The 56,834-nt window shown below is 59.9% G+C and carries 46 protein-coding genes and 2 tRNA genes; 23 read left to right on the top strand and 25 right to left on the bottom strand.

The annotated features are described in order from the left end of the window. A partial coding sequence (locus NW849_RS02205; protein ID WP_414355721.1) for a transposase occupies window positions 1-173 on the bottom strand: 173 nt, incomplete at its 3' end. 136 nt (window positions 174-309) lie between these two features. Between NW849_RS02205 and NW849_RS02200 the strand changes: the two genes are divergently transcribed. The 4 genes from NW849_RS02200 to NW849_RS02185 all read left to right on the top strand — a co-directional run bounded on the left by NW849_RS02200 (window position 310) and on the right by NW849_RS02185 (window position 8,326). Then, a complete protein-coding gene (locus NW849_RS02200; RefSeq protein WP_414355718.1) occupies window positions 310-2,358 on the top strand; it encodes an Eco57I restriction-modification methylase domain-containing protein in 2,049 nt (682 codons plus the stop codon). Window positions 2,359-2,401: 43 nt separating this feature from the next. Continuing rightward, window positions 2,402-2,605, top strand: coding sequence for a type II toxin-antitoxin system VapB family antitoxin (locus NW849_RS02195; protein WP_414355717.1), 204 nt, complete (start codon window positions 2,402-2,404; stop codon window positions 2,603-2,605). A 2-nt stretch (window positions 2,606-2,607) separates the two neighbouring features. Then, window positions 2,608-3,003: a PIN domain nuclease gene (locus tag NW849_RS02190; RefSeq protein ID WP_011433301.1), complete on the top strand. Its 396-nt coding sequence runs from the start codon at window positions 2,608-2,610 to the stop codon at window positions 3,001-3,003. Window positions 3,004-3,271: 268 nt separating this feature from the next. Further along, window positions 3,272-8,326, top strand: a complete 5,055-nt coding sequence (locus NW849_RS02185) for a DEAD/DEAH box helicase (protein WP_414355716.1) — start codon at window positions 3,272-3,274, stop codon at window positions 8,324-8,326. Window positions 8,327-8,334: 8 nt separating this feature from the next. Here the strand turns inward: NW849_RS02185 and NW849_RS02180 are convergent, their stop codons facing one another. The 4 genes from NW849_RS02180 to NW849_RS02165 all read right to left on the bottom strand — a co-directional run bounded on the left by NW849_RS02180 (window position 8,335) and on the right by NW849_RS02165 (window position 11,847). Next, window positions 8,335-9,150, bottom strand: a complete 816-nt coding sequence (locus NW849_RS02180) for an ABC transporter permease (protein WP_414355720.1) — start codon at window positions 9,148-9,150, stop codon at window positions 8,335-8,337. An 82-nt stretch (window positions 9,151-9,232) separates the two neighbouring features. Next, window positions 9,233-10,111, bottom strand: coding sequence for a phytoene synthase (locus NW849_RS02175; protein WP_414355715.1), 879 nt, complete (start codon window positions 10,109-10,111; stop codon window positions 9,233-9,235). 156 nt (window positions 10,112-10,267) lie between these two features. Next, the gene (pds, locus tag NW849_RS02170) at window positions 10,268-11,686 is read right to left on the bottom strand and encodes a 15-cis-phytoene desaturase (RefSeq protein ID WP_414355714.1); all 1,419 of its coding nucleotides are present in this window, start codon (window positions 11,684-11,686) and stop codon (window positions 10,268-10,270) included. Between the two features lie 29 nt (window positions 11,687-11,715). Then, on the bottom strand, window positions 11,716-11,847 hold the full coding sequence (locus tag NW849_RS02165; RefSeq protein WP_414355713.1) for a hypothetical protein: 132 nt from the start codon (window positions 11,845-11,847) through the stop codon (window positions 11,716-11,718). 46 nt (window positions 11,848-11,893) lie between these two features. Here NW849_RS02165 and NW849_RS02160 point away from each other — a divergent pair, with 46 nt between their 5' ends. Beyond that, window positions 11,894-13,132 (top strand): phosphoglycerate kinase, encoded by a 1,239-nt coding sequence (locus NW849_RS02160; RefSeq protein ID WP_414355712.1) that lies wholly within the window; start codon window positions 11,894-11,896, stop codon window positions 13,130-13,132. Between the two features lie 123 nt (window positions 13,133-13,255). Here NW849_RS02160 and NW849_RS02155 read toward each other — a convergent pair whose 3' ends face one another. From NW849_RS02155 to NW849_RS02145, 3 genes are all read right to left on the bottom strand, one after another. Continuing rightward, window positions 13,256-13,606: a DUF1257 domain-containing protein gene (locus NW849_RS02155; RefSeq protein WP_414355711.1), complete on the bottom strand. Its 351-nt coding sequence runs from the start codon at window positions 13,604-13,606 to the stop codon at window positions 13,256-13,258. Between the two features lie 124 nt (window positions 13,607-13,730). After that, on the bottom strand, window positions 13,731-15,242 hold the full coding sequence (locus NW849_RS02150; protein WP_414355710.1) for an AAA family ATPase: 1,512 nt from the start codon (window positions 15,240-15,242) through the stop codon (window positions 13,731-13,733). A gap of 198 nt (window positions 15,243-15,440) precedes the next feature. After that, window positions 15,441-15,812, bottom strand: a complete 372-nt coding sequence (locus NW849_RS02145; protein WP_041436554.1) for a hypothetical protein — start codon at window positions 15,810-15,812, stop codon at window positions 15,441-15,443. Window positions 15,813-15,990: 178 nt separating this feature from the next. Here NW849_RS02145 and NW849_RS02140 point away from each other — a divergent pair, with 178 nt between their 5' ends. After that, window positions 15,991-16,197 carry a hypothetical protein gene (locus NW849_RS02140; protein WP_041436551.1) on the top strand — a complete coding sequence of 69 codons (207 nt, stop codon included), beginning with the start codon at window positions 15,991-15,993 and terminating at the stop codon, window positions 16,195-16,197. 15 nt (window positions 16,198-16,212) lie between these two features. Here the strand turns inward: NW849_RS02140 and NW849_RS02135 are convergent, their stop codons facing one another. After that, the gene (locus NW849_RS02135; RefSeq protein ID WP_414355709.1) at window positions 16,213-18,081 is read right to left on the bottom strand and encodes an ABC transporter ATP-binding protein; all 1,869 of its coding nucleotides are present in this window, start codon (window positions 18,079-18,081) and stop codon (window positions 16,213-16,215) included. A gap of 230 nt (window positions 18,082-18,311) precedes the next feature. On the opposite strand from NW849_RS02135, the gene NW849_RS02130 reads away from it, so the two are divergent. Next, on the top strand, window positions 18,312-19,121 hold the full coding sequence (locus NW849_RS02130) for a hypothetical protein (RefSeq protein ID WP_414355708.1): 810 nt from the start codon (window positions 18,312-18,314) through the stop codon (window positions 19,119-19,121). Here NW849_RS02130 and argB read toward each other — a convergent pair. The 3 genes from argB to NW849_RS02115 form a co-directional block, all read right to left on the bottom strand. After that, a complete protein-coding gene (gene argB, locus NW849_RS02125) occupies window positions 19,118-20,056 on the bottom strand; it encodes an acetylglutamate kinase (protein WP_414355707.1) in 939 nt (312 codons plus the stop codon). The genes NW849_RS02130 and argB overlap by 4 nt on opposite strands. 154 nt (window positions 20,057-20,210) lie before the next feature. Beyond that, window positions 20,211-21,092, bottom strand: a complete 882-nt coding sequence (locus NW849_RS02120; RefSeq protein ID WP_414355706.1) for a M56 family metallopeptidase — start codon at window positions 21,090-21,092, stop codon at window positions 20,211-20,213. Beyond that, complete coding sequence (locus NW849_RS02115) at window positions 21,089-21,523, bottom strand: BlaI/MecI/CopY family transcriptional regulator (RefSeq protein WP_011433287.1); 435 nt, start codon at window positions 21,521-21,523, stop codon at window positions 21,089-21,091. The genes NW849_RS02120 and NW849_RS02115 overlap by 4 nt, the downstream gene beginning before the upstream one ends. Before the next feature lie 121 nt (window positions 21,524-21,644). Here NW849_RS02115 and miaB point away from each other — a divergent pair, with 121 nt between their 5' ends. Beyond that, a complete protein-coding gene (miaB, locus tag NW849_RS02110) occupies window positions 21,645-22,976 on the top strand; it encodes a tRNA (N6-isopentenyl adenosine(37)-C2)-methylthiotransferase MiaB (protein ID WP_414355705.1) in 1,332 nt (443 codons plus the stop codon). Between the two features lie 20 nt (window positions 22,977-22,996). Here the strand turns inward: miaB and NW849_RS02105 are convergent. Next, window positions 22,997-23,068 (bottom strand) — tRNA-Thr (locus tag NW849_RS02105). 8 nt (window positions 23,069-23,076) lie between these two features. Continuing rightward, a tRNA-Tyr gene (locus NW849_RS02100) sits at window positions 23,077-23,162 on the bottom strand. Window positions 23,163-23,412: 250 nt separating this feature from the next. Between NW849_RS02100 and lysA the strand changes: the two genes are divergently transcribed. From lysA to NW849_RS02085, 3 genes are all read left to right on the top strand, one after another. Beyond that, window positions 23,413-24,792: a diaminopimelate decarboxylase gene (lysA, locus tag NW849_RS02095; protein WP_414355719.1), complete on the top strand. Its 1,380-nt coding sequence runs from the start codon at window positions 23,413-23,415 to the stop codon at window positions 24,790-24,792. A 217-nt stretch (window positions 24,793-25,009) separates the two neighbouring features. Then, window positions 25,010-25,933: a diadenylate cyclase CdaA gene (gene cdaA / locus NW849_RS02090; RefSeq protein WP_414355704.1), complete on the top strand. Its 924-nt coding sequence runs from the start codon at window positions 25,010-25,012 to the stop codon at window positions 25,931-25,933. Between the two features lie 5 nt (window positions 25,934-25,938). After that, on the top strand, window positions 25,939-26,685 hold the full coding sequence (locus NW849_RS02085; protein WP_414355703.1) for an isoprenyl transferase: 747 nt from the start codon (window positions 25,939-25,941) through the stop codon (window positions 26,683-26,685). Window positions 26,686-26,719: 34 nt separating this feature from the next. Here NW849_RS02085 and NW849_RS02080 read toward each other — a convergent pair whose 3' ends face one another. From NW849_RS02080 to NW849_RS02055, 6 genes are all read right to left on the bottom strand, one after another. Next, on the bottom strand, window positions 26,720-27,328 hold the full coding sequence (locus NW849_RS02080; RefSeq protein WP_414355702.1) for a CPP1-like family protein: 609 nt from the start codon (window positions 27,326-27,328) through the stop codon (window positions 26,720-26,722). Between the two features lie 59 nt (window positions 27,329-27,387). Beyond that, window positions 27,388-28,596, bottom strand: a complete 1,209-nt coding sequence (locus tag NW849_RS02075; RefSeq protein WP_414355701.1) for a cysteine desulfurase family protein — start codon at window positions 28,594-28,596, stop codon at window positions 27,388-27,390. Between the two features lie 57 nt (window positions 28,597-28,653). Beyond that, window positions 28,654-30,612: an acetate--CoA ligase gene (gene acs / locus NW849_RS02070; RefSeq protein ID WP_414355700.1), complete on the bottom strand. Its 1,959-nt coding sequence runs from the start codon at window positions 30,610-30,612 to the stop codon at window positions 28,654-28,656. A gap of 184 nt (window positions 30,613-30,796) precedes the next feature. After that, window positions 30,797-32,107: a rod shape-determining protein RodA gene (gene rodA, locus NW849_RS02065; protein WP_414355699.1), complete on the bottom strand. Its 1,311-nt coding sequence runs from the start codon at window positions 32,105-32,107 to the stop codon at window positions 30,797-30,799. Window positions 32,108-32,330: 223 nt separating this feature from the next. After that, window positions 32,331-36,986, bottom strand: a complete 4,656-nt coding sequence (locus tag NW849_RS02060) for an NINE protein (RefSeq protein ID WP_414355698.1) — start codon at window positions 36,984-36,986, stop codon at window positions 32,331-32,333. A gap of 154 nt (window positions 36,987-37,140) precedes the next feature. Beyond that, the gene (locus NW849_RS02055; protein WP_414355697.1) at window positions 37,141-38,664 is read right to left on the bottom strand and encodes an ABC transporter ATP-binding protein; all 1,524 of its coding nucleotides are present in this window, start codon (window positions 38,662-38,664) and stop codon (window positions 37,141-37,143) included. A gap of 133 nt (window positions 38,665-38,797) precedes the next feature. On the opposite strand from NW849_RS02055, the gene NW849_RS02050 reads away from it, so the two are divergent. From NW849_RS02050 to NW849_RS02040, 3 genes are all read left to right on the top strand, one after another. Beyond that, window positions 38,798-39,796 carry a ribose-phosphate pyrophosphokinase gene (locus tag NW849_RS02050; protein WP_011433256.1) on the top strand — a complete coding sequence of 333 codons (999 nt, stop codon included), beginning with the start codon at window positions 38,798-38,800 and terminating at the stop codon, window positions 39,794-39,796. Window positions 39,797-40,107: 311 nt separating this feature from the next. After that, window positions 40,108-43,029, top strand: coding sequence for a PAS domain S-box protein (locus NW849_RS02045; protein ID WP_414355696.1), 2,922 nt, complete (start codon window positions 40,108-40,110; stop codon window positions 43,027-43,029). Continuing rightward, on the top strand, window positions 43,026-44,036 hold the full coding sequence (locus NW849_RS02040) for a response regulator (protein ID WP_414355695.1): 1,011 nt from the start codon (window positions 43,026-43,028) through the stop codon (window positions 44,034-44,036). The genes NW849_RS02045 and NW849_RS02040 overlap by 4 nt, the downstream gene beginning before the upstream one ends. Here NW849_RS02040 and NW849_RS02035 read toward each other — a convergent pair whose 3' ends face one another. Next, entirely contained in the window at window positions 44,037-45,203 is a 1,167-nt protein-coding gene (locus NW849_RS02035; protein ID WP_414355694.1) for a septal ring lytic transglycosylase RlpA family protein, read from the bottom strand. 144 nt (window positions 45,204-45,347) lie between these two features. On the opposite strand from NW849_RS02035, the gene purM reads away from it, so the two are divergent. The 5 genes from purM (at window position 45,348) to NW849_RS02010 (ending at window position 51,544) form a co-directional block, all read left to right on the top strand. Then, window positions 45,348-46,412: a phosphoribosylformylglycinamidine cyclo-ligase gene (purM, locus tag NW849_RS02030; RefSeq protein WP_414355693.1), complete on the top strand. Its 1,065-nt coding sequence runs from the start codon at window positions 45,348-45,350 to the stop codon at window positions 46,410-46,412. A 235-nt stretch (window positions 46,413-46,647) separates the two neighbouring features. After that, complete coding sequence (locus NW849_RS02025; protein WP_414355692.1) at window positions 46,648-47,658, top strand: ABC transporter ATP-binding protein; 1,011 nt, start codon at window positions 46,648-46,650, stop codon at window positions 47,656-47,658. Further along, window positions 47,655-48,440, top strand: coding sequence for an ABC transporter permease (locus tag NW849_RS02020; RefSeq protein ID WP_414355691.1), 786 nt, complete (start codon window positions 47,655-47,657; stop codon window positions 48,438-48,440). The genes NW849_RS02025 and NW849_RS02020 overlap by 4 nt, the downstream gene beginning before the upstream one ends. Window positions 48,441-48,490: 50 nt before the next feature. Further along, entirely contained in the window at window positions 48,491-50,050 is a 1,560-nt protein-coding gene (locus NW849_RS02015; RefSeq protein ID WP_414355690.1) for a GldG family protein, read from the top strand. An 18-nt stretch (window positions 50,051-50,068) separates the two neighbouring features. Then, window positions 50,069-51,544: a DUF4340 domain-containing protein gene (locus tag NW849_RS02010; RefSeq protein ID WP_414355689.1), complete on the top strand. Its 1,476-nt coding sequence runs from the start codon at window positions 50,069-50,071 to the stop codon at window positions 51,542-51,544. Between the two features lie 13 nt (window positions 51,545-51,557). Here the strand turns inward: NW849_RS02010 and NW849_RS02005 are convergent, their stop codons facing one another. The 4 genes from NW849_RS02005 to rpsF all read right to left on the bottom strand — a co-directional run bounded on the left by NW849_RS02005 (window position 51,558) and on the right by rpsF (window position 53,796). Beyond that, window positions 51,558-52,205 carry a universal stress protein gene (locus NW849_RS02005; protein ID WP_414355688.1) on the bottom strand — a complete coding sequence of 216 codons (648 nt, stop codon included), beginning with the start codon at window positions 52,203-52,205 and terminating at the stop codon, window positions 51,558-51,560. A gap of 95 nt (window positions 52,206-52,300) precedes the next feature. Beyond that, entirely contained in the window at window positions 52,301-53,005 is a 705-nt protein-coding gene (locus NW849_RS02000) for a M14 family zinc carboxypeptidase (RefSeq protein WP_414355687.1), read from the bottom strand. A gap of 27 nt (window positions 53,006-53,032) precedes the next feature. Further along, complete coding sequence (locus NW849_RS01995) at window positions 53,033-53,431, bottom strand: single-stranded DNA-binding protein (RefSeq protein WP_414355686.1); 399 nt, start codon at window positions 53,429-53,431, stop codon at window positions 53,033-53,035. 74 nt (window positions 53,432-53,505) lie between these two features. After that, on the bottom strand, window positions 53,506-53,796 hold the full coding sequence (gene rpsF, locus NW849_RS01990; protein WP_414355685.1) for a 30S ribosomal protein S6: 291 nt from the start codon (window positions 53,794-53,796) through the stop codon (window positions 53,506-53,508). Window positions 53,797-54,036: 240 nt separating this feature from the next. Between rpsF and NW849_RS01985 the strand changes: the two genes are divergently transcribed. The 4 genes from NW849_RS01985 (at window position 54,037) to NW849_RS01970 (ending at window position 56,765) form a co-directional block, all read left to right on the top strand. After that, window positions 54,037-54,282: an acyl carrier protein gene (locus tag NW849_RS01985; protein ID WP_041436540.1), complete on the top strand. Its 246-nt coding sequence runs from the start codon at window positions 54,037-54,039 to the stop codon at window positions 54,280-54,282. A 33-nt stretch (window positions 54,283-54,315) separates the two neighbouring features. Then, a complete protein-coding gene (fabF, locus tag NW849_RS01980; protein ID WP_414355684.1) occupies window positions 54,316-55,596 on the top strand; it encodes a beta-ketoacyl-ACP synthase II in 1,281 nt (426 codons plus the stop codon). Window positions 55,597-55,608: 12 nt separating this feature from the next. Beyond that, the gene (locus NW849_RS01975; RefSeq protein WP_414350639.1) at window positions 55,609-55,878 is read left to right on the top strand and encodes a hypothetical protein; all 270 of its coding nucleotides are present in this window, start codon (window positions 55,609-55,611) and stop codon (window positions 55,876-55,878) included. Window positions 55,879-55,955: 77 nt separating this feature from the next. Then, window positions 55,956-56,765: an HAD family hydrolase gene (locus NW849_RS01970; protein ID WP_414355683.1), complete on the top strand. Its 810-nt coding sequence runs from the start codon at window positions 55,956-55,958 to the stop codon at window positions 56,763-56,765. Window positions 56,766-56,834: the final 69 nt, after the last annotated feature.

Below are 56,834 nucleotides of genomic sequence, written 5' to 3'. Positions count from 1 at the left end.
TTGCCATATCCTTCTGGGAGGTAGCGCCAAGGAGCACCGGAACGGGCTATCCAAAGAACTGCTTCAATAAACTGTTTGCAGTTTGCTTCTTTCCCAATGTTAACTCTCTCTTCTGTCTGTAAAAAAGCCAATATCTTCTGCCATTTGTTTTCATCTAAAAAAACCAACTTCATCCTCTTTCCTCTATAAATTACTCTCTCTATCCTAACATAAGATCAACACGACCTAGTGGAAGCCTGCAACCTGTGGACAGCCGCTTTTTTCCAGCCCTTGATCCCTGACTTCTCTAGGGCCATTACCACCCAAGCCGTGGCTGATCGACTGCAGGAGAGAACCCCCTCCCAGGCCCTTGCCACTGCTCAGGCCCTCGCCGTCGAGAACCGGTTTTTCCACTGGCCGCTGGAGTTCCCGGAGGTGTTTGAAAGTGGCGGCTTTGATGTGATCCTCTCCAACCCGCCCTGGGAGCAAATTCAACTGGAAGAGCAGGAATTCTTCGCCAGCCGCGATGCCCAGATCGCCCGCGCCTCTAATGCCGCCGCCCGCAAACGGCTGATCGCCGACCTACCCAAGACCAACCCCGCCCTCTGGCACGACTACCAGCGTGCCCTGCACGGCGCCGAAAGCACCAGCCGCTTTTTACGGGGCAGTGGTCAATATCCCCTCGCCGGCCGCGGCCGTATCAACACCTACTCGGTCTTTGCCGAACGGGTGCGTAGCCTGCTCAATATCCGGGGGCGGGCGGGCATCATCGTCCCCACCGGCATCGCCACCGACGCGACCAACCAGTTCTTCTTCGCCGATCTGGCAGGCAAGGGGCAACTGGCAAGTCTGTTCGATTTTGAGAACCGCCAGCGACTCTTTCCGGCAGTGGATAGCCGCATGAAGTTCTGCCTCCTCACCCTGGCAGGATCGTGGCAACCGACGCCAGCCGGCGTGTGCGAAGCGGCGCCGATGGTCTTCGCCTTCTTTGCCACCCATGCCGATCACCTGCGCGACCCGCGTCGCGTTTTCACCCTCACAGCGGACGACATTGCCCGCATCAACCCCAACACCCGCACCCTGCCCGTTTTCCGCACCCAGCAAGACGCCGACCTGACCCGCGCCATCTATCAGCGCGTGCCAGTGCTGGTGAACGACTCTCCTCTCCCCACGGGAGAGGGGCTGGGGGTGAGGGTCAACCCCTGGGGCGTGCAGTTTAAGCAGGGGTTGTTCAATATGTCTTCTGACTCGCACCTCTTCCGCACACGGGCAGAATTGGAGCAGCAGGGGTATCGGTTGGTGGGGAATGTGTTTGTCAGGGGTGAGCCATCCACCGCAACGCACTACCTCCCGCTCTACGAAGCCAAAATGATCTGGCACTACGACCACCGCTACGGCACGTATGAAGGAGTGGATTCGCGTTCCAGCACCCAACTGCCCACCCCCGACGAGCGCCAGCACGCCGATCCGCACTTCGTCGTTCTGCCCTGGTACTGGGTGCCCGCTGAAGAAGTAACGAAGCGCCTGGGCGACTGGCAGCGTGGGTGGTTGGTGGGATTCCGCGATGTTACTAACGCCACTAACGAGCGCACTGCCATCTTCAGCCTGCTGCCCAGAGTTGGGGTAGGACATACGATGCCCATAGTCCTTACGGGTGAGATTTCGGCTATTCATCTCTCGTGTTTTCTAGCCAATCTAAATGTCCTGATTTTTGATTGGGCATTGCGCCAGAAAATTGGTGGGACGCATCTTACTTTCTTCATCCTCCGCCAACTCCCTATTTTTCCCCCCACTGCCTACACCCCCGCCGATCTCGCCTTCATTGTGCCGCGCGCACTGGAACTGACCTATACTGCCTGGGATCTCAAGCCCTTCGCCGACGATGTGTGGAACGAAGCTGATGAAGGGCTGCGGGCAGCCATCCATGCTGCGTGGGATGCAAACCGTATTGCTGTCGGCAGGCATGAATGGCGCCTGCCATCCTGGATCAGCGCTTACCCGGAGATCGAAACCAACCCGCAGAAGGGCATCCCCTTTCCGCCCTTTCGCTGGGACGAAGACCGCCGCGCGGTGCTGCGTGCCGAACTCGATGCGTACTACGCCCAGCTCTACGGCCTGACGCGCAAGCAACTGCGCTACATCCTCGACCCGGCAGACCTCACCGAACGCGAACTGGAAGACATACTCGACCCGCGGGAAGAGGTGGCAGACCCGCTCGACTCGGCTGGCTACGCTACCCGCGCTGCTGCTAGCACCTTCCCCGGCAAAACCTTTCGCGTGCTGAAGGAGAAGGAACTGAGTCAGTTCGGCGAATACCGCACGCGGCGGCTGGTGCTGGAGGCGTGGGAGAAGCTGGCGCAGCACTCAATAAAAGCTTAGAATACACATAGATCTGCATTTCTATACACACAAGTGGCTCCTCATGCGCACCAACATCGTCCTGGATGACGACCTGATCGAGCGTGCCCGCCAGGTAACCGGCCTCAAGACCAAGCGCGAGGTGATTCACGAAGCGCTGCGTGTCCTGATTCGCCTACACGAGCAAGCTGAGATCCGCAACTTACGCGGCAAGTTGAAATGGGAGGGCAATTTGCAGCAGCAACGCCTGTCGTGCCTGCAGGAGTGAGGATGATCCTGGTGGACAGCACCATCTGGATTGATTACTTCAACGGCATTTCATCGCTTCACACCGACTATCTGGATTGGGCCCTGGATCAAACTCTTATCCTGGTGGGCGACCTGATTTTGGCAGAAGTCTTGCAGGGCTTTCGCAAAGATGCCGATTTCGAGCAGGCTCGCTGTGCTCTGGTGAAATTGCATCAGGTGCAAATGGTTAACCCCTCCCTGGCGGTGAAAAGTGCGCAGAACTTTCGCTTGTTGCGTCGCAAAGGCGTGACGGTGCGCAAAACAATAGACAGTTTGATTGCCACTTGGTGCATTGAGAACAATGTTCCGCTCCTCCACCACGACAGTGACTTCGATGGCTACGAGGCGCATCTAGGATTGCGGGTTATTCGTCCATGAGGCGGAGGTGGCCTTCTGCAGACCAGTTTTCTCTTGACATGCCCCCTGCCTAAAGGCAAGGGATTCTGGTTCCTGCATTCGGAGAACGCTGCAGCCGTCGGCGGGTACTGGAGGTGTGGGGGAAGCCGGCGCATCGCCGATCCCACTTCGGAGATATCTTTTTGCCGTTCAGCGGGCCGTAGATCTTGGCGAGTGGGGTTGCAAACACCACTTGCGGCATCTTCAAGCTAGGCTTGAGCTAACCAAGCGGGCCTTAAGGGCAGATTCGATGTCCACCATCTTTGATCTCCACGCCACTGTTCTGGACGACTATCGCGATTTTGTCCGCTCCTTTTTTCTCATTGGCGACCAACGGGCGCAAGCCTTTGTGAATCAAGCTCTAGAGGAAGGGATCCACCTCTGGCCAGAGCCTCTCATCCAGCTAAGCCCTGTTTATGTGCCCGGCCCAACCGTTGACGAGCTGGCCGAGGCCGGGCGCATTGCCCAAGAAACAGCCCACATTTTCCGCCTTGAAGATGGCAGGCCCTTTCGCCTCTACCGCCACCAGGAGGAGGCCATCGAGAAAGCTCTGGCCGGGGAAAGCTTTGTGGTTACCAGCGGCACCGGCTCCGGCAAAAGCCTTTGCTACTTCCTGCCCATTCTCGACAACTGGATCCGCCAGGGGGGATCCCGTCATCAGGTGGTGGCCATTGTGGTCTACCCCATGAATGCCTTGGTGAACTCTCAATACCAGTCTTTGCAAGCCCTGTGCGAGCGGTACGAGCGCAACTACCATCGCCCTTTTCCGGTGCGCTTTGCCAGATACACCGGGGAAACTTCGGAAAACGAACGAGACCAGCTACGGCGGGATCCACCTCAAATTCTGCTCACCAACTATGTGATGGCAGAACTCCTCCTGGTTCGTCCTGAAGATCAGCGGTTTTTGAATCCCGAGATGGGAGGGCTGCGCTTTCTGGTCTTTGACGAGCTGCACACCTACCGGGGTCGGCAAGGGGCGGATGTGGCCATGCTGGTTCGCCGCCTAAAAGGACGCTGTGGGGCCAAGAACTTGGTGCATATTGGCACCAGCGCCACCATGATCTCCCGACCAGAAGCCGACGCCCAGGAGCGCCGCCAGACTGTAGCCGCCTTTGCCAGCCGCTTTTTCGGCCATCCCTTTGGGCCGGAGCACGTCATTGAGGAAACCCTGGCCCCCCTCACCGAGGGCGGCCCACCCACGGTGGCAGAGCTGAAGAGCGCCCTGGACTTGCCTTGGCCTACAAACCAGGCCGATCTGCGCCGCCATCCCCTGATGCGCTGGCTAGAGTATGAGCTGGGCCTGGAGCAAAGTCCCGATGGCAGCTTCAGGCGCCGCGTGCCCAGGGAGCTTTCCAAGGTAGCCGCCCAACTGGCCGAGGTGGCCGCCAGGGATCCCGCAACCTGCGCCAAATCCCTGCGCCAGTTTCTGGCCCATGCCAGCAGCCTCAAAGAGGGCAGCACTTGGGGAGTCGCCTTCAAGCTGCACCAGTTTATCTCCCAGGGCCGCACCCTGTACGCCACCTTGGAGAGCCGGGAAAAGCGGCAATTTTCCCTGGAAGGGCAAATGCAAGCTGGGGAAGGGAAGCTGTTTTTCCCCGTCAAGTTCTGCCGCCAGTGCGGGCACGACTATTACCATGTCTTGAAGGCAAGGGGGCAGTTTTTGCCCTATCCCATCGGAGAAGAGATGGAGGAGGCTGAAGACCAGCAAGCCGGCTACCTGAGCCTGGATCCCGTTGAAAACGAGTGGTCGCCAGAGCAGATCCCTGAAGATTGGTACACCCCTGAGGGCAGGCTCAAGCCCAACTGGAAAAGCCGCGTCCCCCAAGCAGTCTGGGTGCGCCCCGACGGATCCTTTTCCGAGCAACCCCAGGCGGAGGCCCAGAAGATGTGGTGGCAGCCCCAGCCTTTTTCCCTCTGCTTGGCCTGCGGCGAGTACTACACCGCCCGCGAGCGGGAGTTTGTCAAGCTGGCTTCCCTCTCCAGCGAAGGCCGCTCCAGCGCCACCACCACCCTTGCCACCTCTCTGTTGCGCCATACGGCCCAGACGCAAGCGGCTCGCGACAAGCTTCTGACTTTTACTGACAATCGCCAAGATGCCTCGCTACAAGCCGGCCACTTCAACGACTTTGTCCATGTGGCCCTCCTGCGGGCCTCGCTGTATGCCGCCCTGCAGCAGAAAAAAGAGTTGGGCTTCGCTGAAGTGGCCCGAGAAGTAGTGCGGGCCTCAGGTCTTAGCCTTGCTGACATTGCCCAGAACCCCTCCTTGGATCCCCAGTCTTCCCTTGCTCAGGACGTTTGGCAGACCTTTACAGACCTGACAGAATACCGTCTCTACGAAGATCTGCGGCGCGGCTGGCGGGTCACCCATCCCAACCTGGAACAGGTGGGGCTGCTGAAAATCGAATACCGCGGGCTCAAAGAGCTTTGCCAAAGCCCTGCCCTGGCTTCCCTTCACCCCTGGTTTGGCCAAGCAACCGTTGGCGAGCGAGAGGGCCTGCTGCGGGCCGTATTGGATCAGTTTCGGCGGAAATTGGCCATCGATGTCCGTCTGCTCGAGAAAGAACCCCAGAGAACGCTGCGCCGGCGGGCCGAGCAACATCTCAACGAGTTTTGGGGCCTAGAGGAGCATGACGAACTGCGGACGGCTAGCTACTTTGTTCGCCAGAGCCAGTCCCGGCAGGACTTGCAAGTTCATAGCTTGGGCCCCCGCAGCGCTATTGGGCGTTTTCTCATCAAGTATCTCGAGCTGACCAGAGAAGCTTACGACGAGCTTCTGGGATCCCTTCTCTCTTTGCTGGTCGGCTATGGCCTGTTGAGATCTCACCAGAGAAATGGCCAAGAAGCCCATCAACTGGATGCCGGATGTCTCCTCTGGTGCTTGGGAGATGAATCTGCCCCCCTTGCGGATCCCTTGTATTCCCGCCGCGCTCGGCAGGAGGGCTACGCTGCCCCCTCCCGCTCTGTCAACTTCTTCTTCCAACGCCTGTATCGAACTGGAGCAGTAGGGCTGGGATCCCTGGAGGCTAGGGAGCACACTGCCCAAGTGGTTCGGCCAGGAGAGCGGGAGCAGCGAGAAAGGCGCTTTCGCGGGGAGGATCAAGCTCGACGCCTTCCCTATTTGGTGTGCTCGCCAACCCTGGAGTTGGGGGTCGATATTGCCGATTTGGATCTGGTACATCTGCGCAACGTCCCTCCAACGCCGGCCAACTACGCTCAGCGCAGTGGACGCGCAGGCCGCCAGGGGCAACCGGGGCTAATCGTAACGTATTGCAGTGCTTTCAACAGCCACGACCAGTACTACTTCCGCCGCCGCGCCGAGATGGTGGCCGGTCGAGTGCGACCTCCCTGCCTGGATTTGGCCAACGAGTCCCTAGTGCGGGCTCACATCCACGCCGTTTGGCTGGCCCGCGTGCGCCTGCCTCTGGGCAATTCCATCGAAACCGTCATTGACTTGGATCATCGGGAAGAGCTGCCCCTCAGAGAGATAGTGGCCCAGCAAATCCAACTAGGGGAGGCCGCCCGGCGAGAAGTGGAGGAGCAAGTGCAGGAGCTGCTGGCCGCCGACCGGGAACTCCTAGACAGAAGTGGCTGGTTTAACAAGCGCTGGATCCGGCAGGTTATTGAAGAGGCGCCACGCGAGTTTGACCGGGCCTTTAACCGCTGGCGGGAGCTGTATCGGGCCGCCACCCAACAGTTGGAAGCTGCTCACCAAGAGCTCCAAACAGCTCGCCAAAGGAAAAGCCAGCAGAAAGCTGAGCGCCGCCAGCAAGAAGCCCTGCGCCAGCGCAACTTGCTGTTACAGATCGATACCCAGCGGGAGGAAGGTGACTTTTACCCCTACCGCTATCTGGCCAGCGAGGGGTTCCTCCCTGGCTACAACTTTCCGGCCTTGCCTGTCCGGGCCTGGGTGCCCCGCGGCAGCGAAGGGGAGTTTATCGCCCGACCCCGGTTTTTGGCCGTTCGGGAGTTCGCACCCCACAACTTCCTCTACCACGAAGGCTGCCAGTGGGAATCGGTGGCTTTTCAGGCTCCGCCCGGCGGCCTGGAGGAGCGCAAAAGTACTCAAAAGCTCTGCTTGAGTTGTGGAGCTTTTGCGGATCCCTGCCTGGATTGCTGCCCCGTCTGCGGCACCCAGTTCGATGGGCAAAACAGCCGGCTGACCCATCTCCTCGAAATGCCCAACGTGCGCATGCAGCGCCGGGATCGCATCACAGCCGATGAAGAAGAACGGCGGCGGCGGGGATATGAGCTGCAGACCTTCTTTCAGCTTGCTCCCAAAAGTTCCGGCTACCGCGTTCAAGCAGCCGATGTCCTAAGGGGGCAAACCCAACTGCTTCACTTGCGCTATGCCCCAGCCGCCACTCTGCTGCGTATTAACTACGGCTGGCGAGGGAGTGGAGGGCAGGGCTTTCTGGTCAACTTTGACACTGGCGAAGTTCTCTCTCGAACTCAGATCCAGCAGAGCAGAACTGGCTCTTCCGACCCAACACGTTTGCAGCGCGTCTGCCTGGCGGTGCGCAGTACTCAAAACCTGTTGCTGGTGCGCCTGGTTCAACCAGGTCTAGGGGATCCCCAGACCTTGGAGACCAGCCTGCGCTACGCCCTTAAGCGGGGGATCGAAGAGACTTTCGAGCTGGAGGAGTCGGAGCTAGCCGCCGAGTCCATTGGCCAGGGATCCCATCGGGCTATTCTCCTCTATGAGACGGCAGAAGGAGGAGCCGGCGTCCTGCGTCGGCTGGTGGAGGAGCCAGAGGCTCTTGCGGAGGTGGCTCAGGCGTCTCTGGAGATCTGCCACTTCAGACTTTCAGAGGCCGGGGTTCAAGATCTCCGGCCTGAGTGCCGGGCAGCCTGCTATGAGTGCCTGCTGAGCTATGCCAACCAGAGGGAAGCGCTGGAGCTTGACCGATACAAGATTCGGGATCTTTTGGGTGAGCTGGCCCACAGTCGCACTGACCCAGGCAGCTCCCGACAAGAGCACTTGGATTGGCTACGCCAGCTCGTTGACCCTCGGTCTGAACTGGAGCGCAGGTTTCTCGAGGCGCTGGCAGAAGGAGGGTATCGATTGCCTGACGATGCCCAGAAGTCCATCAGTGAGCCCCGCTGTGTTGTCGATTTCTTCTATGACCCCAATATCTGCGTCTTTTGTGATGGCGCAGTCCACGATGAGCCAACTCGAGCCGAGCAGGATCGCCAACTGCGGGCTCAGCTCCTAGAAGGCGGCTACCGCGTGATTGTCCTGCGCTACGACCAGAATCTTCAGGAGCAACTGGCTCGCTATCCAGAAGTGTTTGGCCAGGGGAACTGAGAAAACCCTCAGTCCTGCTGGTGGGAAAATTGATAAGCGCCCACAAAGGCCAAGATCACCGCCAAGCTGCCCAAAACCCCAACCGTGTACCAGGGAAACTGGGAGAGGGGCTGATAGGCAGCCGCCCGCATGCCGATGCTGGCGTAGGAGAGGGGCAGGCAGTAGACCAGCACCTGCAGGTAGGTTGGCAACTGGGCGGGATCGAAAAAGGTGGCCCCCAGAAAAGACATGGGGGTAATCAAAAAGTTGGTGAGCACTCCCACACTCTCCAGGCTGGGCACCTTCAACCCGGCAATCACTCCAATGCCGGCAAAAACGGCACAATTGAGCAGCAGAATCAACAGCGATAGAGGGTGGAGAAGGCCCCAAGCGCCGGTGCCCAGCACCCCCACCGCCAAGACGCCCAGGGCTGTCAGCAGGCCGCGGGCAATGCCCGCCAGTACCTTGCCCAGATGTAAGGACAGCGGGTGAACCGGCAGGAGCAACAGTTCTTCAAAGCTTTTGGTGAAGAGCCGGGATCCACAGATGGAGAAGGTGGTGCCGGCAAAGCTGATGGTCATGGCGGAAAGGGCCACCATCCCCGGCAAAATAAAGCGCAGGTAGGAGCCTGCCGCCGTGGATCCCACCACATCGGCCAGAGCCTCTGAACGCAGGGATCCCCCCAAGCCCACCCCAAAGGCGACAATGTAGATGAGGGGGGCCACCAGACCTGAGGCCACCACCTGCCAAACTCGCCCCCGCAGATCCAGCCAGTCCCGCCAGAAGATGGTTAAACTGTCTTCCCAAATTTGCTGATAGGGTAGGGTCAGGGCACGGTTCACCATACGTTTTCCTCGCCGTTCACGGGTTTTGGGCTTGCCGTCTTGTGTCCGATTTTCTGCCACCACTCCGGTTGGGCACCGTTGGCTAATAGCCGTAGTAGTTGGAACGCCACCAAGCCACCGGCAGCGCCAACGCCTTGCTTAGGGTGGATACGTAGGCGCGAGTGCGAAAAACCTGGTAGTGGTTGCGCTCGATGGCGTTGAGGATCTGCCGGTAGAGCATCAGAGAAGCGGCCACCGGCCAGCGGGAGTCGGGTTGCAGGGTAGGGATCCCCCGTTCCGCTTGGGCATAGAGCTCTCTAGCCCGCCGGATCTCATAGTCCATCAAAGCCATCCAGCGCTCGTCAATAACATAGTTAAACAGGTCCCGCTCGGAGTAGTTGAAGCGGCGCAGATCTTCGAGGGGGATGTAGATCCGTCCGCGGCGGGCATCTTCCCCCACATCCCGCAAGATGTTGGTTAGTTGCATGGCGATCCCCAGCGCCACCGCCTCCTCGCGGCCATCCCGGCCCGGCACAAACCCCATGATCTCCGAGCACATCAGCCCCACCACCCCAGCCACGCGGTAGCAGTAGACCCGCAGATCCTCCCAGGTGGCGTAGCGCTGGGTATCCAAGTCCATGCTCTGCCCCCGCAGCATCTCGCGAAACGGCTCGATGGAAAGGCGGTAGGTGCGGATGGTGTGGATCAAAGCGAGGTCCGTGGGGACTTGCGGCTCGCCTCCCTGGAAGAGCGACTCCAGATGGGATCCCCACTGCTCCAGCTTGCTGCGGGTGACCTCCACCTCTGCCTGGCTGGCTTCCAGTCCATCCAGCAACTCATCGGTTTGCCGCAGCCAAGCGTAGATGGCCCAGATGGCCCGTCGTTTGGACTGGGGTAAGAGCAGGGATCCCAGGTAGAAAGTCTTAGCGTGCTTGGCCGTAATCTGGCGACAGAGGGCAAAAGATTGCTCAAGCGGACTCATCTGGCTATCTCCAGGAGCACAGGGCCAGGATAGAGAAGGAAGAGGAACGGCGAGGGCACATATCAACACTACGGGAAAGCGGACGCCGCGGATAGCCTAGAAGAGGTTGTGGGGAAAAGAAAGATTCAAAAGGCATAGGAGGCGGACGGCGAAGAGCTAGACCCCCGCAGCTGCCAGAGTTGAGGCCGAGACAGAAGCGCGTTGAAATGGGATCCCCTTGTTGATGGCCTCCGCCGCCCACTTGCCGGAGAGGATGGCCCCCTCCATGCTGCCCAGGAAGGGCTGTAGGGTGTAGCTGCCCGCCAAGAAGAAGTTGGGAATAGGGGTAACTTGAGTGGGGCGATACTGCTGTCTGCCAGGGGTAGCCTTGTAGACCGAGCGCGGCGTTTTCACCACCACCCACTTGCGCACGCGGGCGGGGTTGGGGCCGGTAAGGTGCTGGGGAAAGAGTTTTTTCAGTTCCTCCAGCGTGGCGGCAAAGATCTCCTCATCGCCGCGATCAATCCACTCGGCAGCCGGAGCCAGCACCAGCTCCAACATGGACCGCTCCGGATCGGCATAGGCCCGGCAGGTGTTGCTCATGTCGGCATACACGCTCAATAGCGGCGAGCGGGAAAACAGGGAGTGATCGATGTGAGTAATCTTGCGGTCAAACCAGATCTGCAGGCTAATTACTGGCACCCCCTCCAGTTCACGCAGCTTTTGGAAAAAGGGGATCCCCCACCACTGCGCCGGCAGCAGCTCCTTGAGCGCGTCCACCGAAAGGGCCGAGACATAGGCATCGGCAGTCACCTCCACCGGCCCAGAGGGGGTGGCTAAGCAAAACCCGGCCACGCTGCCGTCAGGGTTGAGACGAATGTCCTGCAACGCCGCCTTCAAATGCACTTCCCCCCCACGGGCGACAATGTAGTCCACCATCGGCTGGCAGAGCCGCTCTGGGGGAGCGCCGTCTAGGTAGGCAATCCTAGAGCCATCTTTTTGCTGCAAAAAGCGGTTCAAGGCCGTCAGGGGCACCATGGCCGAGATCTCCTCCGGGTTGATGAAGGCCAGGGCCTTGGAGACGGCAATGAAAATATCGGTGTTGACCCGCTCGTCAATACCCTGCCGCCGCAGCCATTCCAAGAGGCTATAGCGATCCATCTGCTCCACATAGCGCTGGCCGCGAATCATGGCCGGCACCAGCCCCAGGGCAAACTTCACCTTTTCCCCCCAGGTGAGCATGTCGTTGTTGCGCAAGATGCCGACAATGGCGTTGAAAGGAGCGGGAATATCCGGCAGGTCAAAGCGGGAATAGGTGCCCGGCTTGTCCGGCTGGTTGAAAATCAAGCTGTGTTCCTTCCACTGCAGGCGATCGGAGATGCCCAGCTCCCGGAACAGCTGCAACGTGTTGGGGTAGGCGCCAAAAAAGTTGTGCAGCCCCGTCTCGATCCAGTCGCCGTCGGCATCTTTCCAGGCAGCCACCAGGCCACCCAAAACATCTCGCCGCTCGAAGAGGAGCGGTTGATGCCCGGCATCGCAGAGATACTTGGCACAGGCCAGCCCGGCCAGCCCGCCACCAGCAATGGCAACACGCATGAGGGTAACGACAAAGCAACACTTTCATTCTATTTGCAAACCGTTACAATTGCCGGGGCCAAGGGGCAGACGGAAGGCCAACCCGGCACCAGCAGCAGGACAAGGGGATCCCTGAGCCCATCGGTCTCGCTGCCGGGATCCCAATCGCTGGTAGGATACATACGGAAGAAAAAATAAAGATTTTCTGCAGTCCGGGGGAAAACAACGATGGCCAAACAAACACTGGGATCCCTGCTGTCATCCGGCTTTGATCTGGCCGGCAAGCGTGTGCTGGTGCGAGCCGATTTCAATGTCCCCTTGGACGCCCAGGGCAACATTACCGATGACACCCGCATTCGGGCTGCTCTGCCCACCGTCCAGGCCCTCATCCAAGCGGGCGCCAAAGTGATCCTCGCCAGCCACCTGGGCCGCCCCGTCAAAAAAGACAAAGAGACAGGCGCGGTTAAGATCGCTCGCGAGGGCAATAGCCTAGCCCCCGTGGCCACCCGTCTTTCTCAGTTGCTGGGCCAGCCGGTCGCCTTTGCCCCCGATTGCATTGGCCCCGAGGCCGAGGCAGTGGTGAACGGCCTGGAAAACGGCCAGGTGGCCCTGCTGGAAAACGTCCGCTTCTACCCAGAAGAGGAAGACAACGACCCGGAATTTGCCCGCAAGTTGGCCTCACTGGCGGACTTGTTCGTCAACGACGCCTTTGGCAGTGCCCACCGCGCCCACGCCTCTACTGCCGGCGTTACCGCCTATCTCCAGCCTGCTGTGGCTGGCTACCTGGTGGAAAAGGAGCTGCAGTTTCTTTCGGGCGCCATCGAGAATCCGCGGCGCCCCTTGGCAGCCATCATCGGCGGCTCCAAAGTGTCCAGCAAAATCGGCGTCATCGAGAGGCTGCTGGAGAAGGTGGATAAGCTCCTCCTCGGCGGCGGCATGATCTTCACCTTTTACCAAGCCCAGGGCCTCAAGACCGGCAAATCCCTGGTAGAAACCGACAAGCTGGATCTCGCCCGCTCCCTGATGGAGAAAGCCAAAGCGCGAAGGGTGGAGCTGTTGCTGCCGGTGGACGTGGTGGTAGCGGATCGCTTTGACAAAGACGCCAACGCCCAGACGGTTTCCATCCACCAGATCCCCGACGACTGGATGGGTCTGGACATTGGCCCAGAATCGGTAAAAGCTTTTCAGTCCGCCCTGCAGGGGTGCCAAACCGTGGTCTGGAATGGGCCAATGGGCGTGTTCGAATTCGACCGCTTTGCCCTGGGCACAGAAGCCATTGCCCGCACCCTGGCCGATCTCACTCAAGCGGGAGCCACCACCATCATCGGCGGGGGAGACTCGGTGGCTGCCGTGGAAAAAGTGGGCCTGGCCGACAAAATGACCCATATCTCCACCGGTGGCGGAGCCAGCCTGGAGCTATTGGAAGGGAAGGTGCTGCCCGGCATTGCCGCTCTCACAGAAGCGTAGGTTCCTCCTTCGGGTCGCAGCCCCTCCAATCAAAAAACCAAGCCAAAAAGTAGGGGCTGGATTCAGCCCCTCCTAACTTTAGTCGGTGTAGATCGCTGCAGCGATGGCGAGACAGGATCCGGCTTAGTGCATCACCACTTTAACGTTGGCGTTGTTCAAGCCAGGACGCTTCACCTCGGCCAAGGTCTTGTTGACGGCGTACTTCTGGTTGATGGAGTTGATCAACTCGGTCTGGTTGTGCTTCTTGGCCACGCCCCACAAATCGGCAATCAGGTCGTAGGAACCGTCGGGATTCTTCGACCAGCCCAGATCGTAGTCGCCTTCCAACTGAGCCACGATGTCAGCGCGAACACGCTGGCCGTTGTAGCCACGCACGTCGGCGTTCAGCTTAACGGTGTAGCCGAGATCGCGCAGAGAGTTGATCAGGATTTGGCTATCGGTGATCTTGGTACGCAAGGTGCTAAAATGAGACATGGTGTTTCTCTCCTGTGTGTAGGGGTTGGAACATCAACACAAACAATGGGCACTGTTCTTTGGGGAAGGTTTGGGCCCTGCCGTCCCTGCTTCTGTCAAGGTAGCTTTGGATCCTCACCTCCTCCTAGAACTCCAGCCGCTGGTACTCGGCTACAGAGGCCGCTGCAGGCCGAGCCCGCTGCTGGGCCCATTCCCTCAACGCTACCACTTGCTCCGTCATGGTGCGAGATAGCGGTTGAGTTGCTTTCGTTGCTGCCAAAATGTCCAGTTGGGTAAATTCGCGGTTCTGGGCAAACGCTTCGTACATGGCAGCAATCAAAACTTGTTCGATCTCCGCGCCGGAGAAGCCTTCACAGGCTGCGGCCAACTGGCGCAGATCAAAGCGGCTGATGTCGCGCCGCCGCTTCTTCAGGTGGATCTCGAAAATCTCCATCCGCTCGTTGATGTTGGGGAGATCCACGAAGAAAATCTCGTCAAAACGGCCCTTGCGCAGGAATTCACCCGGCAGACGATCCACACGGTTGGCCGTGGCCATGACAAAAACCGGCGAGCGCTTCTCCTGCATCCAGGTCAGGAAGGAGCCAAAGATGCGGCTAGAGGTGCCCCCGTCGGAATCGCTGGAGCCTGCTGACCCGGCAAAGGCTTTGTCCAGCTCGTCGATGAAAAGGATAGCAGGGGCAAGAGATTCAGCAGTCCGCAGGGCACTACGCAGATTTGCTTCCGATTTGCCCACCATGGAGCCATCATAAACGCGGCCCATGTCCAGACGCAGCAGGGGCAGGCCCCAGAGACGGGCAGTGGTCTTGGCGATCAGCGACTTGCCACAGCCGGGTACGCCCAGGATCAGCATCCCCTTAGGCTGGGGCAGTCCATAGGCGCGAGCTCGCTCGGTAAAAGCTTCAGAGCGTTGCAGCAGCCAGCGCTTCAGCTCTTCCAGACCGCCAACGGCGTCGATGGTCTCGTCCTCTTCGATAAACTCAAGAATGCCGTTGCGCCGGATCAGTTGCTTCTTCTCAGAGAGGATGATGTCTACTTCTGCCTCGGTGAGGCGACCATGCATCACCACAGCCTTGCGGTAGACTTTTTCTGCCTCGTCCTGCGTTAGGCCCAGGGCCGCCTTGAGCAACTTTTCGCGGGTATCAGGAGCCAAAGGCAGGGAGCGCGGGATCTGCTCCAGCTGGCGGTTGAGGGCGCGCTCCAATGTGGCCATGTCCGGCAGGGGGAAGTCCACTACGCAAATGTCTTTCTCCAGCTCGACCGGGATCACCTGCACCGGCGACATGAGCAGGATGGTTTTGTGGGATCCCTTCAGGCTGGCAATAGCATCCCGCAGCCAGCGCTTCACCTCGGTGTTGTCCAAGAAGTCATGTAGGTCTTTGAAGACGCAGATGGCGGGATCCTTTTGCTCCATGACCCACTGGATGGCGGGCTGGGGGGATTGGGTGTTGTGCTGGGTGAGGCTGCGGGGGTTGCCGTATTCGACGATGCCGTGGGTAACTGTCCAAATGAATAGGCGACGCTGAGGCTTAAGGGTGCGGGCAATTGCTGCCAGAGCCGCTTCTGCCCGTTCCTCCTCTGGAGTCAGCAGGTACAGCAGTGGGTATTGAGCTTGAATGAGGATGCTTAGCTCTTGCATGGGAAACACCAACTGCAGAGGGGAAATTTCAGGAGCCGCCAGAACGGTTGAAAAATGGGGTTCGAGTTGCCTAGGTATTGGATTGCACTTGGGAGTACGCCCTTGTTGGATGGATTTTGAGAGGATTTTAGAAGCCTTCTGTGTTGCTGTCTGCTCCTATCAGCTCAAGTTCCTGAAGGGGGCCCGCTTGGGAGCGTTCTAGCAGGGTACCAGAGCATCCTGCCGTTGCTCTTCCGAGCCAGCAGCCGATCCCCAGTATTCTGGCTCCACCTCTTCAAGGATGGCTTCGGCAGCCGATGTCTGGTGCAGGGAAACCACCTCTCCATCGCGGATAACAAATGGGTGACTACACTTGGGACATTGATGGACACGATAGGCGCTACCTTGTACCCCTTCAATGACCTCTGGGTGAAGCAGATAGAAGGTAATGGCCTTCTCTGCCACTGCCGACATCGGCTCCCGCTCCACGGCAGCCCGAATCTTCAGATTCCGGTGCAGCTCAGGTGAGAGATACAGGGTCACCTTCTGCTTGGACTCTGTGCCTTCCACTACCTCTGGCCGATGATTCATGGCTAACCGCTTTCTTTGAATTGCTTGCCAAACTTGGGGCCTATCATAGCCAGTCTGCCGGCTTGACGGCAAGTTTTTAACAATCTGTAACAAACAATTTTCTTGATGGCCCTCTGTGGATACCTGCGGCTGGGGGAGTAGGCTAGGTGGAAGACAAGGAGCGGAATGTCCAATCCCTATGGAACGCTTGATCAACACCCTCAGCAAAAATTTCTCTAGCTGGGGCCGCCGTGCCCTGGTGCAGGCCAGCGATGGTTTGGCCAGCTTGAGAGACACTGCCGTGGATAACGGCAATCTGTTACTCTGCAAGGCTCGCATCGCGTTCGCGGATGCCAGCTTCACCACCCTAAAGGCAATTCGGTCTCGCTTTGGCGCCAGTCGCTGACGGCCTGGGCCCCTGCTAGCCGCCCAGATCTTGCAGCCGATAGAGGCTGGCATAGAGCCCGCTGAGGGCCATGAGCTCGGCATGGGATCCCTGCTCTTTGAGTTCCCCCCGCTGCAGAACCAAGATGCGATCCACATTGCGGATGGTGGAAAGGCGGTGGGCGATGATCAGGGCGGTGCGATCCCGCAGCAGGGTGTCTAGAGCGGATTGCAGGAGGGCTTCGGTGCCCACATCCAGGCTGGCGGTGGCTTCGTCCAAAACCAAGATTTTGGGATCCCGCCACATGGCCCGCACAAAGCTGATGAGCTGTTTTTGGCCGCTGGAGAGGTTGTTGCCTCGCTCCCGCACGGGGGTGGCGTAGCCTTGGGGCAAATCGCGGAGGAAGTCATGCAGGTTGAGTTGGCGGGCGACCTGCTCCACTGCCGCTAGATCTGCCTTCTCTCCTAGGGTGATGTTTTGCTGGATATCCCCGGAAAACAAAAATCCATCCTGCAGGATTACCCCTAGGTGGCGGTGCAGCTCAGCCTGGGGGAGATCCCGAATATCAACGCCGTCAATGCGAATAGATCCCTGGGTTACGTCGTAGAGACGGCAGAGCAAGCGAATGATGGAGCTTTTCCCGGCTCCCGTGGGCCCCACCAGGGCCACTTTTTCTCCGGGGCGGATGGTGAAGGTGAGGTCTTTGAGCACCCACTCCCCGGGGTTGTAGGCAAACCAGACGTGCTCGAACTGCACCTCTCCTCTGGCATTGGGGGGCAAGTGGCGGGGCTGAGCGGGATCCCGGATGGCGACCGGCAGGCTGAGGATGGCGTCGATGCGCTCGACGGCGGTGAACCCCGCCTGTAGGGCCGTAAACTTTTCGGCCAACTGCCGCAGCGGGTTAAAAAACCGTTGTGAAAAGAGAATAAAGGCGTAGAGGCTACCGAAGGTGAGGGGTTCCCTGGGCAGGGGCAGGGATCCCGTCCATCCCCCTCCAAGTGAGCCCCTACCGGCTGACATCACCTGCTGCCCGCCCACCCAGAGCAAAGCCGCCACGGCCAGCCAAGACACCCACTCCAAAACGGCAGAAAGGGCAGAATCATAAAGGATGGTTTGATCCACTTCCCGGATGTAGCGGCGGTTCATGGTTTGAAAAATCTCGCTATTGAGCCGCTCCCGCCGAAACAGTTGCACCACGGTAATGCCCAAGATGTTCTCCTGGATCCAGGAGTTCAGCTTGGAGAGTTCTTCGCGCACGCGAAAGTTGGCATCCCGAAAGCGGCGCTGCAACTCGAGGACAACAGCGCTGATGGGCAGGACGATGAGGATTAGCAGCAAGCCCAGATCCCAGCGTTGGCTGAGCATGACCACCGCGATCACCCCCAGAGTAAACAGGTCGCTGACAATGCCGACGGCACCGGTGGAAAAGACATCCCCCAAGGCTTCCACGTCGCTGGTGATGCGGGTGATCAGCTTACCCACCGGGGTGCGGTCGAAAAACTGAGCCGGCAAGGCCAGAATGTGGGCGAAGAGATCGTCGCGGATGTCGCGGGTCATCAACTGCCCCAGCTTTTGGCTGACATACCCTTCCAGGGCTTGGAAGAGCCAGCGAACCAGTACCGTTAGGATCAACAGCCCCACATAGGGCCAAAGGTCGGAGAGGATCCCGGCCTCACCTCGTTCCAGCGCTCGGGCAATGGGGCCATCCAGAGCCCGCTGTAGGATCAGAGGCTGCACCGCATCTGCCAAGGCCAAAGGGGGCAGAAAGGCCAAGGCCGCCAACACCAGCCTGAGGTGCCGACGGGCATAGGGCCAGAGCAGCCGCAGCAGCCGCCAATCGCTTTCTCGCCGAGGGCGGGGATCCCTACTGAGATCGGCAGCGGGGGGAGAGGCGGCAAGGCTCACAGGCTTACACCCGAGAACAACAAAGACAACTCATAGAGAGCACTGATCTACTCTAAGCGCTCTCCCTGAGGGAGAGGGAGTTTGGGATCCGCAAGGGTTTCCTCGCCATTGGGAATGGCTATAGCTGCACCCCTAATGGCTCTGGGACGGACGGAAAACTGGCCGCTTCAGGAGCTTCTGGCCGCTCGGTTCGGGCAGGCTGTAGGCAGCTTGATGAGGAGAAACCGGCAATGTCTTACTCAACCTCTTACTCCGTGTCTTACTCGAAAATCTTTTTCCCAGTTTGGGTGGCGGGGCTGCTGTTGTTGATCGGCGGCGGGATCCTGTTTGGCCTGTTGCGGGCTTTTGGGCTACCTATTGGGGAGCTGGCCGATTGGGCCATTGGGATCGCCAGCTTTTGGTGGCTGGTGGTGATCGTCACCCTTCCCTGGAACCTCTACTTTCAGGCCAAGGCCGTTCAGCAGGAGGCGGTTGTGTCTCAGGAACGAGGGATCCCGGTGGAAGATTCAACCTTGGCTTTCCTACAAAAGCTCAGCCGCTGGTCGTTGCGCGTGGCCATTGCCCTGCATGGGCTGTCGGCTCTGGCTTTCTATGGCTTGGCCGTTGGGCAAGTCACCCCCATTGGCTACCCCAGCGCCGTGGCTGCGGTGTTGTTAACGGCTCTGCGCCCGGCCATCCGGGGCTACGAGTATTTGGCCGACCGCTTGGCCCAGTTGCAAGGGCAAATCCAGATCCCTCGCGAAGATGCCATCGAGTTGGCCGAGCGGATAAAGCAGTTGACACGCCAAGTCGAGCAGTTGCAGGAGCAATGGGATCCCGGCAAGCCCGGTTCTTGGGCCCAACAGGAGGAAGAAACCCGGCGCTACCTGCGGCAGGAGCTGGCCGCGCTCAAAGCCCAACTGGAACAGTTCCGGGCCAGCAACGAGCTGGAGCACAGGCAATTGCGCCAGGAGACCCACCAAGCTGTGGCTCAGCTCAGTGTGGATAGCCAGTTTCTCGGCCATGTGCGGGAGATTCTTCGCTTTATCAAGGAAGCTTAGCGGGATCCGTTGTTCAGTCCTTCCAACTGAGCGGAAAACTGAGAAGGAACAAGCTTGGTGCCCACCCCGGCATCGGTCAGCAGCTCCAGCAATAGGGAATGAGGGGATCCCCCATCCAGAATGTGGGCTGCCCGTACCCCTTGTGCCAAGGCGCGAATGCAACACTGCACCTTCGGGATCATGCCGCCCTTGACGACACCGGCTTGGATCAACTGGCGAGCCGTCTCGATATCCAGCAACGTAATCAGAGAGCTGCGATCCTGAGGATCTTTGAGAATGCCAGGGGTGTCGGTGAGCAAAATCAGCTTTTCTGCCCCCAGAGCAGCCGCCAGTTCTCCCGCCACCGTATCGGCGTTGATGTTGTAGGCTTGGCCTGTCTCATCGGCAGCCACGCTGGAGATCACCGGAATCTGTCCACCTTCCAACAGGGTTTGCAGCAACTGGGGGTTGATGCTGCTCACTTCCCCAACAAAGCCGATCTCTGCCCGGCCCTGGGATCGCGCTTTGATCAAGTTGCCATCCCGCCCGCACAGCCCCACCGCCGATCCTCCGGCCAAGCTGATGAGCTGGACGATCTGCTTATTAACCTTGCCCACCAACACCATCTCCACTACTTCCATGGTGGCGGCATCGGTAACCCGCAAGCCATCCACAAACTTGAAGGGAATGTCCAGTTTTTGTAGCCAACTGTTGATCTCCGGCCCCCCCCCATGCACCAACACCGGGCGGATCCCCACACAGGCCAGAAAGACGATGTCTCGGAGCACCTCGGCCCGTCGCTCTTGGTGCACCATGGCTGCGCCGCCGTATTTGATGACAATAACGCGGCCCTGGTACTGCTGAATGTAGGGTAAAGCCTCGATGAGGATCTGCGCCCGCGTAAGGGGATCACACGCCGACCCGGTCGCCTCAGAAAGGGAAGAGTTGGTTTGCACCGCCGTAAGTCCCTAGAAGTTCAGAAAACCTGACCTAGAGTATCCCATTCTGCTTGCAAAGCAGATCTCAGGCTTTGGGCGTCAACTGGTGGTTTTTTTTCAAGCTCGCTTCCCCAACCCAAGGACAATTTGGTTGAGGAATCGCCGTCAATCTTCAGGTGTGGAACGGGATCGCCAGCAAAGGCAATAGGGACAACCCCAACCAGGCCCAACCCCGAATGGAAGAAGAATGGGGTAGGGGATCGACGGGCCCTGACTCTGCCTGCTGCAGCAGGGCATCGATACGCTCCTGCAGCCGTTGCCCTGAGTCTGAACTCACGGTCATTGCAAAGCCAACCCAAGCTGCCGCCGGTTGCTCCACCACGCCATAGCCCACCACCTGCAGCAGGGCCTCTCCCAACAGCAAGGGATCCACCCGTTGGGCCGCCCAGCGATCCGCCCGCAGCTCCCGTAGGGTGAGCAATTCCTCCCACAGGGCCTCGGTGTTGGGCAGCCAGCCGGTGAGGCGTCGCAGCCAGCCCACCCCAAACATCCAGAGGGTATCGCGGTAGTGGCGATGGGCTTCTTCGTGAGCGATTACAGCCCGCAAGTGCTCATCATCCAACTGCTCCAGCAGGCCGCGGCTGACCACCAACTGGGCATTCCACACCCCCACTTGGGCAGCAAAAGGGATCTCCAAATCCAGCACATAGGCCGGAGAGCCATGCAAATCCACATGGGCTAAAGCTTGCAGATGGGCACGTCGATAGGAGCGCCAGTATTCCCAAATCCAGTGCAAGGCCACGCCGCCGGCCACGGCCAGCAACAGCAGAGCACAGCCGTAGCAGAACCAGCCCCCCACCCCGGCCATTTGTCCCCACGGCCCCATCCAGGCCAAGGCCAAAGCAGTGGTCAGCAACAGCAGCGGGGGCAGCAAGAAGTGGATCCAAGCCCGCTGCCAACGTCGGCCCCATCCCCCACTCCTGTCCAGGCGCACCTGGGCTCGCCACAGGCAACTGAGGCCCAAGCCCAGCAGTAACATGCCCAAGTGGCTCATCGCGGATCCCTCCTGGCTTGACGGGCTGCCCGCAGCCGTTCGGCAATCGCCTGCAACTGGGACACACTGGCCTGATCCAGGCTATCGGCAAAGGCTGCCACCGTATCGGGATCCCCTACAGCCAAAAACTGCTGCAGGTGGGTGAAGGCCCTGAGGCTGGCCGCTTCCTGACGCGAAAGACGAGGCCGCCACAGCATGGGCAGATTCCGCCCTTGGGGATCGGTGCGGCGCTCACAGCTCACCCAGCCCTTCTGGCTTAAGCGCTGCAAAACTGTAGTCACAGAGGCATAGGCCAGCTCCCGATCCGGATCGGCCAAGATGCGCTCGTGGATTTGACGGGTGCTGGCACTGCCCAGATCCCAGAGGATGTCCAAGATTTCCGACTCCAGAGGGCCCAGCGACAGTTGCTTGGGACGATGCTTGGGCAACATGAGCCTTTGCCGGTGTAGGAATTTCTATCTAGCTAGATTAACTGTTGGAGTCTCAAGCCCCGCAGCCATTTTAAGGATCCGCTAAGCTCGAAGATGGTGGTTCTTCGTACTGTTTCTTCCCATGGCTGCTCCCACCTACCACACCATCACCTTCGGCTGCCAAATGAACCGCGCCGATACCGAGCGCATGGCCGGGATCCTGGAGTCCCTGGGGTATGTGGCCACCGAAGATGAGTTGCAGGCGGACTTAGTTCTCTACAACACCTGCACCATCCGCGACAATGCTGAGCAGAAGGTCTATTCCTACCTGGGCATCCAGGCACAGCGCAAGCGCAAGAACCCGGCCATCAAGCTGATCGTGGCCGGCTGTGTGGCCCAGCAAGAGGGGGAGAAATTGTTGCGCCGCGTCCCTGAGCTGGATCTGGTCATGGGCCCCCAGTACGTGAACCGCCTTGGGGATTTGCTGGCGCAGGTGGAAGCCGGAAACCAGGTGGTGGCCACCGATCCGGTTGAGATCCCAGAAGACATCACCAAGCCCCGCCGCGACAGCCAGGTCACTGCTTGGATCAATGTCATCTACGGTTGCAACGAGCGTTGTACCTACTGCATCGTGCCGCGGGTGCGAGGGCAAGAGCAGTCCCGACAGCCCCAGGCCATTCGCGCCGAAATCGAAGACGTGGCCAGAGCGGGCTACCGCGAGGTGACGTTGCTGGGGCAGAACATCGACGCCTACGGACGGGATCTGGATCCCAAAACCAACCTGGCCAGCCTGTTGCGCTTCGTCCATTCGGTGGCAGGCATTGAGCGGATCCGCTTTGCCACCAGCCACCCGCGCTACTTTACCGAGGAGCTGATCGCCACCTGCGCCGAGCTGCCCAAAGTCTGCGAGCACTTCCACATCCCCTTCCAGGCGGGCAGCAACGAAGTGCTCAAGCGGATGCGGCGCGGCTACACCCACGAGCGCTATCGCCAGATCATCCAGCTCATCCGCCAATACATGCCCGAAGCGGCCATCAGCGCCGATGCCATTGTCGGCTTTCCGGGAGAAACAGAAGCCCAGTTCCAAGAAACCCTGCAACTGGTGCAGGATATCGGCTTTGACCAAGTGAACACTGCTGCCTACTCCCCCCGTCCCGGCACCCCTGCCGCCGAGTGGCCCGACCAGGTGCCCGAGGAGGAAAAAAGCGACCGCCTGCAACGGCTGAACCGACTGGTGGCCGAGGTGGCTGCCGCTCGCAGCGCCCGACTCTTAGGCCAGGTGCAAGAGGTGCTGGTGGAAGGCCCCAACCCGAAAAACCCCCGCCAGGCGATGGGGCGTACCCGCGGCAATCGCTTGGTGTTCTTCGAAGGGGATCCAGAGCAACTGAAGGGATCCCTGGTGCCGGTGCGCATTACCGCCACGCGGGCTTTTTCGTTGACCGGCGAGGCAGTTGCCGTTGGCACTATCGGCTGAAGATTATCTCTAAATTGCCAAGCCCACGACGAGGATCGAACTCGTGACCTCCCCCTTACCAAGGGGGTGCTCTACCACTGAGCCACGTGGGCAAAGCCGATGGTGGGCCGAGTTGGATTCGAACCAACGTAGGCGTAAGCCAGCGGATTTACAGTCCGCCCCCTTTAACCCCTCGGGCATCGACCCATTGACACCGGTCTTTCATCATAGCAGAAGGTGTTGCCCAAATCAGACCTGCTCCCATCATCAGCCGCCTTAATCGAGAGGCCAGAGCTGGGAAGCCATCGGATCCTCGTGCAGACAATGAGGTGGCGCCAGAGCTGGCTACAGAGGGAAGCTGCCGGAAAAAGCCGGATCGGGTCGGGGCTGGACATTTTTCAAGACAAGCTGAACGCGGAACTTGATATCGTTGAAAACAGTCCTTCGGCCCCTGACCATGATTTCGACCCTCGGCACTCCCACCCATCCAGAGCAGACCCTTTCCCCCAACCAGTCTTTGCGCCCCTTGACCAGCCGTATCAACAGCCGGGGGCACTTGGAAATTGGGGGGTGCGACGTGGTGGAGCTGGTGCGCCAGTTCGGATCCCCTCTCTACATCCTGGACGAGTGGACGCTGCGCCGCGCCTGCCAGCTTTACCGCGACACCTGGGCCCGCTGCTACGCCGGGGGATCCCGGGTTTTGTACGCCACGAAAGCCTGGAACTGCCTGGCCATTTGTGCTCTGGCTCTGCAAGAAGGGCTGGGGTTGGATGTGGCTTCCGGCGGGGAGCTGTACACAGCCCTGCAGGCGGGGGCCAAAGGTGAAGATCTCTATCTGCACGGCAACGCCAAGTCTCTTGAGGAGCTGAACTTAGCCCTGGAGACAGGCTGTACTGTGGTGGCGGATAGCCTGTACGAGCTGCAGCAGGTCTCGGCCCTGGCCACACCCGAACGGCCAGCGCGGCTGCTCCTGCGGGTTAACCCCGGTATCGACGTCCACACCCACGAGTACATTCGTACCGGGCAAACCGACAGCAAATTCGGCATCGGGCGATGGCAATTGCCGGAAGTGCTGGATTTTTTGGCCGCCCATCCTCAGTTGCAGTGCGTCGGGCTCCACGCCCACATTGGGTCGCAGATTTTTGATCTGCAGGGCCACCGAGACCTGGCGGGGGTGCTGGCCCAGATCTGGCGGCAAGGGCTGGACAGAGGGCTGCCCCTACAAGAGCTCAATGTGGGTGGGGGCCTGGGGATCCGCTATGTCGAATCCGATGATCCCCCCTCCATCCCGGAGTGGGTGGAAACTGTGGCGACGGCGGTGCAACAAGCCTTTGCCCAGGCTGGGATCCCTTTGCCCAAGGTGCTCTGCGAGCCTGGACGATCTGTGATTGGGCCGGCTGCCGTGACCGCCTACACCCTGGGAGGGCAAAAGCGGATCCCTCCCAGCGATGACCTGCCCCAGGGACGCACCTACATCACCATCGACGGTGGTATGTCCGACAACCCGCGCCCGATCACCTACCAAGCCCGCTATACCGCCCTTCTGGCCAACCGACCAGAGGCAGAGGCCACGCAGCGGGTAACGGTGGCCGGCAAACACTGCGAGTCGGGGGATGTGCTGTTGAAGGATGTGCTTCTGCCCGCTCCAATGGCAGGAGAAGTGTTGGTGGTTTTGGCGACGGGGGCCTACAACTACAGCATGGCTTCCAATTACAATCGCTTCCCTCGGCCAGCCGCGGTGCTGGTCAACGAGGGAGAGGCCCAGTTGATTGTGCGGCGAGAAACTTATGCCGACCTAATCCGTCAGGATGTTCTGCCGGAGCGGTTGCTGCGTTGAAGGGGAAGTTTGCCCATACCCATCTGGTCAGTAGAGGCACAGCCTTTCCTGGCAGCGCCGACCGCAGCCAACGCACCTCATGCGAGAAAGACTGGAAGACAGCCAGGAGGTGAGTGGTAGGCTGGTCTGGGGGCCGCAGTCCAACAGGGGTTCTGAGGTGCAGAACGGCACAGTCAGAAGGCCCGCAATGAGGGGAGCGTGAACGGGGTTTTTCGCCATGCTGGCGGCCTTATGGGCTTGGCTACAGCAGTTTAACTTTCTCAGCCTCTTGGACTGGGCTCTGGCCGTCTTTCTGTTGGCCTTGGCTCTCTATTACACCCGCGAGAGTCGTGCTGGGGTGCTGGTGCGGGGATTTATAGTGCTGTTGGTGCTGTACCTGGCCACAGCCTCTCTGCCCTTGGTTCACCTGATCTTGGATCGCCTGCTCCTGGGCGCAGCCGTAGCCATGGGCGTGCTCTTTCAACCGGAGTTTCGCCGGCTGCTGGAGCAACTGGCAAGAGCTATCCGCATGGAGTGGCCAAGCAACGCAGGCGACGACGAGGAGGATCCTGAGGAAGATTTGGTGGAAGAACTGGTGCAAGCGGTGCGAGAACTTTCCCAAAACCGCACAGGAGCGCTGATTGTCATCGAGCCAGAGCAGCCGATTGACTCGCGGGTCTTTACCGACAAAGGGGTACCTCTGCAGGCGCGGGTGTCGCGGGAGATCCTGCAGACCATTTTCCAGACTTCAACTTTGTTGCATGATGGGGCTGTGGTCATCCATCGGGATCGCATTCGCGCAGCGGGGGTAATCCTACCGGTTTCGGAGCGGGCCGCCTCTCGGCAACTGGGCACACGGCACCGTGCTGCGATGGGGATCACAGAACAGACCAATTGCTTGTGTATTGTGGTCTCAGAAGAAACGGGCTGCATCTCGCTGGCGGAGGGTGGGCGCATCGAGCGACCTCTGACCAGTGCCAAGTTACACGAGCTGCTGGTACAGCGGTTGCGCAATCCCCGCGATGCCAAAAAACGAGATGCTCCGCTACGGGGATTGTGGGCCTACCCCTGGTTTCGCAATGGGCCGCTGCGCTGGTGGGGATCCCTCTCCGATCTAACTAAACTCTTTCGCAAACCTGAGAAAACCCTCCCGAAAGACTGATCCCCATGACCCTTTCTCCTGCCCATCTTCTGCACTTGCCTGCCGACCTGGATCCCCAGTTGTTGCCCCGCCATGTGGCGGTGGTGATGGATGGCAACGGGCGTTGGGCGCAAAAACGGGGTTTACCCCGCAGCGTTGGGCATCAGCGAGGGGTATCGGCCCTGAAGGAGCTGCTGCGCTGTTGCAATGATTGGGGGATCCCGGCCCTTACCGCCTATGCCTTCTCCACCGAGAACTGGGGCCGTGCCCGCGAGGAAGTGGATTTCCTCATGACGTTGTTCGAACAGGTGCTGTGGCGGGAGTTGGGGGAAATGGTGCAGCAGGGGGTGCGCATCCAGTTTGCCGGCCAGTTGTCGGCTCTGCCTCACTCTCTGCAGGAAACCATCGTGCATGCGGTGGAATGCACCCAGCACAACAAGGGCATTTGCCTGACGGTGGCCCTCAACTACGGGGGAAGACAGGAGATCCTGCAGGCCTGCCGCTCCATTGCCACCTTGGTGCAGCAGGGGCTGCTGCAGCCGGATCAGATTGACGAGGCCCTCTTTTCCCAATTTCTCTACACCACCGGCCTCTCCGATCCTGACCTGCTGATCCGCACCAGTGGCGAGATGCGCATCAGCAACTTCCTGCTCTGGCAGATGGCCTACACCGAGCAGTATTTCACCCCCATTCTCTGGCCGGATTTTGACCGAGCCGCTTTTCACCAAGCCTTGCTTAGCTATCAGTCGCGGCAGCGGCGGTTTGGCAGGTGAGGTTCCAGGTTGAATATCTGTCGCAAACCGGCAGCTAGCGCAAAAAGCTGGTCACCAACCACATCACCGCAAACGTGATCCCCACCAACAGCGCGCCAGGAGCATCGCCACCGGTGAGGGGAAGGGCAATGCCGTAGGCCAACATCAGCCCCAGGCTCAAGGCCGCCAGAGCCAAGAGAAAAGCGCGAATGAAGCGGCGCTCTTTGCGGTACAGGAAATAGATACAAGCCATCAGCCCCAAGGCCAGTTGCAGCGAGGGGTACTCATCGGGAGCCAAGATAACCCAACCCACCAGTCCACCCAGCAGCGCCGCAGGCCAGAGCGCATCGGCGGTAGAGGGGGTATCCAGCCAGCGGCTGACCCAAGGCGGATTTTGGGCAGCAGGGCGGGGCAAACTCAGCTCCGGCTCAGGATGGGCAGCCCGTTGTTCGGCGTAGCGAATGCGGTCGGGAACGGCGATTTTGCCCTCTTTGCGCAGGCGCAGGCGCTGCATCAGGATGGCATCGTAGGCTTGCTCCACCCGCTCCTGCTGCTGTTCGTCCGCGCCCAAGCTGGCCAGGAGCCTAGCCCGCGCCGATTGAATTTCTTCAAAGGAGGCTTCTTCGCTAATTCCCAACACCTGATACGGACTCATCTCAGCCATAGCGACCAGCCCTTTAACTCTCTATCACCTTAACCCAGCCTGCCCAACCTTCGATCCGGCTACGCGACAGGAACCGACAACGGGGATTGAGTTGCCCCATCCTCCAGGGATCCGGATTCGGAGGTCGAGGCAATTACTGCCTGCAGACATCGGGCTACATACTCAACCGCAGCGTAGGTGGTGGCTTTGCCAAGGCTAAGGCGAATGGATCCCAGTGCCTCGGCTTCCGAATAGCCCATGGCCAAGAGGATGCGGCTGGGGATCAGTTGGCCGCTGCTGCAGGCGGAGCCGGCGCTAATGGCGATCCCCTGGCGGCTCAGAGCCCTGACCAGCACATTCCCGGGGATCCCCCCTGCGGCGCAGTAGCTGAGGTGGTGGGGCAGGCGCTGCTCCAAACGGACGGGGCCGGTCAGCCGCAAACCGGGCACCTCCGCTAGCAACTGGGCCAAATGCCGTTGCAATTGCCGCAGGCGGGCCGTTTCTTGAGATAGCTCTTGGGCCGCCAAAGCTGCCGCCACTCCCAAGCCGACAATGCCCGGGATCCCTTGGGTGCCAGCCCGCAGCCGCCGTTCTTGCCCACCCCCCCGCAGCAGCGGTCGCAGCTCCACCCCTGGGCGCACGTACAGCGCCCCCACCCCCTGGGGCCCGTAGAGTTTATGCCCGGAAAGGGAGAGCAGATCCACCGGCAGTTGCGCCAGATCCAACGGGATCCGCCCCACCGTCTGCACAGCGTCGGTGTGGAAGAGCACCCCCGCCTGGCGACAGATCTGACCCAGCTCTGCAATGGGCTGCAGGGATCCCACCTCATTTTGCCCGTGGACGATGGAGACCAAAACGGTATTGGGTTGCAGCGCCTGGATCAAAGTCTGGGGATCCACCTGGCCGGCGGCGTTCACCGGCAGACGGGTGACCTGCCAACCCTGGGACTGCAACTGGCGGGCAGCATTTTCCACCGAGGCATGCTCCACACTGGAGAGGATCAGGTGCTGGGGAGTGGAGTAGCACTGGGCCACCCCAAAGAGGGCCAAGTTGTTGGATTCTGTCCCCCCCGAGGTAAACAGCAGCGCCTCCGGCTCACAGTTAAGCAGCTCGGCCACCTGTTGCCGCGCCCGCTCCATGGCCATGGCGGCCCGTTCTCCCCACCCATGCAAGCTAGAGGGATTGCCCCAGCTTTCCTGCATCGCCATCCGCATGGCCTCAATGACCTCGGGCCGGGGGGGAGTGGTGGCGCTGTGGTCGAAGTACAGGGTGGGATCCAGAGGCAACATGAAGACTTCACAACCCAGGACTCAATGTCCTCATCTTAGTGCGGGGTTGTGGTCGGCTCATACCCCTTGGCGCAGCCGTTCTAGCACCCCGCGATCTTCGAGGGTGGAGGTATCGCCACTGATGCCGGCGCCAGCCGCCAAATCCCGCAGCAAACGGCGCATGATCTTGCCGGAGCGGGTTTTGGGCAGGGCCTCGGTGAAGCGAATTTCGCTGGGGCGGGCAATGGCCCCGATTTCGGAGACCACATGTTGCATCAACGCTTGGCGCAGCGCTTCGCTGGGCTCATAGCCCTCCGACAGGATGACAAAGGCCACGATCACCTCGCCTTTGAGGTCATCTGGGCGACCGACCACAGCCGCTTCGGCAACTGCAGGATGAGACACCAAGGCCGATTCAAGTTCCATCGTGCCGAGGCGATGTCCTGCCACATTGATGACATCGTCCACCCGGCCCATCACCCAAAAATAACCGTCTTCATCCCGGCGGGCCCCATCCCCGGCAAAGTAGAAATACTGCCCATCTTGGGGAGGGATCCGCTCCCAGTAGCTGGTGCGGAACCGCTGCGGATCTCTATAGATAGTGCGCATCATGCCCGGCCAGGGGCGACGGATCACCAAATACCCCCCTTCGGGTGCCGGGTTCCCCTCCATATCGACAACATCTGCTTGAATGCCCGGAAAAGGACGGGTAGCCGATCCCGGCTTGGTGGCGGTAACCCCCGGCAAGGGCGAAATCATAATGCCGCCGGTTTCGGTCTGCCACCAGGTATCCACAATGGGGCAGCGCTCGTTGCCGATGACGGTGTGGTACCACATCCAAGCTTCGGGATTGATCGGCTCGCCAACCGTGCCCAACAGGCGCAGCGAAGAGAGATCATGCCGACGGGGCAGGGCGTCGCCACTTCTCATAAAGGCCCGGATGGCCGTTGGAGCAGTGTAAAAAATGGAGATGCGGTGACGGGCGATTAACTCCCAGAAGCAATCGGGCTTGGACGGTCGCGGCGCCCCTTCGTACATAAACACCGTTGCCCCGTTGGAGAGGGGGCCATAGACGATGTAGCTGTGTCCCGTGATCCAACCGATATCGGCAGTACACCAGTAGATGTCTTCTTCGTGCAAATCGAAGATCCACTGGCAGGTGATGTGGGTGTAGAGGTTGTAGCCGCCGCTGGTGTGGACAACGCCTTTGGGCTTGCCGGTGGTGCCGGAGGTGTAGAGGATAAACAGCATCGCCTCCGAGTCCATCGGCTCGGCAGGGCACGCTTCCTCCAAGCCAGGAGCCAGCTCATGCCACCAAACATCTCGGCCTGGGGTCATCGGCACGGCTTGCCCCGTCCGCCGCACCACCAAGACGTTTTCGACAGTGGGCACTCCCTCTGCCAGCGCCAAGTCCACCTGCGGCTTGAGGGGGACAATCGCATCTTTGCGCCAGCCCCCATCGGCGGTGATCACGGCTTTGGCTTCCGCATCCCGCAGCCGCTCCTTGAGAGCCTCCGCGCTAAAGCCCCCAAACACCACCGTATGGGCTGCCCCGAGCCGAGCACAGGCCAGCATGGCCATGACGGCTTCCGGGATCATCGGCATGTAGATCCCCACCCGATCCCCTTTTTGAATGCCCAGGGCCTTCAGGCCGTTGGCCCAACAGCAGACCTCGCGATGGAGCTGCTCATAGGTCAAGGTGCGAATGTCCCCCGGTTCTCCCTCCCAGATCAGGGCCAGTTTGTGGCGGCGGCCATTTTCCAGGTGGCGATCCAAGCAGTTGTAGCTGAGGTTGAGCTGTCCTCCCACAAACCACTGCGCCTGGGGAGGATCCCAGTGCAACACCTGCTGCCAAGGCTGAAACCAGTGCAACTCCTGCCGAGCCAGCCGTTCCCAAAAACCTAAGGGATCCGCCTCGGCTTCCTGACAAAGCTGTTGGTAGCGACTGGGGGTGATGCGGGCCTGTTGCACAAACGAAGGGGGCGGGGGGAAAAGGCGCTTTTCCTGCAGGATGGATTCGAGGGCGGGTTGAGACATGGTCAAAGATGAGTGAGGAAAAGAAGTTCTGCAACGCCCACAGAAGGGCGAGGGGATGGAATTGCAGTAGAATACAAATCCCGGCGAGGGTAGGGCAAGGGATGGGCAGGCAATCTCAATTGATTGTAAAGATTCTGAAGATTTTTTGAATGAGAAGTGGTTCAGGGGTATTCCCAGGCAGGGCTCAGGTGAAAAAGGTGGCACGTTGGCGGTGCATCACCACCGACTCCACCAAGCCGATGGCCAGAAAATTGGTCAGCAGAGCCGAGCGGCCATAGCTCAAAAAAGGCAAAGGCAAACCGGTAATGGGGGCCAGGCCGATGGTCATGCCGATGTTGACTACTGCCTGAAACAGGATCATTGCCAGCACCCCAATGGTGATCAGGGATCCAAAATTGTCCTTGGCCCCTTGGGCAATCCAGATCAGCCGCGCACACAGGATCCAGAACAGGATCAGCACCGTCAGGGTGCCCACAAAGCCCATCTCTTCCCCAATGGCGGAGAAAATGAAATCCGTGTGCTGTTCGGGGATAAAGTCCAGTTGGGTTTGGGTGCCCTGCTGGATGCCCTGTCCCCAGAGGCCACCGGCCCCGATGGCAATGCGGGATTGAATGAGGTGATAGCCGGATCCCCAAGGCTCTTGCATGGGATCGATGAAAATCTCCAGCCGCCGCCGCTGATAGGGCTTGAGAAGGTGCCAGGCTAGCTGCCCCAACTGCCCCGAGAGCAGGTTGATCACCCCAAAAGTTACGGCCCCCGTCCACCGCCAGGGGAGACGCCAAGCGGCCAACCCCGCCATTCCCAGACACCAGAGCAGCCAAATCCAAAGCATCCAGCTCTGCTCTGGGCGAGTGTGTAAGCCATAGAGAATGGCTCCCACCCCCGGCGACAAAAGCAAGAGGATCCAGCTGCCCTTGGCCCCGGCCCAGTAGAGCATGACCAGCACAATCACCACAAACACCAGGGCAGTGCCCAGGTTGGGCTGCAGGAAAATCAAGATCCAGGGGGGAGCGACGACGGCAACGGCCACCCAAATCTGGCTGAAGTATTTGATCGGCCAGTGGTGCAGGAGAGCGGCCAGGGTGATGATTACCCCCAGCTTGGCAAACTCAGAAGGCTGCACCTGAAAGCCGGCGATGGAGAGCCAGCGCTCCGCTCCTCCGCCTGCTGTGCCGAAAAAGAGCACTGCAATTAAACTCGCCAAGGTCAAGAAGTAGGTGAACCAGTGCCAGCGCAACAGCCGCTCATATGGAATCCGGGCCACCACTCCCAAAAACGCCAGGCTGATCCCGGCCATGATCAACTGCTGTACCCAGTAGTGGCTGATGGGCCGCTCCCAGACCGCACTGCGGATAGCAACAATACCGATGCCCGTCAAGGCCAGCACTGTGGCCAGCAAAATGCCATCGAACTCCCGCCAAGGAGCCAAGATCTGCCGCAGGAGCTTTTTCCACCCAGGCTGAGAAGATACCTTTGGGTCAGCGTTGCCCAGCAATAGACCCGATCCTCCAAAGCAAGGCCAGCCTCAGTTTGACATACCCCCTGCCCTACCGACTTGTTTTCTCATCACTCGCGTTGAGTGTCAATTCCTCGTCGATCCATTTTCTGGCGTGTTCGCCTCCTCTGATAGGGCCTCAGTAGTGCTCCGCACCGCTGTCGCGAACAGGTCAGCCCTCCTCAAGTTGATCCTGCTCAGATTGGCTGGACTCAGGATTCTTTCATTCCCAGCTCTGCAGTTGCCCTAGCCAAGCGGAGATGTGGGATCCCACTTCTTCTCGACGCCGTTCAAAATTGGCTGCCGTCCAAATCAGAAGCAGGCCCAGCAGGATCCCAGTGGCCCAGAGCAGCAGCGCATCAGTTGTTACCAACAGCCATCCCTGCCGCAGGATCCCCAGCCCAAAGGCCAGCGTGCCCACGAAGAGATAGGCTCTTACCCGCAAGGCCAAGCCCAGCAGACCCAAGGCCAAACCCAACCCTACCGGCCAAAAGCCCGTCCACCGTTGCCCGTGAGTTTCCACCAGCACCACCAGCAGCCATGTGCCCAAGGAAACCAGCCGCAGCCAATGTCGCCCCTGTCGCCCGCTGGCTTCCTGTAATCCCGGATCCACCTGAGCCACATAGAGCAGGGATCCCACCAGGGGCAGGGCATAGAACGTCAGGGAAGCCCAATCCTGATGCCAGCCGTAACTCCACAGGATCCAGTTGCTCAAGAACAGGCTGACATAGCCCAGGCGCACTTGGGATCTCCAGATAGCCAGCAGGGCATAGTAGGTTGCCCCCAGCAGCAGATTAAGGGTGTTATTTCCTCCCGCGGTTACCAGAAAAGCGGCCAGGGGCAGCACCAAGGCTGTATTCTGCCAAGGAGCCGCCGGCCAGCCCCACCGTCGCCAGGGCAAGCCATGGTAAACCAGCCCCAGCCCACAGAGCAGGGATCCAGCCCATCGCGCTATGGATAGCTGCGGCAGCCCCAGGAACACACCGCCCAGCAGAACCCCAGCTCCTTGCCAAGCACTGAGGTAACCCCAGACCGTTGGCGCCCAATTTCGCTCTGTCGGAGATTCTGAAGTTGAGGTTCTCGCCTGTCCGGCGGCATAGGCCACCAGGCCGGATCCCGTCAGCACCCAGAGCCCCTTCCCCCAAGGGCTGAGAGCGAAACTCCAAAGGGCGAGGCTGGCCAAGCCCCAGTTGCCGGCACCTATCCGCTGCAGCCAGGCCGCTTTCAGCCGCAGGGTCGCCACCAGCCAAGATGGACAGAGGCAGTAGCCCACTGCCAAGAGCAGCCCTAGCAAAGCTGTCAGCACCGCCGCTTCGTCCTCCCAGAATTCCCCAGTTTGCTGGCCGAGAAGGTAGACCCAGCTCTCGTAGGCCGCCAGCGATATTCCGAAAGCTCCCAGGATCCCCTTCCGGTTGGTAGGAGGAGGGCCTTCCTGTTCGCGACAGGGGTGCTGCTCCGGTGACTGTCGGCGCCCCACGCCCAGCAGCACGATGGAGAGACCTAAGCTGCCCAGACCTGTCAGCTCGCTCCATTCGAGTTCGAGATGGGATCCCAGCCAGCCCAAGCCGGCATAGATCAGCGGCGCTGTCCCCCAGCAACTCAGAGCCTTGACCCGCTGCAGGAGTTGTCCCCCTGAGGACTCCGTCCCACCAGCGCGATCGGGCCGCTCAAAGAGGAGTTTCTCCGGCCCAATCCAAAAGAGGATCCCCAGGCTTAGATTGATGACGGCAAGCAGAGGGGCAACAGGACGGGATCCCTGTACCACCCACAAGAGGCTGCTGGCCACCAACAGCTCCAAAGCCCAGATCAGCCCATAGGACAGCCCCTCCATTACAGACCATGAGATGGCCGACGAAGCCTCCTGACCGCTGCCGCCAGTTGAGACATCCTCCGCCCTGGAAGGAGACGGGCTTTCGCTCTCCAAGCCAGCAGGATGGACACCGCCGTCGCGATAAAAAGCGGGAGCCACTTCCACCCAAAGCCGCAAAACAATGGCCACCAGGACAGTCCCAGAGGCCAGGGTCAGAGCCACTGGGGAATCCAGGTACTTTCCACCACCGATGCGACCTGCTTCTGGCTGCAATGTCTGCAACGTTAGGGAAAGTAAAAGTACGATCCCCAGCAGAAAGCCAAAGCCATCCAGCACCGGTCGGTAAGCTGCCCGAAGGCGGGGAGAGAGGTAGTGGAACGGAGTCCCTAGGCTGTAGCGACAGCCGCTAGTGCTCCGCACCGCTGTCGCGAACAACAGCAGCACCCCCAAGGCCGCCAGCCATTCTGACTCCGTTAAAGCGGGGAACAGCCGATGGATTCCCACCAGACCGAACCCCCAGCCAAACGTCACTGTCAACAGCACCTCTGCTGGAACAACTGCGTTGGCGGTGTGGAGCTCATGGTCGGCGGAGGGGAAAGAGGCCCACACCCACACCTGAGTGGCCATCAGCAGCAACCCCAAGCCCAGACCCAAAAACTCAACCCCCGGCCTTCCAAAGGTGAGTAACTGGGCCAGCAAAAGGGAGAGAACTGCCGGGAAACGCAAAGACCCGCGCTCCGGGATCCCCTGCCGCCAGGAAAGGGATCCCAATCCCCCTTGCTCTGGGCTCTGCAGCCAGCGGGGCATGAACTCCAGGGGGGGCAGGGCCAATACCTGAGCTGCCGTTAAAGCAAGAGGCACCAGCAGCCACAGCCAGCCCATGGATTGTTCACCAGTCGCAGACGAATCAAGGAACCGTTGCAGCAAAAACGCCAAGTAGCTGGATCCCACCAGCACCAGCCCTATGCCATCTGCACTTCGCTGCCACAGCTCCGCAGGCACTCCCCAAAAAAAGCGCCCTGACCCACCCAGAGCCACCCGCCCTGCCCATTGCAATAGGCCCACCAGCAGCAGAACCACTCCCCAACTGGACAGGCTCAAGTCAGACAAGAGCCAGCGGATCCCGGCCAGCAGCGCCCCCAGCCCGTAGGCATGGGTGAGAAATACCCAGCGGGGATCGAGGAGCTCAGCTCTCTTGGACTTCTGCCGCAGCCACCAGGTCAGGATGCCAGTACTCAAAAGCAAATGCCAGAAGCGAATGGCCGGATAGGGAAGGCTCAAGAGCAGCAGGGATCCCCCTAGCCCCAAAACCAAGCGCTCTGTTGGTTCCACCAGCCCAGAAAAGTCTGTCTCGCCGGCTTCTGGAGTGCTCCTCTGCCAGCGGGCCGCCAACCCCAACCACAGCACCTCGTAGGGCAGTAGCACCAACCCCAGCAATCCCCAGGGGGAATCAAGGGGCTGAAACCAGTTGGTTACTGTAGCTACAACCTCTTGCCGCCAGCTTGCTGGCCACACCTGCCAAAAAGCCCAGCAAGTTTCCAGGCCCAGCAAGAACAGCAACGTCAAATGCACCCTAAGGACTTCGTCCCGCTGGGGCGACTGGGTGTGTCGGCGCAAGCGCCCGATTAAGACATGGATCCCCAGCAGGCTAATCCCCAGCAACTGCCAGCCGCTGAAAGGGCTCTCCGCCAAGCCAATGGCAGCCAGCAGCCAGCCCACCACCAACAGCACCCAGCTCCCCTCCCACCAGCGGGAGAGCGTCCCCTCCTGAGCGCCTTCTGCTACGACGTCCGGGGATCCCTGGGGCCATTCCGCTGCCAGCCAACCCAACAGGGCCACCGCCAACCCCAACTGCGGCACTTGGACATGCCCAGACAGCAGCCCCCGTAGGATTAACAGGGATCCGGCAGCCCCGATTAGCCAGATCTTGGAGCCCCGTAATTCCCGAGACCGGCGCCTCCAGGTGTAAATCACGGTGCTGAGGATCCCCAGATACAGGATCCCCAGGACAAAAGCAGGGCGAAGCTCCTGCGGCCCCAAGCTCCAGAAAGCGTGCAAGCCAGAGAGGGCCAAAAAGTTCACCAAGGTTCCGTAAAAGGCATTGGAAAAGGCATTGGGCTCCACACCGCTGTCGCGAAAGCCGGCACCTGAACCCAGCGAGCGCACCCGACCCTCAGCCGTCAACGGGATCCCCAGCAGCAAGCCCAGCGCCAGGATGCGGATCCCCCAAAGGATCCCCAGCCCATCCAGCGCCCACACGTTCACCGGCACCAGCAGCAGGGCAATAGCCTCCAAGGTTTGACCGGTTAGACGCAGCCCTTCCTGCCGTTGGATCCATCCAGCACCTACCCCAAAAGCCGCCGTATAGGCCAAGAGCACCCCATACTGAGCAGTTGGAGAAAATTGCTCCCAGTGGCTGGCCGCCAGCACCCCCGAGGACACCACCACCAAAAACAGGCCCAGCAGCAACAGCCAAGCCACGCTTAGCTCGGACAGCAAGTTCCGCAGCAAAACAGCCAGTGCCGGGGGAGAGGGGGACAAGGACTCCGTCCGAGTAGCGCGAGTGGATTGAGGGGCAGCTTGGGGCTCTTCTCCCCCCTCGACCGCAGGTTCCTCAACCCCAGATCCGGCCAGGCGAGCATTTCTTTCTCGCACCATCCCTGGGATCCAAATCAAATCCAGGAGCTGACCGATCCCCAGCAGCCCAAAGGTCAACAGCCAGAGCAAACCCGTCCGCCAGCGGCCCAGATAAAAACGGTGCAGGCCACAGATGCCAAACAAACCCAAAATCCAGAGCACGTAGGCCGAGCCAAGACGAGCCGGGATCTCGTCGCTGGGGGAAACTGCCGCTGACCTTGGTTCCTCCCCCTCTAGCCGATACTGCTCCACCAGCAGGCGAAAGTGCTCTGGGGTCAGTAAGCCCAGCTCCAGCCAAGCTCGCAAACCTCGCAACACCTGCTGCCGGGATCCCCGAACGGTGAGCTGCAAAAGGACGTCGTCCGAGGAGCGCGAACGGTCAGATTGCGGCTCCTCTGTTCCTGAGGGCGGAGCGCGATCCTGGGATCCCATGGCCAGATTCCTTGAGCAAAAGGCTTGGGGCTACTGCTACTCTAAGCCTTGCTCTAGCCGGTTGCCATGCCGTTCTCAAATCCTTCTCCTGCTGCGGCAAAGCGAAAGGGCTACGCACCGCTGACGCGACCGCTAGAGGGCTTCGATTAGCCCTCTAAACCTCAGTCGGGATCCCTGGGATCTCGCTGCTGTGAGTGCTGCGCAAGACGGGAAGCGTCATCATCTGTCCCAGGCGTGAAACGGTGAGCTCCGCCGCCGGAATGGGCTCCGAGACCTGTCCGCCGCTGAACACCATCACCCGGTTGCTGTACAGCAGGATCTCGTCCAAATCTGCAGAGGCAAAAAGAATGGCTGTACCCGTTTGGGTGCGTTCTAGCAATTGCCCCCAGACCCACAGCGCCGACTCGATGTCCAACCCTCGCGTTGGGTGCTCCATCAGCAACAGGGTCAGGGGTGTGGGCAAGAGAGCCAACTGGCTGCGCTGCTGGTTGCCCCCCGAGAGTTGCTCCACCCGGCTGTAGGGGTGACCGCGAATGCTGAAGTGTTCAATGGCCGCTTGGGCCTGTTGACGGGCCAGAGCCCAGTTGATCCAGGGATCCTGCTGCTTGAGGGCAAAATGCTCCTGCAACGTTAGGCCGGGGATCAGCCCTTCCCGCAGCCGATCCGCCGGAGAAAACCCCACCCCACAGCGCAGGTAGTCGCCGTAAGGACGGCCTGTCATCTCCTGCCCCCTCAACAAGATCTGGCCCCGCCTGGGCGGCAACAACCCTGCACAGGTGAGAAGGAAAGAGCGTTGCCCACTGCCCTCCAAACCAGCCAACCCAATCACTTCCCCCGGCTGCACCGCCAGATCTGGCAAAGCCAGGGTAAACGGCTCATGCCGCACCACCAGGGAGCGCAACTCCAACAGGGGATCCGCCCTCCTTTGCGGAGAATGGGGCCGAGCCGGGGGTGCCAACTCCCGCCCGAACATCCAATCGATCAACCGCTGTTCCAGCAGGGCAATGTCCTCACCTCTAACAGGCAGCTCCCCTACCACCTCCCCCTGCCGCATCACCGTCACCCGATCGCAAAGGCACTCCACATCGGCCAGCTTGTGGGAGACGAAGATCACCGATTTGCCCTGCTCCGCCAACCTTCTCAGAGCCGCGAACAGAAGATCTTTTTGCGCTGCAGAAATGCCCGTCGTTGGCTCATCCAAAATCAAGGTGTTGATCCCCAGGGAAAGCAACCGCAGCATTTCCAGTTGTTGCCGTTCCCCCACCGTCAAACTGCCGATGGCTCCATCGGGGTTGAGATTAAAACCAAACTCTTCACAGGCTTTCTCGAGACGTCTTCGGCTTTCCCGCAGCCCCAAGCCCAAGCGCCCTCGTTGCCCGGCAATAAAGTTTTCTAGTACCGTCAGAGAAGGAAAATCCAAGGGATCCTGGTGCAACATGCCAATGCCCAGGCGAATGGCTGCTGCAGGGCTGTCGATGCGAACCGGTTGCCCATCGATCCAAATCTCCCCCTGATCGCAGCGCAGAAAGCCGCTCAGGATCTTAACTAAGGTACTTTTGCCGGCCCCATTCTCCCCAAGCAGGCCGTGGATTGTGCCCGCCTCCACCCGCAAGGACACATCGCGGTTCGCCTGTACCGCCCCAAAACGCTTGTGGATGTGCAGCAGCTCGACCTTCATCTTGACTATGGTAACTTGCTCCCCCCAAACTCAAAATCCGGAAGAATACACTTGCTGAGGTTGCAAGCGCCAGTGCTACGATAGCGGCAGCTCGCCGTCAGGCGTTGGCTACGGACGAGTTCAGCATCGATCTGTGGTTCGCCCTGCACCCCTTCTTCGCCCTTCTCCCCTGCCACCCATCTCGGATAGCAACCGCCTCAAAATCTTCTCAGGCAGCGCCAACCCGGCTCTGGCTCAGGAGGTAGCGCGTTACCTGGGCATGGATCTGGGCCCGATGTTGCGCAAGCGCTTTGCCGATGGCGAGCTGTACATCCAAATCCAAGAGTCGATCCGGGGTGCTGATGTCTACTTGGTGCAGCCCACTTGCCGCCCCGTCAACGACCACCTGATGGAACTGCTGGTGATCATCGATGCCTGTCGCCGCGCCTCTGCCCGGCAGATCACCGCTGTCTTGCCCTACTACGGCTACGCTCGCGCCGACCGCAAAACGGCAGGCCGAGAAGCGATCACCGCCAAGCTGGTGGCCAACATGATTACCCAGGCGGGAGCTCATCGCGTGCTGGCTATGGATCTGCACTCGGCCCAGATTCAAGGCTACTTCGACATTCCCCTCGACCACGTCTACGCCCAGCCGGTATTACAGGCTTACCTCAAGGAAAAGGGCTTGCTCGACGAAGACATTGTGGTCGTCTCTCCCGATGTGGGGGGTGTGGCTCGTGCCCGTGCCTTTGCCAAAAAACTCAAGGAAGCCCCTCTGGCAATCATTGACAAGCGCCGCCAAGCCCACAACGATGTGGAAGTCATGAATCTGATTGGGGATGTGCGGGGGAAAACTGCCATCCTTGTGGATGACATGATCGATACCGCAGGCACCATCTCGGAAGGGGCAAAATTGCTGCGCAAGCTGGGAGCCAAAGCGGTTTACGCCTGCGCCATTCATCCTGTTTTTTCTGAGCCGGCCATTCAACGCCTGCGGGGTGGCCTGTTTGAAGAGGTGATCGTCACCAACACCATCCCCATCCCTCCAGAGCAGCACTTTCCCGAGTTAACCGTTCTCTCGGTAGCCAATGTGCTGGGGGAAGCGATCTGGCGCATCCATGAAGATAGCTCCGTCAGCAGCATGTTTCACTAAAGTAAGTTTCAAAGTAAGTTTCTCCAGAGTATCGCTAGAGTAGAGTGGGTGCAGAATGGGTGCGCCTGCTCCTTTTCCCTGTGGAGATCAGCCCAACCAGGCACCCCCGATCTGTCGTGATGGACTGGGTTGAGCCAGCTCCTCGGCCAGGTTTTCCCATGTCACCTCCCATTTCTCGCTCGCCAAGATCCGTTGTGCACGGTTTTGCTTTCCCGCGGACTGCTCCCAGGGAAGGGCCGTCCCTTCGAACTGAACCGGATACTGAGTCCGCTTCGGCGCTGTACCCGCTGTTGCAATTGTTGGGTCAACTGTTGAAAGTACCTTTGGTCTATCTAGAACTGGCCCAGCCGGGATCCGATCCCCACTCGCCTTCAAAAGGGATCCTCTACCGGGATCCGCAAAGGATCCCAGCCGGAGAACCTTTCAACCCCGATGTCGGCTCTGAGCAATGGCCTTTTCATGAGTCCTTTCTCTTGCAAACTGAGCAGGGGATCCGGTTGGCCGATCTGCACCTGCTCGACTGCCACCCTCGCCAATTGAGCTCCTCTGAACGGGAACAGATTGACCTCGTTGGCCTCAGCCTGAAGCAAATCCTTCTCCAGGCCCAGGAGCATCGGCAGACCCTTGAGCAGCTCCAATCCCAACTGCAAGACAGCCGCAGCACTGCTGCCCGCTACCAGCAGATCTTCGAGAACGCCGTCGAAGGCATTTTTCAAACCACCCTAGAGGGCAAATACCTGGTTGCCAACCCGGCCTTGGCCCATATTTTCGGCTACGAATCCCCTGAGGATTTGATGCACAACGTCTCCGATATTGGCACCCAAATCTATAGCGATCCGGAGCAACGAGCCGAATTCATCCAGCGCATGCTGAGAGAAGGTCAAGTTGTGAATTTTGAACACCAAGTCTGCTGCAAAGATGGCAGGCTAATTTGGATTTCTTTAAATGCCCGTACCATCTACAACGACCAAGGGGATCCCCTCTATTTTGAAGGATTTGTTACCGACATCACAGCATCCCGTCAACTGAAAGAACGACAACAACAATTGGAAGAGGCCCGCCGAGAGAGCGAGCATCGTTTTCTGCAACTGGCAGAGAATACGCAGCAACTGTTTTGGATCACAACACTCTACAGCAAAGAGCTGATCTACGTCAGCCCAGCCTGCGAAGCCCTTTGGGGCCTTTCCGCCGAAGAGGCTTACGCCAACCCCCAAGCCTGGATGCGCCAAATCCACCCCGACGATCGCTGGTTGTTCCCCACCATCCTCAAAGCCCAATCGGAGGGCAAATCCACCGATGTCGTCTTCCGCATTTATCGCACCGATGGCCGCCTGATTTGGTTGCGGGAACGCACTTTTCCCATCGCCGACAAAGAGGGCAAAATCTATCGGGTAGCAGGGATCGCCGAAGACATCACCGAGTCCAAGCAACTGGAGGCCGAACGTCGTCGGATAGAGCAAGCTTGGCAACAAAGCGCCAACCATTTCCGGCAGATTTTCGAGCTGGCCCCCAATGGAATTGCCCTTGTGGACTTGCAGGGGCGGTTTATCCAGGTCAACGATGCCTTTGCCCAGATTGTCGGCTACACCCCCGAAGAATTGAAGCATCGGCAGCAACTGGACATTCTCCACCCCGAAGATGTCAACCCACTGCTGGGGGCCAATGAGGCTTTGTTGGCGGGGAAGGTCTCCGTCAGCCAGCGCCAGATTCGCTACACCCATCGTTCCGGTCAGGTTGTTCATGTGCTGTTTCAGGCCACCCTTCTCACCGACGAGGAAGGACAGCCCACCCAGTTTCTCAACCAGGTGATCGACATCAGCGCCCGTGTGGAGGCAGAAATTGCCCTCAAAGAAAGTGAAGAACGCTTCCGCCAATCCTTTGAGTGGGCTCCCATCGCCAAGGCCATGACCCACCTGGATGGCACCTATTTGCAGATCAACGCCGCTTTTACCGAAACCCTGGGCTACACCCTGGAGGATCTCAAGGGGAAAACCGTCCTTGACATCACCCATCCCGACGACATCGCCACCACCCTGGAAAACAGCAACCGCCTGCTGGCCGGCGAGGTGCATCAGTGGGAACAGGAGCAACGCTACATCCACAAGAACGGCCAAATTGTCTATGCCATTCTCCGCATCACTCTGGTGCGCACAGCCCAAGGGGATCCCAGCTACTTTCTGAGCCAGATTTTGGACATTACCGAGCGCAAGCAAGCTGAGGCAGCCCTTCGCCAAAGCGAGCTGAGTTTGCGGGGCATTTTCGAGCAGTCGGCCCTGGGCATTTCCATCGTCGATCACCAGGGCCATTACCTAAAAGTGAACCCTGCTCTGGAAGAGATCTTGGGCTACAGTGCCGCCGAACTAACCCGCATGAGCTTCTGCGACCTCACCCATCCAGAAGACATTCAGGAAGATTGGCGCCTTTTCCAGGAGGTTTTGAACGGCCAACGGGATCGCTACCATCTGGAAAAACGCTACATCCACCGCAGCGGAAAGGTGGTTTGGTGCCGCCTGGCGGTCTCTGCAGTCCGGGATCCCGAGGGCAAAAACCTCTTCATCATCGGCATTTGTGAAGACATTACCGAAGAAAAACGGGCAGAGCTGCAGATCCAGGCCGCCCTTCAGGAAAAAGAAGTTCTGCTGCGGGAGATTCACCACCGCGTCAAAAACAATCTGCAAATTATCTCCAGCCTGCTGCGGCTCCAAGCTGACCAGATCAAAAGCCGCAAGTACGCCCGCGTTTTTAAGGATGCCGGCAGCCGTATTCAAGCCATGTCTTTGATCCACGAAGGTCTGTACCAATCCAACAATCTGGCCGCTGTGGATCTCAAGCAGTACTTGCACAATTTGATCTCCAACCTCTTTCACTCCTACGGGGTGAACCCCGAGAGCATTCGCGCCAGCATCCGTGCCGAAGGGATCCGCCTCAACCTCGACGATGCAGTTTTGTGTGGCCTGATCATCAACGAGTTGGTGACCAACAGCCTCAAGTATGCCTTCCCGAAGGGCCGCAGTGGAGAGATAGAGGTTTGTTTCAGCCAAACCCGCAAATATACTCAGTTGCGAGTCTCCGACAATGGCATTGGCTTGCCCCCGAACTTTGACTTCAAGGAAACTCAATCTCTGGGTTTACAACTGGTTGCAACCCTCACCGATCAGCTACAGGGCAAGATACAATTGAGAAGCAAATCGGGTACTACTTTCATCATTACCTTTCCGAGGAGCGAGCCTTGAAGAGAGTTCCACCCCTTGTCAAAGGCAGTATTCTGGTCGTCGAGGACGAGAAGATCATCGCCAAGGACATTGCCAACGTTCTGAAAAAATTTGGCTACGCTGTGCCCGCCATTGCTTCTTCCGGGGAAGAAGCGATCCGAAGGCTGGAAGAGATGCCGGTGGACTTGGTCTTGATGGATATCGTCCTAAAAGGCGATATCGATGGCATAGAAGCCGCCAAGCGGATCACCGAGCGCTTCAACATTCCGGTGGTGCATCTGACGGCCTACGCCGACGAAGACACCCTCTCCCGCGTCAAGGAGACCCGGCCCTTCGGCTACATCATCAAGCCTTTCAAAGAGCGGGAACTCTACACCACCATTGAAATTGCCCTGCACAACCACCGCCAGAGCCTTGAGAACCGCAAGCTGGAAGAGAAAAGAATCGAGGAGCTGCGGCAAAAACTGCAGCAGTTGCAGCAGTTCACGGACGTGAAGGGCACTCTGTTCAAGAAATTCTTGCAGGATCTGAGCGAGCCCCTCTCGAACCTCAGCTTTGCCTTGGGGCTGCTCAAAGATGCCGAGTCGGAGCAGAAGCGGGAACACTACCTGCAGGTGCTGGAGGATGAATTTCGCCGTGAGCTGGAGCTGATCCACCAGACCTCTAACCTGGAAAATCTCCTGAACCTGGAAAATGTCGGCCTGTTGAGCCAGTTCAGCCTGCTGCGTCCCCAGGAGCCCAGCCCTGGTCACCGGTTGGAGCAGGAAGCACCCACCCCTGCAACCACGCCCTCCCAGGAGTCGGCAGGCTCTGCCCCCGCACCCAGCCCCACTGCCGCCACAGCGCCACGGGCACCGCTGCGCCCCCTTAACCAGACTCAGTTGGCGGAACGGTTGGGGGTGGTGGTTTCCGCCATTACCTACTGGAAATTCAAAACCGGGTTTCCAGAGTGGAGCCGCAGCCGGGATCCCGACGGCATTTCTTGGCGCTATTCCCCCGATTCCAAGCGCTTTTCGCCCGTGCCCTAGCTAGCGTTGCAGCACTTCCACCCGCACAGGTGCCAGCCCCGAGCGCACCATCCCCAACACCTCTGCCGCCCGCAGGGAGAGGTCGATGATCCGACCGGGGATAAAAGGGCCGCGATCGTTGATGCGCACGACAGCCTGGCGTCCGTTTTTCAGGTTGGTCACCCGTACCTCGGTGCCAAAGGGCAGGGTGGGGTGGGCAGCCGTCATCTCATGGCGGGTTGGGTGCAGGTCATACCAAGAAGCAATGCCCTCTTGCACAGGCCCAACCACGCGGACAGGGGCGGGTTCCTGTTGAGGGGCTGTTTTCGGCTTGGAACCTGCAACAGCGGCTTTGGCGGTCAGAGCAGCCGGTTGAGGCAGGGCCGGAGCTGAAATGGGCGGGGCATCGAGCAGCAGACGGCGCAGACGATTGGCAGCCAAAACAGCCACATCCACCGGGCGCTGGTTGTCGATCAACAGCACTCCATCGTCAATGCGCAGCAATTCCTTGTTGTTGACCTGAATGGTGTAGAGAGGAACACCCAAGCCTTGTTCGGCCAATTCCAAACCTGCCCAACCTAGGGTGATGGTGGTGTCTTTCAGGGATCCCTGGGCCATTTGGTTGAGCTGGGCCACAAGGGTGCTGGCCCGCATCAGCGGTGGTTCTAGCCCAGGGTGCTCGACAAAACTGACAATGGGCAGATCCCGCACATAGACAGTAACCACCTGTTGCCCGTCCATCTGATAGTCGTAGAGGGTGGAGATGGGCTGGTTGGTGTGCTGCTGTTGTTCGCCGATCTTGAGAATGGGTTCTTCTGCTCGACGGGGCAGGATCGCCTGGCGAGATCGGTTCAAGGGATGATCCAAGTTCAGGGTACCCAGTTTGGCAGGGGCAAGACCCTCGTGGCCGGAGATAGGGGTTTGGGGAATTCTCGGCAGCGTTCTGACTGGGGCTGCGGCAGCAGGGAGGGGTTGGGAAGGGGTGGCCGGGGGGGGCAATTTGGATGCAGGTGACAGCTCTGCTGCTCGGGTGTTGGGGGATCCGGTTCGCGTCGAGGCTTGTGCTCGCGAAGTCAAGCCGCCCAACATGCCTGCCGGCAAGCCCAAAGCCGTGACACAGAGACAACTGACCAAGCCCATTTTGCGGGCGGGATCCAGTCCCTGTCCAAGCTGTTTCCAATTTCGCATGAGGCCGCGCTCCTCTCCAATCTCGTACAACTTCCAGTGCGACGGTTAAAACAGAAGTTAATGTACCATAGGTTTCTGAGTTGACCCGTTTGTACGGTCGGACACAGGAGCTCAAGTCTTGATAGCATAAGGGGTTTTGGCATTTTGGACTACCGCTCAGCAGGGGTTGACATCGATCTGGGCCACGCCTTTGTCAGGGGGATCCGCGAGCGCGTTGAACGGATTCAAATTCCGTCCTCAGGTTCTTCAGGAACCTTGGGCGGCATCGGCGGCTTTGCCGGTCTGTTTGAGCTGCCGACGGGGTATCAAGCGCCGGTGTTGGTGGCGGGCACCGATGGGGTGGGGACAAAGCTGGACATTGCCCAGCAGTGGGGTCAGCACCGGGGGGTAGGTGTTGATCTGGTGGCGATGTGCGTCAACGACGTGCTGACGGTGGGGGCCCGGCCGCTGTTTTTCTTGGACTATGTGGCCACCGGCAAGCTGGAGCCGGAAGCCCTGTGGCAGGTGATCGACGGCATCTTGGCGGGCTGCCAGGAGGCGGGCTGCCAACTGCTGGGGGGGGAAACGGCGGAGATGCCGGGGTTCTATCCCCCTGGGAAATACGACCTGGCCGGGTTTTGTGTCGGAATTGTGGAAAAAACGGCCATTCTGGATGGGTCGCGGGTGCAGTTGGGGGATCGGCTGTTGGCTTTGCCCAGCAGCGGCCTGCACAGCAACGGCTACAGCTTGGTGCGGCGCATTGTGGCCGACCGGGGCTGGCGCTGGGATCACCGGCCACCCGGCTGGGATCGGCCTTTGGCGGAAGTATTCCTCACCCCCACCCGCATCTATGTCCAGGCGGTGCAACGGCTGCAGTCAGCCGGTGTTCCCCTCCACGGCATGGCCCACATCACCGGCGGCGGGATCCCGGAAAATTTGCCCCGCTGTTTGGCCCCGAACCAAGCGGCACGGCTGCAGCCCCACAGTTGGCCCGTCCCACGGGAATTTCTCTGGCTCCAAGAGCAGGGCCAGGTGGAGACCTTGGAGATGTTCCGCACCTTCAACCTGGGGGTGGGCTATGTGCTGGTGATCCCCCCTGAGGCGGAAAATCAGGTGAGATCCCTGCTCCCCGAAGCCTTCCCCATTGGGGAGGTGGTGGCGGCCTGTCCAGGGGAAAGCCGCGTTCTGGGACTGGAACAGTGGGGATCCCTCACAAGCCCTGCTGACTAGCCAACCGATGGATCCCCACCAAAAGGGGGAAAGGGATCCCGGCTCCATCAACGCATCCTCGCTGCCGCTATGCTAAGTTGGCATGTGGCCTCAGCACGGTTGCCCGTGTTCTTGCCCGAGCCTGTAATCTCTTCCTAGCATTCGTCTTTCTTGGAATATGGGCAACTCAGCCTTAGCCTGCACAGACTTGGGCCGTTTGCCAACCACCGCTGACCCTGTAGGTTAGGAGTTGCTGATGACAGGTTTACCCACTGCTCGTGCAAATGCGGTTGCTATCGAAGTCGAGCATTTGAGCAAAACCTACGGCAGCTTTACTGCCATTCGCGATGTTTCCTTCCAGGTGAACGCCGGCGAGATCATGGGGTTTTTGGGGCCGAACGGAGCCGGCAAGACCACATCCATGCGCATTTTGGCCGGGTATCTGCCTGCCAGCGAGGGGACGGCGCGGGTGGCCGGGTTTGACGTCCACGAAAACTCAATGGCGGTGCGGCAGCGTATTGGCTATCTACCGGAAAACCCGCCCCTCTACATGGAGATGACGGTGGAGGCGTATCTGCACTTTGTGGCGCAGATCAAGCGGGTCAGCCCCGGCGACCGATCCAGGCGGGTGGACGAGGTGATCCGGCGCTGCAGCCTAGAAGAAAAGCGCCACACCCTCATCCGCAAGCTCTCCAAGGGATTTAAGCAGCGGGTGGGCATCGCCCAAGCCCTGGTTCACGACCCGCCGGTGATCATCCTGGATGAGCCCACCATCGGCTTGGATCCCAAGCAGATCATCGAGGTGCGCAACCTGATCAAGAGCTTAGCGGGAGAGCACACGATCATCCTCTCCACCCACATCCTGCCGGAGGTGAGCATGACCTGCGACCGGGTGGTGATCATCAACCGCGGCCAGGTGGCCGCCATCGGCACCCCCGCTGAGCTGACAGCCCAGCTTCAGGATCGGCAGCAGGCGCGGCTGGTGGTGGGGGCAACCGAGGAAATGGCCATCCGGTTGGCCCTGCAGCCTTTGCCACAGGTGGAAGTGGTGAGCCTACAGCCCTTGGCGGCGGATCCCTCCCGCTGGCAGGTGCAGCTCAAGAGCAACGCTGCCGCGGACGGCTGGATCCCGGAGGCAGCCAAAGCGCTGGTGCAGGCGGGGATCGACCTCTACGAGATAGGCCGTCCTCAAGCTTCTTTGGAAGAGATTTTCCTGCAGCTCACCACCCAAGAGGGATCCGAGGGCCTACTGGAGGAAGCGGCATGAACGGAGCAATTGCCATTTTTCGTAAGGAATTGCGCGGCTACTTCACCTCGCCCATCGCCTATGTGGTGGCCGCGGTGTTTTGGGGACTGGCGGGGTTTTTCTTCTTTAATATCCTGGTGCGGGTGATCAATTTCTCCCAGCAGGTGGATCTGTTTGCCCAGTTTGGCCAGGAGAACCCTTTTGACGCCGCCACCATCCTGTCGCAGCAGTTTCTCAACCTCTTGGGCACTCTTTCTCTCTTCTTATTGCCCATCTTCACCATGAGTTCCTATGCCGAGGAGCGGCGGCGGGGCACCATGGAGCTGCTGGCCACCTCCCCCATCACCAACTTGGGGGTGGCGGTGGGCAAATGGCTGGCGGTGTGGGCGTTTTTCATCACGCTGCTGCTGCCGCCGTTGGTTTACCACGTGCTGGTGCTGAGCAGCGCCAACCCGGCAGTGGACTACCGCCTGACCTTGATGGGCTATGTGGGCCTAACCCTGCTGGCGGGCAGTGTCATGGCCTTGGGGTTGTTTATCTCGTCTCTAACAGACAGCACGCTCATCGCGGCGGTGGCCACCTTTGGCCTGATCCTGCTGCTCTGGGTGATCGACGCGGCAGCCGGCCAGGAGGAGAACTGGATTGCCGCGACGCTGCGGCATGTGTCTTTGCTGCAGCAATACAGCAACTGGGTGCAAGGGATCCTCAGCAGCAGCAGCCTCATTCTTTTCTTGAGCATCATCGTCCTGGGGCTGTTTGCCACGGTGCAATCGGTGGAAAGCCTGCGCTGGCAACAGAGCTAGGGTCAGATGGGAGGAGTGCGGTGTTCGCGGCAGCGGTGCGGAGCATTATTATGAAGGACTGGCGCGCGTTAAAGGACTGGACAGGGATCCTGGGCATTGGCGTCATCGCCATTGGCCTGGTGGTGGGATCCGCCTTTACCGGTTGGACGGCTGTGCCCCTGAGCATGCTGGCAACGGGCCTGGCCCTGCTGGTGGTTTGGGGCATCACCCACCGGCAGGAGGTGGGGGTCTTCCTCGGTCTGCGTTCCACCCAGACCAACGCCAACATCCTGGTGGCGGTGGCGGCGATGGCCGTCATTCTAGTGCTGGTGAATGTGGTGGCGGTGCGCTACGACCTGCGGCTGGATCTCACCGAGGAGGGCCTGTTTACCCTGTCGCCCCAAACCCGGCAATTGGTGCAGGGATTGGTGCAACCGGTCAAAGTTTGGGTGGTCACCACTGCGCCGGATCCCAATCTGCGGGAACAACTGGAGCGCTATCGCCGCCTCAACCCCAACCGCTTCCAGTTTGAGTTTGTGGATCCCAACCGGGATCCCCTGACCATTCAGCGGCTGCAGGTGACGCAAAACAACACCCTGGTGGTGGAGGCCGGAGAAAGCCGGCAACAACTGCCCCAGCCCCCTGCTCCTGACCTGGAGAGCAGACTGACCCCTGTCTTGTCCAAAGTGGTCAACCGAGGGGAGTTAGTGGCCTATTTCGTGCAAGGGCACGGGGAAGTGGGGCTGGAAGCGAGGGAAGGTACTCCAACTCTGGCCCAGGCGGCGGCAGCCCTGGGTCAGGAAGGCTATCGGGTAGAGACCCTCAACTTGGTGCAATCGGGGATCCCAGAGGATGCGAATGTCCTGGTGCTGGCGGGGCCACAGCGGGCTTTGTTCCCCGGCGAGGTGGAGAAACTGCAGGATTACCTGGCCGAGGGAGGACGGCTGCTGTTGTTGATTGGGCCACGGGTGGATGCCGGCCTGGATCCCTTGCTGGAAGAGTGGGGCGTGGTCTTGGGGGATGACATCCTCATTGAGGTGAGCAGCGTCAGCCAACTGTTGAGGACAGGGCCGGCGGTTGCCCTGGTTACTACCTACGGGGATCACCCCATTACCGCCCCCTTGGCCGCCCAGCGGCTGATGACCCTGTTCCCCCTGGCCCGCTCTGTGGAAACCGAAGCCCGCGAAGGGATCCAAGCCACGCCCCTACTGCGCACCAACCCGCAAAGCTGGGGGGAGACCAGTCCTGACCTGGAACGTGGCCCCCTGCAGTTCGATCCGGAGCAGGACAAGCCTGGCCCCCTTACCTTGGGTGTTGCTTTAACCCGCCGTTTGGACGCCGACCAGGCCGACACAGGATCCCCGCAGGAGGCCCGCCTGGTGGTGATCGGCAATGTCGACTTTGCCCTCAACGGCAACTTGCGGCAGCAGGGCAACCGGGATCTCTTCTTGAACACCCTCAACTGGCTGACTGAGCAAACGGAGCAGATCTCCATCCGCCCCAAATCCATCACGGATCGCCGTCTCACCCTGACCGGTCAAAACTTCCGCTGGCTGGTGCTGGGATCAACGGTCCTTTTGCCCTTGGCGGCCCTGGGTTCCGGAGCTGCCCTGTGGTGGCAAAGACGGTAGAGCTGGAGGAAAGCAGGCATGTTCAAGCGAACCACCTGGATTCTCCTGGGTTTGGCGGTGGCCTGTCTGCTGGGCTACTTCCTCTTGGACAACATCCAGCAACTGCGCCAGGAGCAACAGGCGGAGCGAGCGCGGCTGTTCCATTTTGCCACCGATACCATTGCCCGCATTGAAATCCGCCAACAGAAAGAGGGGGAACCCGTTCGCGGCAGCGGTGCGGAGCACTTGGAAATCCTTTTGGAGCGCAATCCAGAAGAAGAGGGATCCCACTGGCGGATCGTCAGTCCCATTCAGTCAGCGGCGCTGGACTTCCCCATTGAGCAGTTGCTCAACACCTTCTCCCGCCTCACCCCCCAAATCACTCTGGAGGGGGTCACTGACCTGGCCGCTTTTGGCCTGGATCAGCCGCGACACCAAATCGCCCTTTTCCCCAAAGAAGGGGATCCCTACCGCCTGGCCATCGGCAACGACAACTTCGACGGCTCCGGCTTCTACGCCCAGCCCGAAGGGGGACAGGTGGTGCTTCTAAGCAGTGCCCAGAAGGGATCCCTGTTGCCCTCTCTCTTGGCTTTGCGGGACAAGACTTTGCTTCAGTTTGATACAGCCGAGGTGAAAGCCCTGCAAGTGCAGTTGGCAGAGGCGGAGCCGGAAGTTGTTCGCCTGCAGCGGAAAGACGTTCGCGCCAGCGGTGCGGAGCACTTTACTTGGCAGATTGTCCAGCCCAGAGAGCTGCCTGCCGATGAGATCAACGTCAACCGCTTGCTCAATACTCTGGCCCGCCTGCAGGCCGTGGAGTTCCCCGCCGAGACCAAAGACGAGCTCGCCCCCTATGGCCTGGAGCAGCCTTCCGCCCGCCTGACGGTGGAGCTGGAGGGCGGCAAAACCCTGAACGTCGCTTTGGGATCGGAGAAAGATGGCCAGGTGTACGTCATCACCTCTGAGCACCCGGCAGTAGCCACCTTGCTCACCTCCACCGCCGATATTCTCCGCTCCGACTTGGAAGAGCTGCGGGATCACCGCATTGCCCGCCTCAACGCCAACCAAGTGGGCCAAGTCACCTTAGAATCCCAAGGGGAAAAGGTCACCCTCACCCCTCGGCCTTCAGAGAAGGGATCCTTGGAGCTGCGCTGGGAAAACCCGGAGCGACCGGGCCAGCCTGTGGATCTCGGCTCTCTGTTCTCCAGCCTGAATGCTGCCCGCGCCAAGGAGTTTGTGGAACAGGCCGACGCGGAAGCCCAAAGGGTGTTGTCTGAGCCCGACCTACGGCTGACCTTTGAGCCCAAGCCTGACGCCGAGCAGGATCCCTTAACCCTGACCTTGGCCGCCTCTGGCTTGCAGGCCTACGTGCAAAGCAGCCGCCAGCCGGACATTGCCGTGATCGAGCTGAGCACCTTCAACAGCCTGGAAACCGAAGTGAATCGCCTCTTGGAGGGCCAGCCGGAGAGCAAGGACTCTGCCCCGCTCACGCGACCAGATCCCACTCCCTCGCCCTAGAGTCCCTAGAGCCTTAGCCAGCAGGGGTAGCTGTCTTCTCTTCCGCAGTTTGGGCTTCTTTTTTCAGGGCTTCCCCTTGTATCGTCAGCACCGAGCAGGGAGCGCGGTGGAGCACGTAGTTGCTAACGCTGCCCAGAAACAGCTCGCTCAGGCCGGAGTGGCCGCGGCGGCCCACCACCACCAAGTCCGCATCCCAAGAGCGGGCCAGATCGCAGATGACCCGACCGGGGTTGCCGTAGTTGAGGGTGTACTCAGCGCGGATCCCGTGCTCAGCCGCTTTCTCCACCAGCGAGCGCAGGTAGTCCATCTGGTTTTGCTCGAAGATGGCACATTGCTCCCGGTAGGACTGCCACAGCTCGGCGCTGATGGTGGAGCTGTAATCTACCCCCAGGATCATCGGCGGCTCTGGGGCGCCCGGCTCTTCCTGAGACAGAACATGGAGAATCATCATCTGGGCCTGCATGGCCTTGGCCACTTGGACGGCCTTTTGAAATACTCCCTGGCTCAGCTCCGACCGATCCACTGCCACCAAAATCCTGCTGAACATATTGGCTTCCTCCAGATGGCTAACAGCGGGGCACAAGGCAGAAGCAGCGTGACTTCGGGGTTGACCTCTGACCCCTTTTCCCTCGACTCCAAGCTCCCCTCTGCTCTGCCCCACCTATCTGTGTTGTAGAAGATTTGGGCGAGAAAACCCCAGATATCTTGAACGAACTAGGCAGATTGGCAACGAAAGTTCAGAGATCTTGACACCGGTCAGAAGGCATCGCCTTGGGCTGCCCACTCCAACACCGCCTGCAGCGCCTCGGCCTGCTCTTGCCAGACTTGATCGAGGGGAGTGCCCCGCAGGATTTCCAGCGTTAGGGTTGGGATCCGCCGTTCCTGCCCTGCCCAAGTGCCCAGAGAACCAGGGGTAGGGTAGCCAATGTCGGCGGCGACGGGCAAGCCGTTGCGAGCAGCCATCACCTGGGCCAGCTCAAGGGCAGGGCCGTTGTAGTTCACGCAGGGGTGCGCCTGGCAGGAGTGGGCAGAAAGGATAAACTGGGGCTGAATCCGGGCCAAACTCGTCAACAACACTTGCGTTTCGGGCTCGGAGCCTGGGGCCGATCCGGGCGGATAACGAGCTTCCAGAGAGGCCGGGATCCAATCTTGGGTGGGCAGATTGCGGTTGAGATCGACGCCGTTGGCATTGAGCCGTTGCCCCAAGGCACAGCCATCCGGGTTCAGGCGTGGGATCGCCCACAAGGTCGCCTTCCCGGCCAAGGATCCCCATTTCCCAGAAGCCACATAGCGCTCGATCAGGGCATAGCCCTCCACCTCATCCCCGTGTACCCCGCCGAGCAGCAGCAAGGAGCGGATCCCTTGGGTGAGCTGCCAAAGGTGAATGGGACGCCCCTGCACCGAGTAGCCGATGACCCGCAGGGATCTCAAAGGTTCACCCGCAGCAAGTTCCTGAGACATGGGGGATCCCGGCAAGTCTCGCAACCGTTAGAACGGGAGATCGTCCGGCTCCGGTGGGGAAACCACATCCCCCTCAGAGGATTCCACAATCGCCGGTTCGCCCATCCCCGTCAGAGAGAGGACGCGAGCGGATCCCAGCTGATGGACACGGCGCGCGGTGATCTCGGCCAGCTTTTCCTTGCGCCCATCTCGCTCCACCACATTTATGTGCAGTTGGCCTTCCACTGTGATTTGGTCGCCCACATGGCAGGTGTCCACCACCCTTTTGGCCAGTTCTCCAAAAGAGGAAACGCGCACGCGATAGGGCGGCTCATCCGGGCGCAGGCTGGGAAAGCCGATCACCAAGGATGTAACAGCCAAGTTATCGGGGGTGTAGCGCAGCTCCGGCTCAGACAGAACCTCGCCCATCAACACAATCGAGTTCATAACAGAGCCATCCGGGGATCAAGGGGCAGCTCAGCGCACTTCCATCATGCCCGCAGGCGGGGATCCCGTCAAACCTAGCCGACGCGGAGGGTCATGTGGCGCAGCACACTCTCGTTGATGCGCAGGTTTTTCTCCCAGGCAGCCACCGCACTGGGTTCGGCTTCGTAGTTGAACTGGATGTACAGACCCTCCTTGAACTTTTTCATCTCAAACCCGGCAAAGCGACGCTTGCCCCTATTGGTAATCTCCACGTGGTTCACTCCGTTCTCTCGCAGGATTGCCTCCTGACTGCTGAGCAGTTGTTCGAGGGGTTCATCTGACACATCAGGACGCACAATCAGCATCGTTTCGTAAGCGCGGGGCATGGAAGCGAGTTCTCCTTGAGGATCCAGTTGTAGAGATGCAGTAGACTATACTAGCTTTTCTTTCCTGCAACCGAAAAGGCCGCGGCTCAATCCCCACACCTCCATACTCTGGCCGCAGCAGCCAATGCAGGTGAGGCTGCTCACAAGAGGGGATCCATTGTCCGATACAATAGGGATTGCTTCATTGGCCGCTGGTTGGCCCGGCCAAGACACGCTGAATCGAGAGTTGGGATTCCAAGCATGAGCGCAGACGAAGTTTATAGCCGTGTTCGCAAGATCGTGTCCGATCAACTGGGCGTGGAAGATGACAAAGTGACCCCGGAAGCCAATTTCCAGAACGACCTGGGGGCCGATAGCCTCGATACGGTGGAGCTGGTCATGGCTTTTGAAGAGGAATTCGACCTGGAGATCCCCGATGAAGATGCAGAGGGGATCGCCACCGTGCAAGACGCTGTTAACTACATCCTCTCGAAGAAAGCTGCCTAATCTGCCTCCATACCCCTGGGCTAACACCGGACGATGGCTACTCTGGATCCCGCCACTGCTCTCAGGCCAACCCGCCGCGTTGTGATTACGGGGCTGGGCGCGGTCACCCCCATCGGCAACTCTCCTGCCGAGTTTTGGCAGAGCTTGCTGGCAGGGCGCTCCGGCATTGGGCCGATTACCCATTTCGATGCCTCCCGCCACGACTGCCGTATTGCCGGAGAGGTGAAGGGATTTGATCCCCTCGACTACTTGGATCGCAAGGATGTCAAGCGCACCGACCGCTTTGTGCACCTGGCGATGGCGGCCACCCGGCAAGCCTTGGAGGACGCCGACTTTCACATCACCGATCTCAACGCTGAGCAAGTGGGGGTGATCTTGGGCACCGGCATCGGCGGCATCCGCGTCTTGGAAGAGCAGCAGACCATCTATCTGCAGAAAGGGCCGGATCGCTGTAGCCCCTTCATGGTGCCCATGATGATTGCCAACATGGCTGCAGGTCACCTGGCCATTCATTTTGGCGCCAAAGGCCCCAATTCCTGCACAGTTACGGCCTGTGCCTCTGGCTCCAACGCCATTGGCGATGCCTTTCGGCTCATCCAGAGGGGAGAGGTGCAAGCGGCGATTACAGGTGGCACGGAAGCGGCGGTTACCCCTTTGTCCATGGCGGGGTTCAGTGCCATGAAGGCCCTTTCCACCCGCAACGACACCCCGGAGCAAGCCTGTAGGCCCTTTGATCGGGATCGGGACGGCTTTGTCATGGGGGAAGGAGCAGGGATCCTGGTCCTGGAGGAGTTGGAGCATGCCCGCGCCCGCGGGGCCAAGATCTATGCGGAGATAGTCGGCTATGGCCTCACCTGCGATGCCCACCACATGACCAACCCTGCCCCCGGCGGCGAGGGAGCGGCCCGGGCGATGCGGCTGGCCCTCAAGGATGCCGGGCTTCAGCCTGGGGATGTGCAACACATCAATGCCCATGCCACCAGCACCCCTGTAGGGGATATCGCCGAGGTCCAGGCCATCAAGTCGGTCTTCGGCGAACATGCCCCCCGTTTGGCCATCAGCGCCACCAAGTCCATGACCGGCCACCTGTTGGGGGGAGCGGGCGGCATTGCCACGGTGGCCACAGCTTTGGCCATCCACCACGGCTGGGTTCCTCCTACCCTCAACTTGGACAACCCCGATCCCGAGTGCGAAGGGCTGGATTTTGTCCCCCACAAGGGGCGGCAGATGGCTGTTGAGGCCGCTTTGGTGAATGCCTTTGGGTTTGGTGGGCACAACGTCACGCTGGCCTTGCGCCGCTACTCTCCCGCTTGAAGGGCTTGGCCTATGTCTTCTCCCGAAAGTTCACTGCCCTCAGTTCGCCAACAAGCCTTGGCCGCTTTGACGGCGGAGCTGGCGCAGCAGGGTCACCCGCCCGAATATGCTCAGCACATGGCGGCGGCGGTTATTTTTCAAGCGGACTTGGATCTGTGTGCAGCCCAACTGGCGCGGGTGCTCAGTTGGCTGAAGCAAAACCATCCTCAGCTCTATCCAGAGGCGGTGCAATTGGTGGACACCACTCGGGAAGAGTTCGAGCGTCGCGTCCAAAATGGATAGACAAGCCATCTGCTGTGATCTGAAGCAGGGATCCGGCAGTTGGGTTGCGGTCGTTAGCAGAGGGTGATGTCCCCCCTATGGGACTGCAAGGGGTGATCTTGAGCTGGAGTGGAGTGGTGGCCGATGACGAGAACTTGCACCTACAGGCCATCAACCAACTGCTGGTGGAAGAGAACCTGCGCCCCTGGAACCTGTGCTGGCCGAAGTCGGGATCCCCTGGGCAGCGGGAGCTTTACCGGCTGCAATACCTGGGCCGACCGGATCGAGAGCGCCTGCCGGCTCTGTGGGGGGAGCAAGGGCGGGTGCTCAGCCCCAAACAACTGGAAGAGCTGCTGAAACGCAAGGCCCTATACTACCGACAGGCTTTGCAGGGGCAGAGGGAATTGCCTCTCATTCCCGGCCTGAGGGAAACTTTGGAGACGCTGGAGCGGCTGCAACTGAAGGTCGGCCTGCTGTGCGGCCAATCGGCAGCCGAGGTGGCCGCTTTTCTAGAGCGCTTCCAGCCATGCTGCCCGGCCCTGATACGGTTGACCGATGTGGGCTCCTATCGAGTGACGGGAGATGATGCAGGCCCAATATTTTCCCCAGGACACTTGCACCGCCTGCTTTTGCAGCGGATGGAATTGCCTGCCCAGGCGTGTTTGAGCATTGAAGCCACCTACTCCGGCATTCAGGCAGCCCGTTCGGCAGGGATCCCGGTGCTGGCTCTGGCCACCTTCTTTCCTCTGCACATGCTGCAGCGGCGGGCCAATTGGGCGGTGGACGGCTACCATCAGGTGGAATGGGATCGCATCCGGAACTGGTTTGCCGGCGGCCAAGACCGTCCTTCGACCCCAGTTGAAGGAGAGGCGGAGGCCGGTTCCTTCAAGGGATCCCAGGGAGCATGACTCTAGTCAATAATAAGCTCAACTATACTGAAAATAATGTATAATATGTTCAGTACGGATTACTACCAG

This window comes from Synechococcus sp. R55.3, from assembly GCF_047461975.1.
GTDB lineage: Bacteria > Cyanobacteriota > Cyanobacteriia > Thermostichales > Thermostichaceae > Thermostichus.
This window is presented reverse-complemented; position numbering and strand designations above follow the sequence as displayed.

Coding starts and splice junctions, on each gene's coding strand:
- NW849_RS02195 (WP_414355717.1), top strand. CDS start 2,402: ATGCGCACCAACATCGTCCTGGATGACGACCTGATCGAGCGTGCCCGC.
- NW849_RS02190 (WP_011433301.1), top strand. CDS start 2,608: ATGATCCTGGTGGACAGCACCATCTGGATTGATTACTTCAACGGCATT.
- NW849_RS02185 (WP_414355716.1), top strand. CDS start 3,272: ATGTCCACCATCTTTGATCTCCACGCCACTGTTCTGGACGACTATCGC.
- NW849_RS02180 (WP_414355720.1), bottom strand. CDS start 9,150: ATGGTGAACCGTGCCCTGACCCTACCCTATCAGCAAATTTGGGAAGAC.
- NW849_RS02175 (WP_414355715.1), bottom strand. CDS start 10,111: ATGAGTCCGCTTGAGCAATCTTTTGCCCTCTGTCGCCAGATTACGGCC.
- pds (WP_414355714.1), bottom strand. CDS start 11,686: ATGCGTGTTGCCATTGCTGGTGGCGGGCTGGCCGGGCTGGCCTGTGCC.
- NW849_RS02165 (WP_414355713.1), bottom strand. CDS start 11,847: ATGTATCCTACCAGCGATTGGGATCCCGGCAGCGAGACCGATGGGCTC.
- NW849_RS02160 (WP_414355712.1), top strand. CDS start 11,894: ATGGCCAAACAAACACTGGGATCCCTGCTGTCATCCGGCTTTGATCTG.
- NW849_RS02155 (WP_414355711.1), bottom strand. CDS start 13,606: ATGTCTCATTTTAGCACCTTGCGTACCAAGATCACCGATAGCCAAATC.
- NW849_RS02150 (WP_414355710.1), bottom strand. CDS start 15,242: ATGCAAGAGCTAAGCATCCTCATTCAAGCTCAATACCCACTGCTGTAC.
- NW849_RS02145 (WP_041436554.1), bottom strand. CDS start 15,812: ATGAATCATCGGCCAGAGGTAGTGGAAGGCACAGAGTCCAAGCAGAAG.
- NW849_RS02140 (WP_041436551.1), top strand. CDS start 15,991: ATGGAACGCTTGATCAACACCCTCAGCAAAAATTTCTCTAGCTGGGGC.
- NW849_RS02130 (WP_414355708.1), top strand. CDS start 18,312: ATGTCTTACTCAACCTCTTACTCCGTGTCTTACTCGAAAATCTTTTTC.
- NW849_RS02120 (WP_414355706.1), bottom strand. CDS start 21,092: ATGAGCCACTTGGGCATGTTACTGCTGGGCTTGGGCCTCAGTTGCCTG.
- NW849_RS02115 (WP_011433287.1), bottom strand. CDS start 21,523: ATGTTGCCCAAGCATCGTCCCAAGCAACTGTCGCTGGGCCCTCTGGAG.
- miaB (WP_414355705.1), top strand. CDS start 21,645: ATGGCTGCTCCCACCTACCACACCATCACCTTCGGCTGCCAAATGAAC.
- lysA (WP_414355719.1), top strand. CDS start 23,413: ATGATTTCGACCCTCGGCACTCCCACCCATCCAGAGCAGACCCTTTCC.
- cdaA (WP_414355704.1), top strand. CDS start 25,010: ATGCTGGCGGCCTTATGGGCTTGGCTACAGCAGTTTAACTTTCTCAGC.
- NW849_RS02085 (WP_414355703.1), top strand. CDS start 25,939: ATGACCCTTTCTCCTGCCCATCTTCTGCACTTGCCTGCCGACCTGGAT.
- NW849_RS02080 (WP_414355702.1), bottom strand. CDS start 27,328: ATGGCTGAGATGAGTCCGTATCAGGTGTTGGGAATTAGCGAAGAAGCC.
- NW849_RS02075 (WP_414355701.1), bottom strand. CDS start 28,596: ATGTTGCCTCTGGATCCCACCCTGTACTTCGACCACAGCGCCACCACT.
- acs (WP_414355700.1), bottom strand. CDS start 30,612: ATGTCTCAACCCGCCCTCGAATCCATCCTGCAGGAAAAGCGCCTTTTC.
- NW849_RS02060 (WP_414355698.1), bottom strand. CDS start 36,986: ATGGGATCCCAGGATCGCGCTCCGCCCTCAGGAACAGAGGAGCCGCAA.
- NW849_RS02055 (WP_414355697.1), bottom strand. CDS start 38,664: ATGAAGGTCGAGCTGCTGCACATCCACAAGCGTTTTGGGGCGGTACAG.
- NW849_RS02035 (WP_414355694.1), bottom strand. CDS start 45,203: ATGCGAAATTGGAAACAGCTTGGACAGGGACTGGATCCCGCCCGCAAA.
- NW849_RS02025 (WP_414355692.1), top strand. CDS start 46,648: ATGACAGGTTTACCCACTGCTCGTGCAAATGCGGTTGCTATCGAAGTC.
- NW849_RS02020 (WP_414355691.1), top strand. CDS start 47,655: ATGAACGGAGCAATTGCCATTTTTCGTAAGGAATTGCGCGGCTACTTC.
- NW849_RS02015 (WP_414355690.1), top strand. CDS start 48,491: ATGAAGGACTGGCGCGCGTTAAAGGACTGGACAGGGATCCTGGGCATT.
- NW849_RS02010 (WP_414355689.1), top strand. CDS start 50,069: ATGTTCAAGCGAACCACCTGGATTCTCCTGGGTTTGGCGGTGGCCTGT.
- NW849_RS02000 (WP_414355687.1), bottom strand. CDS start 53,005: ATGTCTCAGGAACTTGCTGCGGGTGAACCTTTGAGATCCCTGCGGGTC.
- NW849_RS01995 (WP_414355686.1), bottom strand. CDS start 53,431: ATGAACTCGATTGTGTTGATGGGCGAGGTTCTGTCTGAGCCGGAGCTG.
- rpsF (WP_414355685.1), bottom strand. CDS start 53,796: ATGCCCCGCGCTTACGAAACGATGCTGATTGTGCGTCCTGATGTGTCA.
- NW849_RS01985 (WP_041436540.1), top strand. CDS start 54,037: ATGAGCGCAGACGAAGTTTATAGCCGTGTTCGCAAGATCGTGTCCGAT.
- fabF (WP_414355684.1), top strand. CDS start 54,316: ATGGCTACTCTGGATCCCGCCACTGCTCTCAGGCCAACCCGCCGCGTT.
- NW849_RS01975 (WP_414350639.1), top strand. CDS start 55,609: ATGTCTTCTCCCGAAAGTTCACTGCCCTCAGTTCGCCAACAAGCCTTG.
- NW849_RS01970 (WP_414355683.1), top strand. CDS start 55,956: ATGGGACTGCAAGGGGTGATCTTGAGCTGGAGTGGAGTGGTGGCCGAT.